Source organism: Alteromonas sp. KUL150 (assembly GCF_009811475.1).
In the GTDB taxonomy this organism is placed as follows: domain Bacteria; phylum Pseudomonadota; class Gammaproteobacteria; order Enterobacterales; family Alteromonadaceae; genus Alteromonas; species Alteromonas gracilis.
The window spans coordinates 1-57,671 of record NZ_BLIJ01000045.1; the positions used below are offsets into that span (position 1 = coordinate 1).

At 41.5% G+C, this 57,671-nt stretch carries 56 protein-coding genes (1 of these 56 running past the window's edge); 6 read left to right on the plus strand and 50 right to left on the minus strand.

What is annotated here, in order from left to right; genetic code table 11:
• The first annotated feature begins 373 nt into the window (after nt 1-373).
• Nucleotides 374-1,186, plus strand: a complete 813-nt coding sequence (locus GVO62_RS10575) for a hypothetical protein (RefSeq protein WP_159119189.1) — start codon at nt 374-376, stop codon at nt 1,184-1,186.
• Nucleotides 1,187-1,335: 149 nt separating this feature from the next.
• On the opposite strand, the gene GVO62_RS10580 is transcribed toward GVO62_RS10575, so the two are convergent.
• Genes GVO62_RS10580 through GVO62_RS10590 form a run of 3 tightly spaced genes read right to left on the minus strand, consistent with a single transcriptional unit; the run spans nt 1,336 to nt 5,540 of the window.
• Nucleotides 1,336-2,766 carry a TolC family protein gene (locus tag GVO62_RS10580; protein WP_236547127.1) on the minus strand — a complete coding sequence of 477 codons (1,431 nt, stop codon included), beginning with the start codon at nt 2,764-2,766 and terminating at the stop codon, nt 1,336-1,338.
• Nucleotides 2,760-3,812 (minus strand): HlyD family secretion protein, encoded by a 1,053-nt coding sequence (locus tag GVO62_RS10585; protein ID WP_159119191.1) that lies wholly within the window; start codon nt 3,810-3,812, stop codon nt 2,760-2,762. Before GVO62_RS10585 ends, GVO62_RS10580 begins: the two co-directional genes overlap by 7 nt.
• Nucleotides 3,813-5,540, minus strand: coding sequence for an ABC transporter transmembrane domain-containing protein (locus tag GVO62_RS10590; RefSeq protein ID WP_159119193.1), 1,728 nt, complete (start codon nt 5,538-5,540; stop codon nt 3,813-3,815).
• 214 nt (nt 5,541-5,754) lie between these two features.
• On the opposite strand from GVO62_RS10590, the gene GVO62_RS10595 reads away from it, so the two are divergent.
• A complete protein-coding gene (locus tag GVO62_RS10595) occupies nt 5,755-6,648 on the plus strand; it encodes a LysR family transcriptional regulator (protein WP_159119195.1) in 894 nt (297 codons plus the stop codon).
• A 1-nt stretch (nt 6,649) separates the two neighbouring features.
• Here GVO62_RS10595 and GVO62_RS10600 read toward each other — a convergent pair whose 3' ends face one another.
• The 25 genes from GVO62_RS10600 to GVO62_RS10720 all read right to left on the minus strand — a co-directional run bounded on the left by GVO62_RS10600 (nt 6,650) and on the right by GVO62_RS10720 (nt 37,439).
• On the minus strand, nt 6,650-6,829 hold the full coding sequence (locus tag GVO62_RS10600; protein WP_159119197.1) for a hypothetical protein: 180 nt from the start codon (nt 6,827-6,829) through the stop codon (nt 6,650-6,652).
• Between the two features lie 171 nt (nt 6,830-7,000).
• Nucleotides 7,001-7,675: a YkgJ family cysteine cluster protein gene (locus GVO62_RS10605; protein ID WP_159119199.1), complete on the minus strand. Its 675-nt coding sequence runs from the start codon at nt 7,673-7,675 to the stop codon at nt 7,001-7,003.
• Between the two features lie 309 nt (nt 7,676-7,984).
• The gene (locus GVO62_RS10610) at nt 7,985-9,172 is read right to left on the minus strand and encodes a nucleotide sugar dehydrogenase (protein WP_159119201.1); all 1,188 of its coding nucleotides are present in this window, start codon (nt 9,170-9,172) and stop codon (nt 7,985-7,987) included.
• A gap of 163 nt (nt 9,173-9,335) precedes the next feature.
• Nucleotides 9,336-11,012 carry a glycosyltransferase family 2 protein gene (locus GVO62_RS10615; RefSeq protein WP_159119203.1) on the minus strand — a complete coding sequence of 559 codons (1,677 nt, stop codon included), beginning with the start codon at nt 11,010-11,012 and terminating at the stop codon, nt 9,336-9,338.
• Between the two features lie 87 nt (nt 11,013-11,099).
• A complete protein-coding gene (gene rfbB, locus GVO62_RS10620) occupies nt 11,100-12,182 on the minus strand; it encodes a dTDP-glucose 4,6-dehydratase (RefSeq protein ID WP_159119205.1) in 1,083 nt (360 codons plus the stop codon).
• Nucleotides 12,183-12,217: 35 nt separating this feature from the next.
• Nucleotides 12,218-13,087 (minus strand): dTDP-4-dehydrorhamnose reductase, encoded by an 870-nt coding sequence (gene rfbD / locus GVO62_RS10625; RefSeq protein ID WP_159119207.1) that lies wholly within the window; start codon nt 13,085-13,087, stop codon nt 12,218-12,220.
• A 34-nt stretch (nt 13,088-13,121) separates the two neighbouring features.
• Nucleotides 13,122-13,667, minus strand: a complete 546-nt coding sequence (gene rfbC / locus GVO62_RS10630; protein WP_159119209.1) for a dTDP-4-dehydrorhamnose 3,5-epimerase — start codon at nt 13,665-13,667, stop codon at nt 13,122-13,124.
• A 68-nt stretch (nt 13,668-13,735) separates the two neighbouring features.
• On the minus strand, nt 13,736-14,620 hold the full coding sequence (gene rfbA / locus GVO62_RS10635) for a glucose-1-phosphate thymidylyltransferase RfbA (protein WP_159119211.1): 885 nt from the start codon (nt 14,618-14,620) through the stop codon (nt 13,736-13,738).
• Between the two features lie 54 nt (nt 14,621-14,674).
• Nucleotides 14,675-15,721 carry a glycosyltransferase 61 family protein gene (locus tag GVO62_RS10640; RefSeq protein ID WP_159119213.1) on the minus strand — a complete coding sequence of 349 codons (1,047 nt, stop codon included), beginning with the start codon at nt 15,719-15,721 and terminating at the stop codon, nt 14,675-14,677.
• Between the two features lie 43 nt (nt 15,722-15,764).
• Nucleotides 15,765-16,547: a heparin lyase I family protein gene (locus GVO62_RS10645; RefSeq protein WP_159119215.1), complete on the minus strand. Its 783-nt coding sequence runs from the start codon at nt 16,545-16,547 to the stop codon at nt 15,765-15,767.
• Between the two features lie 14 nt (nt 16,548-16,561).
• A complete protein-coding gene (locus GVO62_RS10650; RefSeq protein WP_159119217.1) occupies nt 16,562-17,425 on the minus strand; it encodes a hypothetical protein in 864 nt (287 codons plus the stop codon).
• Nucleotides 17,418-19,520, minus strand: coding sequence for a glycosyltransferase family 2 protein (locus tag GVO62_RS10655; RefSeq protein ID WP_159119219.1), 2,103 nt, complete (start codon nt 19,518-19,520; stop codon nt 17,418-17,420). The genes GVO62_RS10650 and GVO62_RS10655 overlap by 8 nt, the downstream gene beginning before the upstream one ends.
• Nucleotides 19,520-20,128 (minus strand): hypothetical protein, encoded by a 609-nt coding sequence (locus tag GVO62_RS10660; protein ID WP_159119221.1) that lies wholly within the window; start codon nt 20,126-20,128, stop codon nt 19,520-19,522. The genes GVO62_RS10655 and GVO62_RS10660 overlap by 1 nt, the downstream gene beginning before the upstream one ends.
• A gap of 127 nt (nt 20,129-20,255) precedes the next feature.
• Complete coding sequence (locus tag GVO62_RS10665; protein ID WP_159119223.1) at nt 20,256-21,272, minus strand: glycosyltransferase family 10 domain-containing protein; 1,017 nt, start codon at nt 21,270-21,272, stop codon at nt 20,256-20,258.
• Between the two features lie 6 nt (nt 21,273-21,278).
• The gene (locus tag GVO62_RS10670; protein WP_159119225.1) at nt 21,279-22,175 is read right to left on the minus strand and encodes a hypothetical protein; all 897 of its coding nucleotides are present in this window, start codon (nt 22,173-22,175) and stop codon (nt 21,279-21,281) included.
• A 23-nt stretch (nt 22,176-22,198) separates the two neighbouring features.
• The gene (locus GVO62_RS10675) at nt 22,199-22,645 is read right to left on the minus strand and encodes a GDP-mannose mannosyl hydrolase (RefSeq protein WP_159119227.1); all 447 of its coding nucleotides are present in this window, start codon (nt 22,643-22,645) and stop codon (nt 22,199-22,201) included.
• 15 nt (nt 22,646-22,660) lie between these two features.
• On the minus strand, nt 22,661-23,620 hold the full coding sequence (gene fcl, locus GVO62_RS10680; RefSeq protein WP_159119229.1) for a GDP-L-fucose synthase: 960 nt from the start codon (nt 23,618-23,620) through the stop codon (nt 22,661-22,663).
• A gap of 49 nt (nt 23,621-23,669) precedes the next feature.
• Complete coding sequence (gene gmd, locus GVO62_RS10685) at nt 23,670-24,785, minus strand: GDP-mannose 4,6-dehydratase (RefSeq protein ID WP_063457846.1); 1,116 nt, start codon at nt 24,783-24,785, stop codon at nt 23,670-23,672.
• Nucleotides 24,785-26,716 carry a hypothetical protein gene (locus GVO62_RS10690; protein WP_159119231.1) on the minus strand — a complete coding sequence of 644 codons (1,932 nt, stop codon included), beginning with the start codon at nt 26,714-26,716 and terminating at the stop codon, nt 24,785-24,787. The genes gmd and GVO62_RS10690 overlap by 1 nt, the downstream gene beginning before the upstream one ends.
• Nucleotides 26,694-27,824 carry a polysaccharide pyruvyl transferase family protein gene (locus GVO62_RS10695; RefSeq protein ID WP_159119233.1) on the minus strand — a complete coding sequence of 377 codons (1,131 nt, stop codon included), beginning with the start codon at nt 27,822-27,824 and terminating at the stop codon, nt 26,694-26,696. Before GVO62_RS10695 ends, GVO62_RS10690 begins: the two co-directional genes overlap by 23 nt.
• The gene (locus GVO62_RS10700; protein ID WP_159119235.1) at nt 27,825-30,221 is read right to left on the minus strand and encodes a galactosyltransferase-related protein; all 2,397 of its coding nucleotides are present in this window, start codon (nt 30,219-30,221) and stop codon (nt 27,825-27,827) included.
• A gap of 11 nt (nt 30,222-30,232) precedes the next feature.
• Nucleotides 30,233-31,516 carry an FkbM family methyltransferase gene (locus GVO62_RS10705; protein WP_159119237.1) on the minus strand — a complete coding sequence of 428 codons (1,284 nt, stop codon included), beginning with the start codon at nt 31,514-31,516 and terminating at the stop codon, nt 30,233-30,235.
• A gap of 2 nt (nt 31,517-31,518) precedes the next feature.
• Entirely contained in the window at nt 31,519-32,721 is a 1,203-nt protein-coding gene (locus GVO62_RS10710; protein WP_159119239.1) for a hypothetical protein, read from the minus strand.
• Nucleotides 32,722-33,111: 390 nt separating this feature from the next.
• A complete protein-coding gene (locus GVO62_RS10715; protein ID WP_159119241.1) occupies nt 33,112-34,566 on the minus strand; it encodes a hypothetical protein in 1,455 nt (484 codons plus the stop codon).
• A 101-nt stretch (nt 34,567-34,667) separates the two neighbouring features.
• Nucleotides 34,668-37,439, minus strand: coding sequence for a glycosyltransferase (locus tag GVO62_RS10720; RefSeq protein WP_159119243.1), 2,772 nt, complete (start codon nt 37,437-37,439; stop codon nt 34,668-34,670).
• Nucleotides 37,440-37,574: 135 nt separating this feature from the next.
• Between GVO62_RS10720 and GVO62_RS10725 the strand changes: the two genes are divergently transcribed.
• The 3 genes from GVO62_RS10725 to GVO62_RS19645 are packed head-to-tail and all read left to right on the plus strand — an operon-like array spanning nt 37,575 to nt 40,449.
• Nucleotides 37,575-38,282, plus strand: coding sequence for a hypothetical protein (locus GVO62_RS10725; RefSeq protein WP_159119245.1), 708 nt, complete (start codon nt 37,575-37,577; stop codon nt 38,280-38,282).
• A 26-nt stretch (nt 38,283-38,308) separates the two neighbouring features.
• Entirely contained in the window at nt 38,309-39,670 is a 1,362-nt protein-coding gene (locus GVO62_RS10730; RefSeq protein WP_159119247.1) for a hypothetical protein, read from the plus strand.
• A gap of 20 nt (nt 39,671-39,690) precedes the next feature.
• Nucleotides 39,691-40,449 (plus strand): CatB-related O-acetyltransferase, encoded by a 759-nt coding sequence (locus GVO62_RS19645; RefSeq protein ID WP_159119248.1) that lies wholly within the window; start codon nt 39,691-39,693, stop codon nt 40,447-40,449.
• A gap of 187 nt (nt 40,450-40,636) precedes the next feature.
• On the opposite strand, the gene GVO62_RS10740 is transcribed toward GVO62_RS19645, so the two are convergent.
• From GVO62_RS10740 to GVO62_RS10750, 3 genes are all read right to left on the minus strand, one after another.
• On the minus strand, nt 40,637-42,043 hold the full coding sequence (locus GVO62_RS10740) for a mannose-1-phosphate guanylyltransferase/mannose-6-phosphate isomerase (protein ID WP_159119250.1): 1,407 nt from the start codon (nt 42,041-42,043) through the stop codon (nt 40,637-40,639).
• Nucleotides 42,044-42,264: 221 nt separating this feature from the next.
• Nucleotides 42,265-43,620 (minus strand): flagellin N-terminal helical domain-containing protein, encoded by a 1,356-nt coding sequence (locus tag GVO62_RS10745; RefSeq protein WP_159119252.1) that lies wholly within the window; start codon nt 43,618-43,620, stop codon nt 42,265-42,267.
• 222 nt (nt 43,621-43,842) lie between these two features.
• Nucleotides 43,843-44,427 (minus strand): response regulator, encoded by a 585-nt coding sequence (locus GVO62_RS10750; protein ID WP_159119255.1) that lies wholly within the window; start codon nt 44,425-44,427, stop codon nt 43,843-43,845.
• 273 nt (nt 44,428-44,700) lie between these two features.
• On the opposite strand from GVO62_RS10750, the gene GVO62_RS10755 reads away from it, so the two are divergent.
• Entirely contained in the window at nt 44,701-45,768 is a 1,068-nt protein-coding gene (locus tag GVO62_RS10755; protein WP_159119257.1) for a GGDEF domain-containing protein, read from the plus strand.
• A 104-nt stretch (nt 45,769-45,872) separates the two neighbouring features.
• On the opposite strand, the gene rplQ is transcribed toward GVO62_RS10755, so the two are convergent.
• The 19 genes from rplQ to GVO62_RS10850 form a co-directional block, all read right to left on the minus strand.
• Nucleotides 45,873-46,274: a 50S ribosomal protein L17 gene (rplQ, locus tag GVO62_RS10760; protein ID WP_012519212.1), complete on the minus strand. Its 402-nt coding sequence runs from the start codon at nt 46,272-46,274 to the stop codon at nt 45,873-45,875.
• A gap of 41 nt (nt 46,275-46,315) precedes the next feature.
• Nucleotides 46,316-47,305 carry a DNA-directed RNA polymerase subunit alpha gene (locus tag GVO62_RS10765; protein WP_105932247.1) on the minus strand — a complete coding sequence of 330 codons (990 nt, stop codon included), beginning with the start codon at nt 47,303-47,305 and terminating at the stop codon, nt 46,316-46,318.
• Nucleotides 47,306-47,324: 19 nt separating this feature from the next.
• Nucleotides 47,325-47,945 (minus strand): 30S ribosomal protein S4, encoded by a 621-nt coding sequence (rpsD, locus tag GVO62_RS10770; RefSeq protein WP_159119259.1) that lies wholly within the window; start codon nt 47,943-47,945, stop codon nt 47,325-47,327.
• Nucleotides 47,946-47,969: 24 nt separating this feature from the next.
• On the minus strand, nt 47,970-48,362 hold the full coding sequence (gene rpsK / locus GVO62_RS10775; RefSeq protein ID WP_012519215.1) for a 30S ribosomal protein S11: 393 nt from the start codon (nt 48,360-48,362) through the stop codon (nt 47,970-47,972).
• Nucleotides 48,363-48,376: 14 nt separating this feature from the next.
• Nucleotides 48,377-48,733: a 30S ribosomal protein S13 gene (gene rpsM, locus GVO62_RS10780; RefSeq protein WP_012519216.1), complete on the minus strand. Its 357-nt coding sequence runs from the start codon at nt 48,731-48,733 to the stop codon at nt 48,377-48,379.
• Between the two features lie 174 nt (nt 48,734-48,907).
• Entirely contained in the window at nt 48,908-49,024 is a 117-nt protein-coding gene (gene rpmJ / locus GVO62_RS10785; protein ID WP_012519217.1) for a 50S ribosomal protein L36, read from the minus strand.
• 38 nt (nt 49,025-49,062) lie between these two features.
• Nucleotides 49,063-50,382 (minus strand): preprotein translocase subunit SecY, encoded by a 1,320-nt coding sequence (secY, locus tag GVO62_RS10790; RefSeq protein ID WP_014977524.1) that lies wholly within the window; start codon nt 50,380-50,382, stop codon nt 49,063-49,065.
• Nucleotides 50,383-50,387: 5 nt separating this feature from the next.
• Nucleotides 50,388-50,822, minus strand: coding sequence for a 50S ribosomal protein L15 (gene rplO, locus GVO62_RS10795; RefSeq protein WP_105932246.1), 435 nt, complete (start codon nt 50,820-50,822; stop codon nt 50,388-50,390).
• A gap of 3 nt (nt 50,823-50,825) precedes the next feature.
• The gene (gene rpmD, locus GVO62_RS10800) at nt 50,826-51,005 is read right to left on the minus strand and encodes a 50S ribosomal protein L30 (RefSeq protein ID WP_014950907.1); all 180 of its coding nucleotides are present in this window, start codon (nt 51,003-51,005) and stop codon (nt 50,826-50,828) included.
• 6 nt (nt 51,006-51,011) lie between these two features.
• On the minus strand, nt 51,012-51,512 hold the full coding sequence (rpsE, locus tag GVO62_RS10805; RefSeq protein ID WP_012519221.1) for a 30S ribosomal protein S5: 501 nt from the start codon (nt 51,510-51,512) through the stop codon (nt 51,012-51,014).
• Between the two features lie 9 nt (nt 51,513-51,521).
• A complete protein-coding gene (gene rplR, locus GVO62_RS10810; RefSeq protein ID WP_105932260.1) occupies nt 51,522-51,875 on the minus strand; it encodes a 50S ribosomal protein L18 in 354 nt (117 codons plus the stop codon).
• A 12-nt stretch (nt 51,876-51,887) separates the two neighbouring features.
• Entirely contained in the window at nt 51,888-52,421 is a 534-nt protein-coding gene (rplF, locus tag GVO62_RS10815) for a 50S ribosomal protein L6 (protein WP_105932245.1), read from the minus strand.
• 13 nt (nt 52,422-52,434) lie between these two features.
• The gene (rpsH, locus tag GVO62_RS10820) at nt 52,435-52,827 is read right to left on the minus strand and encodes a 30S ribosomal protein S8 (RefSeq protein WP_012519224.1); all 393 of its coding nucleotides are present in this window, start codon (nt 52,825-52,827) and stop codon (nt 52,435-52,437) included.
• A gap of 13 nt (nt 52,828-52,840) precedes the next feature.
• On the minus strand, nt 52,841-53,146 hold the full coding sequence (gene rpsN, locus GVO62_RS10825) for a 30S ribosomal protein S14 (RefSeq protein WP_105932243.1): 306 nt from the start codon (nt 53,144-53,146) through the stop codon (nt 52,841-52,843).
• Between the two features lie 12 nt (nt 53,147-53,158).
• Nucleotides 53,159-53,698: a 50S ribosomal protein L5 gene (gene rplE, locus GVO62_RS10830; protein ID WP_014950911.1), complete on the minus strand. Its 540-nt coding sequence runs from the start codon at nt 53,696-53,698 to the stop codon at nt 53,159-53,161.
• A 17-nt stretch (nt 53,699-53,715) separates the two neighbouring features.
• Entirely contained in the window at nt 53,716-54,030 is a 315-nt protein-coding gene (rplX, locus tag GVO62_RS10835) for a 50S ribosomal protein L24 (RefSeq protein ID WP_014950912.1), read from the minus strand.
• 12 nt (nt 54,031-54,042) lie between these two features.
• Nucleotides 54,043-54,411: a 50S ribosomal protein L14 gene (rplN, locus tag GVO62_RS10840; protein ID WP_012519228.1), complete on the minus strand. Its 369-nt coding sequence runs from the start codon at nt 54,409-54,411 to the stop codon at nt 54,043-54,045.
• Between the two features lie 221 nt (nt 54,412-54,632).
• Nucleotides 54,633-56,741, minus strand: a complete 2,109-nt coding sequence (locus GVO62_RS10845) for a GAF domain-containing hybrid sensor histidine kinase/response regulator (RefSeq protein WP_159119261.1) — start codon at nt 56,739-56,741, stop codon at nt 54,633-54,635.
• Nucleotides 56,742-56,870: 129 nt separating this feature from the next.
• Nucleotides 56,871-57,671, minus strand: the 3' portion of a protein-coding gene (locus GVO62_RS10850) for a DUF4397 domain-containing protein (RefSeq protein ID WP_159119263.1). Its footprint extends 594 nt past the window's final position; only the last 801 of its 1,395 coding nucleotides appear in the window; its start codon lies off the right edge, out of view — the gene reads right to left on this strand; the stop codon is at nt 56,871-56,873.

Consider the following 57,671-nt stretch of genomic DNA (forward strand, 5'->3'; position numbering starts at 1 on the left):
GTTTTGCTTTTCCCCCGAAGCGGATGCGCATTTTAGGGAAATGAGCGCTCACGTCAACACTTATTTTAAAAAAGATGAAAAAACTGAACTAACCGGCTATTTTTCATTCAAATGTGATAAATAGTAGACAATATGGACTAATTACTAATAGGATGGTGGTTCAGATCCTATAAAGTAGTCGTCCTTAAAGTAGTATTTGATCCTGCCGTTAATATATTAGCGCTTGATGTTCGAGATAAATAATTAAGCTTGCGTAAGGGAATACGTATAAGAATGTATATAAGCGTAAATGACCTATGCTTTGCGTTCTTTATAAATGTATTAATACTGGTAGTGTCAGAAATTGACTACGCAATAATTATAAAGGTGGGTTATGTTACGAACTCTTACATTGCTATCAGCAGCACTACTAGCTTCTCAAGTTAGTTATGTGGCAATGGCGCAAGACGCTTCATCTAATGAAGCTATTCAGCCATCCACTTCAGCGAGCGTAGAAAAATCCGTTGAAGAGTCGAATCGCTTTCAAACAGCCTTTCTAAAACGTCAAGTCGATCAAACCATGTCGGTCGGACGTGCTATTAGTTCCATCGCTGGTCACTATCCCCAAGAAATTGTGTCTATCGTCGACATTGCACTAGACACTTACCCTGACAAATATAGGGAAATCATTTTCGCAGCTATATCAGCTCAGCCTTCTTCTACCGAAGAAATTGTTCAGCTTGCCATAGAAAAGGAAGTAAGCAGTTGCCCTAACATCGTTCAGTTAGCCATTAAGGCTGAACCTACCTATGTAGATTTTGTTGTTCACGCTGCGGCGGTATCAACGCCTGAAGAGTTAGATGAAATAGTTCGCGTAGCCGTGTTAACTCAACCTGATGCTGCAGACAGTATTGTTCAAACGCTATCTCAAGAACACCCTAATCGCATCGTTGAAATAATGACAAGTGCACTTAATGCTGTGCCTTTTGTTGGCGAATATGTGGTTGATGCTCTATTAGCTGTCTTTCCTAATGAAGCGCAAACGGTTGTGGAAACAGCGGTAAGAGAGTCATCTGAACAGCGCGAGCAAGTTATTCGTATTTTAAGTACGGCACAACACGCGGGGGTAACCCACGACAAGTTGAAAGAATATGCTATGTCTGCTGGTTTATCTGAAGAAGACTTTGATAGTGCGGTAGCTAACTAACCTTTATCAGCTAATAGAAGCCAATATAATAAACGGCGTATTGAGAAATCAATACGCCGTTTTTCTTTGCTCTGCTTCGTGTTTAAACTTAGCTAAGTTATGCAGTTTAAACAGCAATGCACCGGTTTATAACTGCTATGACTTACCAGCTAATTGGTGAAAGAATAAAGTAACGCCGCTTCTTTATATAGCATGAGTTCTGCTTTTAATAAGTCTACCTTAGCTTTGATCTCTTTTATCTTCGCTTTAATTTCGTTTTGCGCCCGCGCATTTAAAACAAACATATCACTGTCGCCAGCATCAAACCTTGTTTTTTCTACCACCGATAAGGTTTTTGCTAATGCGGCGTTTTCACTTTGAAGAGCCACGATATCTTTCGCTTGGCTCCAGTAAATCAATGCTTGCTCAAAACGTTGTACTATTGATTGTTCGGTAGATGTGAGTTTATGAGAAAGCTCTCGTTGCTTAGACTGTAGCTGAGCCCGTTCGGCTTTCGCCTTTCTGTTGCCAAGTGGGTAAGAAAACGACAAACCAACTTTTGTTTCTGTACCTTCTAATGATTCAGAGCCTGCGCCAACGTCTCTAGCAATCGATGCGGTGAGATCAAGCTTAGGGAGTAGTGCATTATCTGCTAGCGCTACCTTATTTTGTACTACCTGCTGCTCTAGCTTCATTACGTCTAATTCTGGGTGACTACGCAAAGCATTACGAAGGGTAACCAGTTGGCCGTTCCCTATCCAGTAGGGCCAATCTATATCAGCTGGCAGTTTATCGCTATCAAGCGCAATCATGTCGCCGTTTGATGAGCGCCAATAAAACGATAGCATCTGCGCATGCATGTCTCTTTTTTGTTTAAGTTCAGCTAGCGTTAAACGCTGCTGTAAAAGGTTTGCTTTAAACTCTGTTAGTACAATATTGGCCAAGTCACCTTTTTCTACACGTGTGACCAATGCCTTTTCCCGCTCTGACGCGGTAGCTAACAGCTCAGAAACCGCCTGTATCTGTAATGCGCTCTCGTACCATGCTATGTACTCACTTACGCCTTTATATACAAAGTCATTGATGAGGCTAGTGGCCAGTGCTTGCCATTGTGATGAAGCTAAACCAGCATTTCTAAGCTCAGTTCTGCGCTTATCTATCTCACGGTTTTGTAACAAAGACATTGCAATACCAACACTTGCTTCGCCGCCAGATAGCGTGTCGTAATCACCTTCATAAGCAGGAAAGTCTCCAGCTGCAATGCGATACTCACCAAACACAGAGGCGTTGTAATCCTCTATAGGGTTAGTAAACCGCTGGGTTAAGTTTGTGCCGTCGTAATAACCTGAAACACGACTTTTCGTTTTTTGTTCAATAAAAGGGTCGAAGCTGCTTCTTGCTATTTCAAGTTCTGCGGCGGCTTGATAATTACCTTCATTAATCGCTAAAACATAAGGATGGTAATTCACCATGCTATCGATAAACACTTCAATGGATGGCGCTTGCTTTCCTTCCGCCGACTGCGCATTTGCAGCAAAGCAACATAATGAAGACAGCAATGCAAAAGCCGCAGCGATAACTGTAGTCTCTCGCACTACCATATCGACGCTCCAGCGTTTTTCGAACCGCCTGATGTAGAATCTTGCGTAGGCAACGGAGGGAAATTATTGAGCTGACGCCACATCTCATAGCCCAAGCGTACTTCTTCTAACAGTACCCATGCCTTAACCCGACTACCCAAACGGGCCGAGCTTTCCGTTGGCCATGGAATATCTGATTCGTCTGGCTTTATCCACACATTAAAATCTCCGGTAGGGTTCGCGACTGGCTCTACATACACCACTTCGCCGCCGAACGTACCAATTGCACTGCCAGGCCACCCGCTAAATTGAAAAACGGGCCAGCCTTCAAATTGCAAGCGCGCCTTTGCTCCAGGTTTAACGAGTGGCGCGTCTAACCCTCTTACCGTTACGCGAACACTACGCTTTGCATCTTCTGGTATAAATTGCCCAAGAATATCGCCAGACTTTACAAAGGTAGAAACGCCACCCGACAATAAACGCACCACAGTACCGTCCACCGGCGCAAATTTAGTTTGCGTAGATTGACGTGACAAGATCATACTTACTTCATTGATTTCAGAAACAGACGCAGCCACCTTAGCCCGCAGTTCTTGTACTTTTATCTCAGCTTTCTCTACTTCTTTTCGCGATACCAGCCCCTGCTCTTCCAAAGACTTCTGACGCGCCAAGTTATTCTCAGCGTTTCTAACTGCGGTTTCGTTAGCTAGATTCTTCGAGTTAGCGGCGGTAAGCTGTGATTGCAGTTTTTCAAGACGCTGCGCATCAATATCAATAAGCGTGACGATAGGCTCGCCGGCTTTTACTTGCTGCCCTTCCCTGACATGCCATTGCTTTACCTGCCCATCCACAAGCGCGTTAATTGGTTGGGTTCTGTCTTTCGGATCAAGGGAGTCCACCATCCCTGTACCATAGGCAGTCTGGATCCAAGGCGTAAAGTACAAAATCATTCCAGCAGCAATAACCAAGAAGATAATAATGCCCGTAATTATTCTGTGTAGCTTTGGCACTTTCAAAGAAGGCAATGAGGTAATGTTGTCTAAAAAGCGACGTTCTGCGTTATTCACTTACTCACCCTCCTTATTGTTATTCGAGTTATTGCTCGTGTCACTTTGTACATTTGCGCGCGTTGGCGCTGTCTCTTCAATATACTCGTTAAGCACTTCGGTCGCATTGTCGTGTAAATGAAGCACACCATCTAAACAATCAGGTATCGGTATGTTAGTAAAATACATCACGGTAAAGTCGTATTTATCTAAGCGTCTGAGTAGTCGTTCTCGCATCTCGATGGGAATAGCATCAAAATGCTGATTGAGTATAAGCAGTTTTGGTTTGGCAATAATGGCTGCTGCAAGTTTAAGTAGTAAAAACTCTAGAGGCTGCAACGGAGCACCCAATACAGACACTTTGGTTTGAAGCCCGTCTGGCAGACTATCGATAACCTTTATCATCTCTACCTCTGTAAGCGCGGCTCGAATATCAGCAATACTTGCTTGTGGGTTAGCCAGCTTTAGATAACGCTCTATAGAAACCTCAATGATTAACGAACGGTCTAATATCGTCACCGCTTGTCTAAGCTCATGGGTGTCGTAGTCGTTTAGGCTTAATTCACCAAGTAATATATCGCCAGCCTTAACGCGGTCGTACTGTTTGAGCAAACCAAGAAGCTGTTTTTGCACCCAGCTCTTATCGGTAGTGACGAAATACTTTGTGCTTGGCTCAAAAACAACGTTAAGAAGACAATGATCGTTACCGTGTTTTAAATCAACATCGTTAAATACAAGCCTTGAAGAGGCGGGGATATGGTCTGAAGTATTCAGCTCTTCTTGTGGCATAGCCAAAGCCCCGCCCAACTTTTCAGCTGCGCCATATAGCTCGTAATAAAGCTTCAAGTATTGAGTGAAACGAGATAGCCCAAAAAATACGGCAGACATTACCAGCTCTGCAGCAACGAGCTGACCGATTGAAAGTTCTCCCTGCACGACGAGGACACCACCAATACCCAACAAAGCGGCGCTCGCCACGGCGTACATTAGCAAGAACATCACTACCTGTGAGAAGGTATAATGGAAATGATTTTTATGCTTTTGCACATAGTTACTGATATAGCTTTCTGTGCTTCGGCCCGCATATTCAACGTGATCAGCCGATTTGAAAAACTCGTGGGCAATGGCAATGTCGTGTAGCCATTTAGCAGAATCATATTTAGCGTGAGAAAGTTCGATGGCCGTGCGTTTAGCGCCGCGGCCCCACAGTTTCCATACGGCATACATGGTGAGTAGCAGCACCACGTTAAATGCAAACAATGCGGGATGATAAAACGACACCAGGGTAAAACCCACCAGCATCTGAAGTACCAACGCAAAACCATCTATCATCAAAGACGGCATGTTCTTTTGAAACGTCATGATGTCAAAATACCGCTGTGTGATACTCACGTTTTGACGCCCTTCAAAAAAGCTGTGCGGTGCTAGTATGGTTTTAAGGCCTAGGTCGGCCGTTAGCCGTGCATAAACCTTTCGCTCGTAAAACTCCATAACCCGCATGCGAAGCGCACTAAACACACCAGATATAAATAAAGTAAGAAATAGTACAACGGCCAAAATAACTACCGCACGGGTAGAGCCTATATTCGCGATACTGTTAATTAAGGTTTGAACCGCAATAGGCACCGCGAGCGTCATTAAACTGATTGCAACGCCATAGGCAATAGCAACCCAAAAAAAGCCAGCCTCGGGCCTGAGTAGAGAAAATAGAGTCTTTCGCGTTTTACGTAAATCTATTGGTTTTGCCATAGTTATGTCTTCAAAATACCGCTAGCTTAAAAACTTGAGAAACGCGCTGCTTGTACAATTTCAAAGCAACGATATGTAGTGTATTGCATTAGTAACTTAGAATAAATCTGTTATATTCTTCATACTTCATCGAAAATAGTTGCGTTTGCAAATAATGGGGTCAGAGTACATTTCTGCCTTCAAATACTTCAATAATCGAGTACCTGATTAAAGTATGCATCATCTAAACTATCATCATCTATATTATTTTTATCTTGTTGCACGCGAAGGCAGTATCGCAAAAGCAGCAAAATTACTTCACGTTACTCCTCAAACAGTGAGCGGGCAACTGAGTACTTTTGAAAGTCAGCTTGGTTACTCCTTATTCGATAGAATAAACAAACGACTATACCTAAACGCGAAAGGCAAAGTGACGTACCAGTATGCCAGTGAAATATTTCACAAGGGTAATCAACTGGCTGAAATACTTAACAATAGCGATGAAGTGAATACGAAAGAATTTGTAATAGGTATTACAAATGGTATTCCAAAAGTGCTTTTTTACGATTTTGTGCACGATACCATGCGTAAATTTGCCAATGTGAGGTTTGTGATAAGAGAAGATAGCTTCGATGGACTGTTAAAAGAACTGGCCATTAACGCTGTCGATTTCATTGTGGCTGACAGAGGAATTGCTCCGGGCACCCAAGTAAACGCAAACAGCTACTTCCTTGGTGAAAGTTCGCTAAGCTTTTTTGCCAAGCAACCACTTTCAGCCAACCAACGCTTTCCTGACTGCCTAAACCACATGCCACTTTTAATGCAGGGTAACACCTCGGGTATTAGACACGCCCTATCCAGCTGGCTAGCAACAGAGCAACTGTACCCCAAAATTGTTGCAGAGTTCGACGATAGTGCCCTTTTAAAACTATTTGGTAGCGAGAACTTTGGTGTATTTTGCGCCCCTTCGGCGATAGCCGAGCATGTAGAAAAACAATACGATGTGCATTGTATTGGCAAATCAGAGGCTTTGAGTGAACGATATTACGCAATTACAGGCAAAAGCCGCGCAGAGTACACGCTTAGTGAGCATATCATTGGCTCAGCAAAAGAGATTTTCAGTAACTAGCTTAGCCTTTACATTTTTCCACGCAAAGCTCTACTTGTGATTCACCGAAGCGCTCGTCAAGCAAGCGATGCGCTTCCTTCTTAACCTTCGACCAGTCGAAACGTCCGCGACCAATGTATGCATTTTCAGCGAGCGTCTCGACCACCTCGAAACACTCACGATCAACGACTTTCTTATCCATTTCGAAGACATCCTATTCCCCAGTATTTTATGGATGATATGACATTCGCTGTTTATCTACCTTTAAACTTGGGTATCTCGCTATCGCATTTTGTATTGCAGGGGATAACATTGAGGTATACAGAACACGCTTTAACAACAGACGCGGAATAACCACACTGCCCTGCGTTTATTAAGCCGCAACGCCATCATCTATATCTTGTGAATAGAAGCTAAGCGTTAGTATCTTTTCTAACATGAAGCGAAGCGCATCGTTTATCGGCATAAGCTTATCGCCTAACTCGTAGTCAAGTTGAGCGAGCTTCTGTCTACCTTCTGCGATCATAGGCGGCTTAATGGCTGTAGATTGTCCTGCATTATTTGCAGCGATATCGCCTATTAACGGTTGTTCGATTGCGTCTGAGCGCTGTGGCTGTATGGCAATTAGCGAAGCCGCATACTTTTCAGGTACTGCCTGCTTAATGGTTTTACATACCGAAAGCGTTGCCTCGCCGGACTTCGTTTTATAGCCAGCCGCGCCGAACATACGACAAATACCAGGGCGATACTCGTAAATACCGCAATAACCTTCTGAACCATCTAAACTTAAGCGCTGATATTGCTTACAAGCAAAGCCGCTGTAGCTTTCAAGTTCATCGAACACTTGTTCGGCCTGCCCCGTATCAAACAGGTGCAACGCAAAAGGCAACATTTCTAGTGGCGACACTTCAATGTCGGGCTTATTGCAACACGCACCACATTTTTCTACACAATTGAGAGACTGATTAGATTGGAACGCACTAAATTCTTGAGAAAGAGATTGGTAAACATCCATCACTTGGCTGGACAGCTCACGCAGCCTATTCATAATGACTCCGCTAAAAAGCAAACTAAAACAAAAACATGTTCATGCGGGTTTATATGATAGGTAGCATGAACGCATCACTCTGTTTACTGGTTTTGGTAACCAATTACACAGATTGCATTGGAGAGAGGAATGTACTCTGACCCCAATATTTTAAAGCATGCTTCTTCCCCGCCGGATATGAGTAAGCTTGAGGCTTGATGGCAGGGGTTGAATTGGCGAGAGTTTATTTTGATTTTGGGGGTTTGGGAAGCTTTTTTGTGAGGTTGGATTGCGAAAAGACTGATGCTTTTCGCAATCTCAATTCTTAAGTTAGTCGGCGTTGAACAAGTCGCGGCTGTAAACTTTATCGAGTACGTCTTCGATATCACCGGTTACACGGTTTGCTACGATAACGTCAGAGATTTTCTTAAACTCTTCTAGGTCGTTTACGACGCGCGAGTTAAAGAAGTCATCTTCTTTAAGTACTGGCTCGTATACCACAACCTCAATGCCTTTCGCCTTTATACGCTTCATGATGCCTTGAATCGCACTGGCGCGGAAATTGTCTGAACCGGTCTTCATGATAAGACGGTATATACCAACAATCTTGGGGCCACGGCTTACAATTGAATCAGCAATAAAATCTTTACGGGTGCGGTTAGCATCTACAATGGCCTGAATCATGTTATTTGGCACTTCACTGTAGTTAGCCAGTAACTGCTTGGTGTCTTTAGGTAAGCAATAACCGCCGTAACCGAAGCTTGGGTTGTTATAGTGCTTACCAATGCGTGGGTCTAAACCTACACCTTCAATAATCTGTTTTGTATCTAAGCCGTTTCGTTCTGCATAGCTATCCAACTCATTAAAATAAGCCACACGCATAGCTAAGTACGTGTTGGCGAATAGCTTAATCGCTTCAGCTTCAGTACTGTCGGTAAACAATACGTCGATATCTTCTTTTATAGCGCCTTGCTGAAGTAACTTAGCGAATACTTCTGCACGCTCACTACGCTCGCCCACAATGATACGGCTAGGATAAAGGTTGTCGTAAAGTGCCTTACCTTCACGTAAGAACTCTGGGGAGAAGATTAGGTTTTCAGTACCAAAACGTGCTTTTGCGTCTTTAGTGAAGCCTACTGGCACGGTCGATTTAACAATCATCACAGCATTTGGGTTGATTTCCATTACCGTTTTGATAACTGCTTCTACACTACCTGTGTTGAAGTAGTTTGTTTGTGGGTCATAATCCGTGGGAGTAGCGATAATGACATAATCAGCATCTTTGTACGCTTCTTGAGCATCTAGCGTTGCTTCGAGATTAAGCTCTTTAGTCGTTAGATACTCTGAGATCTCCTTGTCTTCAATTGGAGACTTTTTATTGTTAAGCATCTCGACTTTTTCAGCCACTAAGTCGACCGCTTTCACTTCATTGTGTTGTGCAAGTAGCACTGCATTTGAAAGCCCTACATAGCCTGTGCCTGCTACAGCTATTTTAAGCTTCTGCATAGTACTATCCATTTAAATTCTCTCCAGTTTTGTACAAATAATTTACGAAAGCTTCATTACTATCATTGCATAGTAATTTTAAACAATGATGAATACTACGGCTAACTCGCCTAATTCTTTAAGTAGTGTATCAAAGCTCTGTTTGATGCACTATGCATCAATTATGCCTTATGCGTTAGCCTTTCAATTCTACCGCGCTTCTTATCGAAAAGTTCTCACGCTTTAGCGTTAAATTCGGATTGTAAGCTGGATCATTTGCTATGAAGTTACTCCACGTTGATTGAAGGTAAGCTAATTCGCGACTAAAACGCGCCGCTTTTTCAGGTGAGATATCTAAGCCTCTGCTGACCGATTCATGATGGAAAAGCTCTGCTTCTGCACAGTAAACATTATTAACGCCTAGGCCTTTAACCTTTAAACAAAAATCCACATCGTTAAAGGCAACGGAAAGAGCCTTTTCATTCAAACCATTTACCTCATTGAAATGCGTGCGTTTAACTAACAAGCAAGCTGCGGTGACGGCACTGTAGTTGTTTGTTGCAACAATTCTATTTAAGTAACCCTTATGAAATCGAGGAAAGTTCTTATGAGCATGGCCTGCGCCACCACCATAGCCTAAAACAACACCAGCATGCTGTATCCTTGTATCAGAATAAAGCAGCTTTGCACCAACACAGCCAACATCTTCGCGCTCTGCATGACCCACCATATAATTAAGCCAATCTGGCGATATAACCTCAATATCGTTATTAACTAGCCCAAGGATGGAGCCTTTTGCATGTTCAACACCGAAGTTGTTAATGGCAGAATAATTAAATGGTGCTGGATATTTAAGAACTCTTACTTTATCCAGAGTATCTAAGTACTTAAAGTACTCTATGCTTTCTTGTTCGTCTGAGCCGTTATCAATGAGTAATATTTCGTAATTTTGATATGTTGTTTTTTCTAAAATTGACTCGATGCATGCTTTCACCAAGGCTTTCCCATTTTTGGTGGGAATGATCAGGCTTACCAAGGGATTACTATTGGGCCAACAAAGTCGGTTCACGATAAACTTTTCATCTGAGTCGACTACAGCACTAGTGTGACTTTCTATCACTTTTTTTACACGTTTGAGCGTATTAAGCCCGTTCTCTTTTACAGATGAGAGATGCACCAACGGCAACGGCTTATGATTAATTAACAAGTCCTTTTTAGTTAAAGATAGCGCTGTAATTAGCTCGGCGATTGTTGTTTGATTAGAAATGTGTAGCGACTTTAGTAACGAAGTTTTAAGCATTACACCACTATTGATGTAGGCCGTAGAGTATTGAAGCTCAGGGTTCCAACTCGGAAGAAATCTTGGTGATGATTTAGCTCCATCATTATCAACTTCATCAGTATCACAATAAACTACGTCGCTTTCTTTCAACGCATCATATAGATGGCTAACAGCTGATTTCTTTAATGAATCACCACCGTTTAGCAATAACGTGGGAAACTGGTTATCAAGTTGAGCAATTTGCTTTTCTAATACATCTAGATCCGATTCACCTACTATTAAGCAAGCACCAACACCAAGAGACTTAAGTTGTTCTTCCGTTATGCCTTGGCTGTCGGTGCCAAATATTATCGCTTGCCACCCATCTACCTTAGCTGCTGACGTTGAAAAAGTAGACTTATTTACTTCAAGCCAGTGATTGTATAGCGCCTGCGTCTGCTTGGGCGTTGGGGCATCGAAAAATAGTCCAGACTTTCTCACCGACCGAACGTACAAACCGGTTAAACGTTCGTTTTGCTTAAGCTTGTCTTTTAAATTTTTAGGAATAAGTTGAAGGGCGGCACGTACTGACCGCATAGCAATTTTTTTCATGTAGACGATTTAGTGCCTTAAAAATAAAGAAAGCCGCTTTATGTGAAAGCGGCTTTCTAGTTTAACACTTGTAGATTTGTATGGGTATTAGCTTCCGGTACCTAAGCGCTCACCTTGGTAACTACCGTCAAGAACCGCTTTCCACCAGCCTTCATTCGCTAAATACCATTCAACGGTTTTACGAATACCACTTTCGAAGGTTTCTTGTGGCTTCCATCCTAGCTCACGCTCAATTTTGCTAGCGTCAATGGCATAGCGCATGTCGTGGCCGGGGCGATCTTGTACGTATGTGATCTGCTCGGCGTACTTGCTATCTTTCGACTTAACTTCATCCAAAATTGAGCAAATGGTTTGCACCACTTCAATATTCTGCTTTTCGTTATGGCCACCAATGTTATAGGTCTCACCAATCTCGCCGTTAATCGCTACAACGACCAACGCTCGCGCGTGATCTTCAACATACAACCAATCACGAATTTGGTTACCTTTGCCATATACAGGCAACGGCTTTCCAGCTAGTGCATTTAGAATAACTAATGGAATAAGCTTTTCTGGGAAGTGGTACGGGCCGTAATTATTTGAGCAGTTAGTTACAAGTGTCGGCAACTTATAGGTGCGAAGCCACGAACGCACTAGCTGATCTGAGCTTGCTTTACTTGCTGAGTATGGCGAGCTTGGTGCATACGGTGTAGTTTCTGTAAACAATGGAAGCTCAGTTCCTGGCTCTACTTCGTCCGGGTGAGGAAGATCGCCGTATACTTCGTCAGTAGAAATGTGGTGGAACTTAAACCCGGCTTTTTTATCGCCTTCAAGTTTAGACCAGTATGCTCTTGCTTGTTCAAGCAAGGTATATGTGCCAACTACATTAGTTTGAATAAACTCGCCTGGACCATCAATTGAACGGTCTACATGAGATTCAGCCGCAAGGTGCATAATGATATCTGGCTGGTGCGTGTTGAACACGCGCTTTACTTCATCAGCATCACAAATATCAACTTGCTCAAAACTGTAACGGTCGCTGTCTGAGACTGACGTTAAAGATTCTAGGTTACCCGCGTAAGTTAGCTTATCTAAATTAACCACAGTGTGGTCGGTATCGTTTATAAGGTGGCGAACCACGGCTGAGCCAATAAAACCCGCGCCACCTGTAACTAAAATTGTTTTACTCATTTTCTTTTACCAAAATATCATTCTGTTCTTACTGGTTAGGCTTTTAATTCATCAAGCATAGCGGACAATTGCTTACGCCAGTGCGTAGGCTTGCATGTTGCAAACGCTTCTCGAGCAGATTGTTTATCTAGCACGCTGTAATGAGGGCGCTTAGCTGGTGTTGGGTACTGGCTAGAAGGAATTGGCAATACTGGGATTGATTTGTCTAGCAGTCCTTTCTCAATGCCCAACTCTTGAATAGCTAATGCAAAATCGTACCAGCTTGCTACACCTTCATCGGTCCAGTGGTAAACACCGGCTGTTTTATTTTCAGCAGCTGACACACAAGCTTCAGCCAATCCTTTTGCCCACGTTGGCGTACCTATTTGGTCGTCTATTACGCCCAACTGAGGTTTTTCAGCCATTAAGCGCAGCATGGTCTTAACAAAGTTATTGCCGTGAGACGAATACACCCAAGCAGTTCTAATCAAACAACTTGCTTCGGGTAGTATCTCAATTAAGGCTTTTTCGCCATCAGCTTTTGTTTTTCCGTAAGCGCCCTGCGGCTCAATGGGGTCGTCTGTTAAATAAGGCGAACCTTTATGACCGTTAAACACATAGTCAGTCGACACATGCACCATAAACACGCTGTTAGCTTTGCAGAAGTTTGCTAAGTTCTTAACAGCAAGCGTGTTGATAGCTTTGCACGCTTCGGTATCTTCTTCTGCTTTATCTACCGCTGTATATGCCGAAGCGTTTATTAAAACATCCGCTTTTAAGGTTGATAGTTTCTCTTCAATATCAGAAGAGTTCGTAATATCAACATCATCGCGCCCTAAATACATAACGTTGTGCTCGCTATTTTCCAGCTCACGAGAAAGCTCAGACGCTAGCTGTCCAGACTTACCTATAATTACAATATTCATTAACTGCTAGTACTCGATAAAAATTCGGTAATTATTAAAACGTAGGTGCATCTACAAAGGCTAAACCAGCTTCATCCTTACCTGATAAAGAAGGCTTTTCGCCATTGACTAACGGCCAGTCGATATTCAACGCAGGGTCATCGTACTTAACCGAAATTTCAGATTCTGGGTGATAATAGTCTGTGCACTTATACACAAACTCTGCAGATTCGCTGGTTACGTAGAAACCGTGGGCAAAGCCTGCAGGAACCCACAACTGACGCTTGTTTTCAGCAGACAATGTAACCCCAACCCACTTTCCGTAAGTGGGTGAGTCTTTGCGCATATCTACAGCCACGTCGTACACTTCGCCGCTAACTACACGTACTAATTTGCCTTGGGTTTGTTCCATTTGATAATGAAGACCGCGAAGAATACCTTGGCTAGATTTTGAGTGGTTATCCTGAACAAAATCTACATCTGCACATTCTTTTTTGAACCAGTCAGTGCGAAAAGTTTCTAGAAAAAAACCGCGCTCATCACCAAATACCTTTGGTTCTATAATTTTGACGTCAGGGATGTTTGTTTTAATTACTTGCATTTACTTTCCGTACGAACTTGCATATAAATATGAAAAGGTGGCAGTGCCACCTTCTATAAACTGCGAAATTAAACTTTCACTTTGTCTTTGAGAACTTTTAAGAGGTAATCACCATAACCACTTTTCTTAAGTGGTGCCGCTAATTTTTCGAGTTGCTCAGCGTTGATATAGCCCATTCTGTAAGCCACTTCTTCAGGGCAACATACTTTTAAGCCCTGGCGTTTTTCTATAGCCGCAACGAAGTTTGCAGCATCGAGCAAAGAATCAAGCGTACCTGTATCCAACCATGCTGAACCGCGCCCCATTAGCTCTACTTTAAGCGAGCCATCTTGAAGGTATAAATTATTAAGGTCGGTAATTTCTAATTCACCACGATGTGAAGGCTTCACTTCTTTAGCAAAATCTACTACGCGGTTATCATAGTAGTAAAGACCGGTTACGGCATAGTTTGATTTAGGAACAGCTGGCTTTTCTTCAATGGAAAGTGCATTCCAGTTATCGTCAAACTCTACTACACCATAACGTTCTGGGTCGTTTACATGGTAACCAAACACAGTAGCACCGTGCTCTTGCTTATAGGCATTCTGTAAAGAGAGTTTTAAATCGTGGCCGTAATAAATATTGTCGCCAAGAACAAGTGAACAGCTATTATTTCCAATAAATTCTTCACCAATTAGGAAAGCCTGCGCCAAGCCATCTGGTGACGGTTGAACCGCGTATTGAATATTCATTCCTAACGCAGAGCCATCACCTATAAGGTCGACAAACCGCTGCTGCTCTTCAGGCGTGGTGATAATGAGTACATCACGAATGCCCGACATCATTAACGTTGTTAATGGATAAAAAATCATCGGCTTGTCGTAAACAGGCATAAGCTGCTTACTCACCACTTTAGTTAACGGGTGCAAACGTGTGCCAGATCCGCCAGCTAGTATTATTCCTTTTCTAGTCATTTTTCATTACCTGTTTGTAACCACTTAACTTTTATAAAGCAGCGATGCTGCATGTTAACAGAATAGCCTTGCTATCTCATAAATCTGAGAAAGCTCAAGTTTAAAACCTTTGGCAAAACCTGGCGGGGCATCTGCTGTTTCAGCTGCAAGAGGGATATAAGAATCGTAGAATTCAGCACCCACATCTATATTTAAAAAATTAGTATGCAAAAATTCATCAATTTCTGGAAACATTATTAGCAACTTAGCACCCTCTTTGCAAAACAGTTTAAGGTGGAAGAAAGAAGATGGAAAACCTAAAAGAACGTCATAACTTTGCATTATATCTATTTGGTCTTGTAGTGGAATGCTTTCAGGATAGATGATATCAAACCCTAAACTTTCGAAGATTTCATCAATTTCTTCACCTTGAGAAGTGAAGCCCGTCCCCGCTTGAAGCTTACTTTTGGAAATAAAGCCTCTTTTCGCGACCTTAGGTTTTTGACTAAGACATGGGTAGGATGACTTTATGGAATCTGTGACAAAATTAGCATCGCTGAACGTGGCCCCGTGGTAGTAAAGCTTGCTAACCAATAAGGGCTTGTCTATGAAAACAATTTTTTCATGCGCTAAGCCGAGTATCGCCAAAAACTCTCCTACGTAGCTGTTTAGCACTTTTTCTCGGTCAAGCGAATCTAAAGGATAGTGAAATAAAATAGGCGAATTGCTAGCTCTAACTTCGTTCAATATTGGATATAGTCTTGATAGCGAATCCAAGAGAAAGTGACCAAAATGGTCGTAAATCGTCCCACCGTAAAATGCTTCATCATAACGTTCGAATTGCGCTGTAGATAAAGTGGAGTACGTTTCTTCGTTCGGCCACCAAATTCTTCGCTCAGAACGAATATCAGAAAGTGCCTCTAAGTGATTACCATCTTTGTCGAACACACCTTGAGATCTTCTCGTCCACCACGTTCTCATACCTCGTTTGTAATGGTTGGGGATTAATTTAGCTTCGCATATAGAGCGATTGCCAATACAACTATCTGTTACATTTAAAGAACCAAATACAAAAGGTGATTTGAAACTATTAATTTCTAGTGCGTTATAAATTGAAAGCATCCATTACCCTATCATGCACTTCAAACTTACTTTATACATAAGCTTATTTAGATGGAGGAACTTTAAGATGGATATTATCAAAAAATACCTCAAAGCTCTTCTTATCCTCGTATTCTTTATATATTCCGAACTTCAATCGAAAATGCTCAGGAGCTTTAGAGTTTCCTTTACAAGAGAACTTGCTACTAAAACCAAATGGCCCCGTGCGCTTACCAACTAACGTCCCTTGGCTCCAAACCTCAAAATATGAAGACTCATCTTCAGGAGACACGTTTAACCGAAGCTCTAATGTAGTCCACTCTCCCGGCCTAAGTTCCAAAGAATAAAAACTTGAGCCTACTTCGCTTTTATCGCCTCTAGTCATAAAGTTAATTTTGTGACTACTGCCTCTTACCACTCGAATTCCACCAAGTGGTGAAAAAGGCGAACACTGCCAAAACTGCATAAGATAATAAAAGCCATTGGTTACATCAGCACTTGAAGGAATCATTAAGTCGAACGTGATAGCTACAGGTTTCTTAAACTCTAAATTCATAGATGTTAGAGCTAGTTCTGTTCTTGATACTTTTGAACCTAAACTCGCTCCCTCAGCCAAAAATTGGAGTGCGTTTCGGTTACCTATTTGGGTTATACTCGCACTCTGCCCATTTCCTTCACATTTCCCTCTCAACATTACTTTTGAAGTTAAGAGGTCGCCATGCCCGTCATTTATTTTTTCCGCACAAAGATGAGGGTTTCTAATACCATCGTCATTATTTATCGGTAAGCTTAACTCAGATGACTCACCAATCAACAGCATGGCATAGAAAGCAATGTCTAAAAACATAATCGCCGGCTTGTTTACAAAGCATGGTAAGAATTTATAAATTTCTTACCTAACCAAGTTGAACTATTTGAAACATTGAGATTAAAAACATCGAGCATGTTCAAGTCATAGCGCTCTATAAAGTAATTCACTAAACTTTGAACTGCTTTATCGTTCCCGCCGTGCTTATTAATTTTCCTGTATAGTGTATTTTCGTCTTCTTCACCAATGTCTTCAAAAGCCTCTTGCAAAGAAGACGCAAGTAGTACTGACTTTACTCCATTCACTGCGGTATGGAACTTTAACCACAAATCATCAGCATGATTACAAACTCTCAGTGCACTTTCGACATCAATAACATCGGGGTGAAAATATTCCGGTTTGTAAATAATACCGTCTTTTCCTGTACCCACAGTCTTGATATTCGGCTCAAGCACAGACTCATCTGAATGTGTCCATTTTTTATACCTATGAATACTCTGTGAGTCACAGCTTAGCACTCGCCCTCTGTACGCCACTACACACTCTTGCTGTTGCGCATTTTCTACCAGCGTCTGCAGCCAAGTTACAGGATACTTAGTATCATCATCCACAGTAACAAAATAGCTAAAATCGTCTTTATCGAAAAAGTAATCTTTTAGAATAGGAATGAACTTTCTATACGGCCCGATATTTTCTGTATAGTTAATCGAAAACAAATTAGGGTGATTATTAGCCAATTCTTGTAGTGAAGCAGGTACATTTGGTATACCTTTGTCAAGTAAGTACCCTTTCTCTGAAATAAAAAGTTTAACTTCAAATGAAATTTCACACTCTTGTGCAAGTAAAGATTTAATAACATGATGTATTTTGTCTACCCTAGAATGAATTGTTGTTAAACTTATTATTACTTTACTCATTCGGAATTACCTTTTCAGACGCCTTTTTTGATTGAAGTAAACTAATTCTTCTTCTGAAGAAAGTGAGTTGATCGCCGTTAAAATATTCATACATAGATGATACAGAGGTAAGCGATGACCTCATAAAATAGAGCGGCACATCGAGTCTGACGACTGCGTTTGTACCGGCAATTCTCTCGATTCTAGTTCTGAAGTCGATATCTCCCCTAGAGCGGTAGTTTCTAAAGCCCCCTATTAGATCTATCAATGTACGCTTAAATAGCAATGTCGCAGGGCCGTCTCCTAATACCAGTAAATTTCTAGGGTCATCTACTGATAAGTTACCATCATCTGTATATCGAACATGTTTAGTGAAACAAGCCAAGCCTTTCTTCTCTTCTAGCGCTTTTACTTGTGCAGAAACTCGCTGTGGATGGCTAACATCGTCGTCGTCTTGTATCGCTATATAGTCGCCTTTTGCCAAGCCGATTGCTGTATTTCTACTAATATATTGACCCACGTTATCGCTATTTCGGTAGTAAACAATGGGCCTTTCGGCTTTTTGCCTACAAAGTGCTTCAATACTTTCACTGATTGCTGGCGCCGAGCAATCGTCAATGACTATAATTTCTATATTGGGGTAACTTTGTTGTAACAACGATTCGATTGCTTTTTCGAGAAGGGCGACATTAGGGTTGAACGTAGTAATAACTATTGAAACAAGTCCCCCATTTGCCTTTTCATTCTCTATTTCCACATTGAGTACATGACTAAATACATCAAGTAAAGAGTATTCATTTATCTCAGGTAACAAAGGCAAGAAACCGCTAACTTTCAACACATCATTTATTATTTGGTTACTTACATTTTTTAGCCCTAATGAGGCGCATAACGTTAAGCTCTCTTCGCTGTTTATAACTGGCAATCCTCTTGCTATCATCCCTTTGCATAAAAACGATAGCTTTTCACTGTCATGCATAGTTTTAGGCAGCAAACTAAATAAATAAATAAGTTTACCTAAACTTAAATGCTCAACCTCCACGGTTGTCAATAACGTCGCAATTTCACTTTCGGCTACAGGCGTTATTAACGATCGACGGACATCACGATAGAGCTCATTGAACTCTCTATCTTTAAATGAAAAGACTTTTTTAAGTACATCTTCGAATGGGTAAATAGAAAGCCAGCTTCTATTTTCTTGTTCACAAAAATAATATGCTCTGAATAATAACTTTGCGTGAGGTGTGCGCTCAGTACTCAACTGCGATAAAAGAGACGCTAACACCGGCAACTCAGATACGTAATTCACTTTTATCGGCGAGCGTGAAAGGGTTTCGATTACGCGCTCATAACTTTTTATATGTGAAGATATACTCGTTAATTGGTGTTCTTCAAAAACACACTGTGCTTCTTGTGCATTCTTCGAGACACTCAATACAATCGCTATGAATGCATCTTCAATAGCAGTACTATTTGTAACTGTTATTCTTGAGCACTTATCCAACACTTTTGCTGAATCGTTTAACGCAGAGAGTAATTGTTGAAGGCACCTTACATTTGGCGCATTGGCTACAAACTGAGGGGCTACAATAAGCGACTCGAACTGCTCTAACACAGCATACGTAAAGCTATCCTCGCACTGGAGTAAAATTGCTAAATCCGTTGCTTCATTTAATGCTGCAAGCATCACTTGGGGTAGTTCAATGACCTCTCGAACCTTCTGCTCAATTGAAAAAGGAATATCAATATCGACGGAAAGTAAATCAGCCAAATTTCTTAAATGCTCTCGCGTAACATGCTCACTGCACTCATCAACTTCACGCAATATTTGATAGATGCTGGTAAAGTGACTTATTGTGGACTGTGCAACATACGAATAACGTGTAAGTTCACTCTCTTCTTTATCATTGCTCAACGTGCAACTTGACTGAGCAATTTTCCTCTCTTCTGAGGTTAAGGATGAAACCAAAATGGTTTTGCTGCCATGCTCAATGAGCTCAGAGTCAAAAGCTAAAACACCCGGATGCTTTTCAAATTCTTGCTCTGTTAATTCAGAGATACCCAACACACGCTTCGAAAACGTTGAAAAAGAAGAAAATCGATGGTGATTTCGCATTATTTTTTACTCTGTGCTTTAATTTTTCTTTTTTCATTTACTCCATTAGTTAGATAGTGAACTAATGGATTTATTGGCGAAGCGGCCACATCACTGTATTCAGCCAGATAGAAACGTGTCGAGAAATGTTCACTTGGATCTTTTAAACTCTTGTAGCCTTCTAATAAGTAGTGCTTTACAAGGAACTCTGTGGAGCCTTGCAACTGATATTGGGCCTTGTACCAGTTGGCATCAAAAAGCGAACTGCTTAATAACAGTTTTACGTCCTTTTCTATCGCAGTATTATCGTACAAAACGCTTTTGAACCACATGTGAACAATCTTACGCGTTAGCCTTGCAAGCTTTGATGGATAGCGATATTTGTACATCGCATCGCTGTGCATTGTTGCACTACTCACAAAAAGCTCCTCATCGAAAGTCGCTACATTTTTGTAAGCTATTTTAGACGTAGCTGGTTGTTTTAACCTGTTACGTCTAGATCTAGATGTATTTTTGATGAATAGCTCTGGGTAAACGGCTTTAATATTATCTTGTGATAAGACGATATTTTCAGGGGCTATTGAATTTGTACCAAATACCTTTTGGTACAAAGAATCGTTATTTTCCATATAAACACTTAAATGCGAAGGTGGTCGATACGTAATGGCGGAGAACAGTTAGCATCTCGCTAAGTCCTTGTGAGCATCATACTACAAAAAGAGTACATCGGCCAAAAACTGTAACTCAATTACAGTTTTATTCAACAAGTTTCACTACTTCGCGAACTACTCTTTGCCTTTCCATCTGCAGCGTTTCAGGAGCAGAAAATAACTTTCGAATTTTTTCAAGAGAATCGAAATAAGCATCCATGTTTACGTTACTAGGTGTCCAATCAGAAAGAATTTCAGTCGCAGCATTTGCTGACGTATTTGAAAGGTTAATCATACTTTCCTGGTTGATAAGCTCGAAGACTCGGTGTGAAGGGTTTGCGATATAAATAGGAACACTACCCAGCATAAATGCATCAAAAATTTTTTCGGTAATATAATCATCTAACAGGGTGTTTTCTATTGCAGAAAATATTGGAAATCTCCGCTTATATCTAAGCAGTTTGTCAAGATGCCAATCGGGTATGGCTTGCCTTGGGCCATCATCCCCCCACCCCATACCTTTAACCATAGCTTTATCATTTTTCAACTGCGTGGCAAGCGTTGTTCTATAACTAGAAAGCGCAATATCAGCGTACTGCTCTGTAAAGAAGACATCATTTGTTCGCTTTTGTTGAAGAAAACAGCTTTTCAATGAGATTGATTTCCAATGAGTAAGCAATTTATTTTTATCAAACTCATTTAGTAAATTGGTGATTTCAACTAAGTAACGCGCTGCGTAATGGCTTTCTGTAGTTATGAAATATGGAATCTTACTGAACTTATAAATGTTACTGTTGAAAAAGTTTGCTACGCCTACTTCTATAGATAACCCCATATGTTCGAACTGTATTTCCGTATCCAGAGGATAATTTTCTGAAATCAGATCCCACAACGGCTCTTCAGATATCACTAAGCACTTAACATTTTTATTTCTTGCAAGAAAGTTATGGTGAGCTTCTATCAATCCGTATAGATCTACGGAGTACCCGAGCACGATAATATCAGCACACTCAACTTCTTTTACAAACTGAAAGTGTTCTGAAAAAAGAGTTTGGTACTCTTTGTAAGCGAGCGGTGTTCGGTTGGCATGCCTTCCGAATAAACAAACCTTACGTTTTTTCATTGTACGCTACTCATTCGTAGAAGAAGTAAGAGAAAACACCAGCTCAACAAGATTTCTTACATAGGAAGAATCTGAGCGAGAATAGCAACATAGCCACTTGCAGGCATTCTCGAAACCGTGCAACGCGCTTTCTACGTTCGAGCTGATGTGTTCACCCAGGTAGAGCTTTTGCCAATCGCGTTGAAATAGCCGAACAAAGCTCTCATTTAAGTGAACTAATTGCTCGATTTTTTCAGTTGGGACGACTGGTAGGGAACCATGTTCAACGCAAAGAGTAATTACATCGACCTGTTGCTGCAAACCTGCTCTGCAAACGACTGCTAATGATTCAGAGAGAAGCGCTTTGATACTATGATCACTTTTAATGTTGTTAGCATCTATATGCAAAGTCTTTTCAGGCTTTTTCTCATGAAAGACCACTCTTCCCTCATCGGCCTCGATTCGTTCAATTTGATTTTGATTAAATAAAGTAGCTTCAATTGTTGAACCAGCTTTTCCCATGGGTCGCAAATACACAACCTTACTTTTTTCTAGTTTAATTGCATGTTGAAAACTCAATTCAGGTATAAAAATAAGCGCTATGTTTTTAGCTGAGAATTTTAGGGTTGTAGCTTTATCAACGAAAAAGGTGACATAAAGGTGGGTGACACCTAATTTAGCTATTTCAGAGGGAAAATTAACAATTGCGGGTGCACTACAGACTGAAACCAGAAATTTGGAATTGCCTATTCTGCGCTCGAAGCGAGTTTCAGCCGCGCCAGTCGAATGCGCGTAACACCAGAATTCCCACTGGATCGCTAAATAAGAAACTTTTGAGAATATGTGTTGGTAGGGTGCCAAAAGCATTTGAGTTTTGCGCTCGACACCGTAACAACAAGGATAGCGTGAATGGTTAACTACCATTGATATTTTTCAATTTTTAACGTTCACCGAAAATACGCTTTAGTATTTTCGTGAACGTTGTTTAACTGTAAAATTTTATCAGGGCTTAACCATTGATAACTGTTGTGCTGTTTGTCTGGCAAGGTTGCCAAATTAGCAACTTCAATCGTATACGCTATTGCCACGTAATGCGTTGAAATATGTTCACCAAACACACAATCTTCATACAAATGATCATACGGCCCCAAAAGTGAAGCGTCGGAAATAGGGTAACTACGGCCAAGTTCTTCTTTCGTAAGCCTTTCAAACGCCTGCGATAAAGTTTCATTTTTTAAAATGCGCCCGCCCGGTACAAACCAATAACCTTTAGCGGGTCTATTCACGCGCTGCCCTAGTAGCACTTCGCCATCTGAGTTGCTAACCACTAGATCGATAGATACAAGCGGTGCGCTACTCAATACTGTTGAAAAAGTTTCGCGGTCAAGAAACATAAAAGGCCTTAAACCTTACCCACGAAAATTATTTTGATTTTCGATAAACCAGTCAAAAGCATGCTTTAAACCACTTTCTAAATTATAAGTATGTTTCCAGCCAAGCGCGTGAAGTCGGCTAACATCCATTAATTTACGAGGTGCGCCATCAGGCTTTGATGTATCCCAAACGATAGCTCCCGTAAATCCAGTGACTTTGGCGACAGTTTCAACCAACTCTTTAATTGTACAATCAACACCCGTTCCCACATTAATGTGGCTTAACATAGGCTGTGTATTTGCCTCATATGTTTGAGAGTCTAACTCCATAACATGAATACTTGCTGCAGCCATGTCATCTACATGCAAAAATTCGCGCATTGGTTTACCACTTCCCCACGCAACCACTTCTTTGTCGCCACGCTGAGCAGCTTCGTGGAAACGACGAAGTAATGCAGGAATTACATGGGAATTTTCCGGATGAAAATTATCGTTCGGTCCATATAGGTTGGTAGGCATAACAGAGCGATAGTCTCGCCCGTATTGACGGTTATAGCTTTCACATAACTTAATGCCCGCAATTTTAGCTATAGCATAAGGTTCATTTGTTTCTTCAAGTGTTCCAGTAAGCAGCGCACTTTCGGTCATAGGCTGCTGAGCTAATTTGGGGTAAATACAACTTGACCCTAAAAACAAAAGCTTTTGAACATCTTGGGCATGCGCACAATTAATGATGTTCGCTTCTATCATTAAATTTTCGTAGATGAACTCAGCCGGATAGGTATTGTTCGCATGAATACCACCCACTTTTGCAGCTGCTAAGTAAACTTCATCGATTTTGTTTTCAGTAAAAAAAGCTGATACGTCTGACTGATTGACTAAATCTAGTTCTTTTCTTGTGCGTGTTATTAACTGAACATCAGACCGCTTTTCTAATTGCCTTACTAGTGCTGCGCCAACCATACCTCGATGGCCAGCAACAAATACTGTCTTCATTGGTAAACATCCTTGAAGGCCCTAATGAAAGGGCCTTTAATCGCTTTTTCTACTCTTTTGCCACTGCAACAGAAAACCCGTGTTGCTTTAACAGAGCGTGCTGTTTAGCTTTACCAAGATCGTGGGCAACCATTTCGGCGCACATTTCTTCAACGGTGATTTCTGGTACCCAGCCTAGTTTTTCTTTCGCTTTCGTAGGGTCGCCTAGTAGTGTTTCTACCTCTGCTGGGCGGAAATAACGTGGGTCCACTTCTACAATCACATCGCCTACTTTTACGCCAGGTGCAATTTCATTGTCTACCGCCGTTACAGTAGCCACTTCTTTTACGCCTTCACCGCTAAACTCAACAGTAATACCTGCTTCTTTAGCCGACATGCTTACAAATTCGCGAACTGAAATTTGCTTGCCTGTAGCAATAACAAAGTCTTCGGGCTTATCTTGTTGAAGCATCATCCACTGCATGCGCACATAGTCTTTGGCGTGGCCCCAGTCGCGTAATGCATCCATGTTACCCAAATAAAGCTTAGACTCTAAACCCTGAGCGATATTAGCAATACCACGTGTTATTTTACGAGTAACAAAGGTTTCACCGCGACGTGGTGATTCATGGTTAAACAAAATACCGTTGCAGGCATAAATACCGTACGACTCGCGGTAGTTTACCGCTATCCAATAGGCGTACATTTTCGCAACTGCATAAGGCGAACGCGGGTGAAACGGTGTGGTTTCTTTTTGCGGAATTTCCTGCACTTCACCGTAAAGTTCAGACGTAGACGCTTGATAGAATTTAGTTTTCTTTTCAAGGCCTAGGAAACGAATAGCTTCCAACAAACGTAGCGTACCCATCGCATCTACATCGGCTGTATATTCGGGTGCTTCGAAAGATACCGCTACGTGCGATTGTGCGCCTAGGTTATATACCTCGTCTGGCTGCACTTCTTGCATTATGCGAATTAGATTTGAAGAGTCTGTTAGGTCACCATAATGCAGAATAAAATTAGCGTTTTCTACGTGTGGATCTTCGTATATGTGATCAACACGTTCGGTATTAAACAGCGAAGCACGACGTTTAATACCGTGAACTTCGTATCCCTTTTCTAACAAAAACTCGGCTAAATAAGAGCCATCCTGGCCGGTAACTCCGGTAATAAGTGCTTTTTTCATTATATACCTTTCATTATTAGAACTTTTTCTGTTCTGGCTTGTTCAAAAGAAATCTCGTTACCAAAACAATCATAATAAATATACTTTCCAAGCCGCTCCAAGGGGTTATCATTTGCCTTTATAACTATATAATAACTCGTCTCATCACTAACTAATTCGACCATAGTCATTGAGTCCAGCTCTTCTATTTTGAAAATAGGTTGATTGCATAATAACTTATTTAGAAATCTGAACGCTGCAAAAGAAGACCGAACATATTTGCCTTCACTACCTATGAGGGCATAACCACCTGAGGAATTTTGGTCGTACGATGATAGACTTTCATATCTTGGATTTTCAATTCTGAACCAAAATATGCTGTCTATAAATTCGTGAGCATAAGCCATTATTGAATAGGCAAACAAGTACTGTGCTTGCTCTTTTTCCGAAAAAGCTGGTGTTCTAAAACCTATTTCAGTTATCGCAGCTTTCAACTCCTTTTTTCCTATTAGCTCTAAGAAATCTTTAAGTCTAGCAAACTGTTGATGTATTTCCTCGGGTTGATATGTGTAAGCATGGAGAGCGAAATAGTCTACAAAATCGAAAATGTTATGGCTTTTCAATTTCTCGAAGTATTCAAAATCCCAACTTGTTGAACTTGGTGAGGCTATCTTACACGTTGGAAAGACTTCATCCCTAGCTTCTCTTGAGACTTCACACATTTTCGCTAAAACATCAAACGTGTCGTTCCATTCATGAATAACATTTGCTTCATTCCATAGCTCAACTACTTTGACATTGTTTTCTTTTGCTTTTTGAAAAAGCCACATTAACAAATTTTTATATTCTTCGAAGTCTTTTGGACCATACCTGTATGAGTCGTATTGTCCTTCCCTTTTACTTAGCCAACTAGGGATACCCTTAAGAGATATCCAATAGTCTATATCGCTTCTATTTAATATACGAAATGGATCTTGACCACTCGGAAATCTGAACTCACCACTATCCTTGAGAACAGATCTCAAGTTAACAACTATTCTAAACAGGCCACTTCCTATCTCGTAGCATTTTTCAACTCTAAATTCATCAGAGAATCCAATAAACTTGGATAGGCTAAACTCTTTAGGTAGAGCTCTGCAAATCTTGAGCGATGATAAAAAGTTGTGTTCTCCATTAACTCCTTCAATAGCAAAGACGTTTTCTCCAAACCTTTGAAGTGGTAGTGAAAAAAACTCCTTTTTCTCATTTACTTCGAGCGATTGAATAGCGTTATTTCCCAAGATTTTCAACTTAAAAAGTCCAGGGTAGAGAAACTTTGCAATGTCGCTTTTAACAATAGAGAAAGAAATTGAGTCGCGTTCAGATAAATAATTTTCAAAATTCTTAGTTGCAGCGACTCTCTCTATTTTGAATAGGTCGTCCAATGATACTTTGGTGCTTTCTGATTCTTTGATAGCGACATCAGAAAGCTCCAACCTTATTTCTTCACTTGAAGATAGAAAATCAAAAACAATTTTAACGATAGGTGCTTCAAAAAAGCCCAACTCGCTTAAGACGTTCTCTTTCAAGTCGACATGAAAGATCAACACGGAAAGTGGGATCTTCACTGTTTGCCACTCTTTTAATTCATTTCTATTCAAAAAATCTTTGAAGTTACCTCTTTTTAGGCGATAAACCTCGTTTTCACTGTTAATGAAAGATATCTCAGGAAAACCTATGTCACCTTTTAGAATATCGAACTTAACTAATGATTCCCTATCATATTTTATTTGAAAACATAACTCGTTGTTTTTATCAAGCTTTTGTGGCGACAAATTGAAGGCAAGACGATTTATGCGGTACTTTGGAGATAGTAAAATAGGGACAGCGTCTTCACTAACATTCCCCCCTCCAGGCACCGATAGATTAGCAGTTTTAAGCAAATCTATCTTATAATTTATGTGCGATTTCATGTGCATCCAAAACACTTATTAAATTACTTCGTAAACCTTCCCTAACCCTACTATAATTTTCAAAGTCAAAGTTCGTACTTTCTCTTAATTCATTTAATGAGTCATATTTGAGAAAATCAGTATGACTTAAGTGAGGCAAAGCCATTGTTTCTGCAAGCTCACGTGTTCTCGAGTCATGGTATACCCAAATCGCTGGCGTTCCGCTCTGCCATGCCGCCATGTTGCCGTGAAGCCTTAAACCTATAGAAAAATCAACGCGTGCAGAGTCTTCCATCCACTGATCAACGTTATAATAAAGTCGCATCTTGGTTGCTATGAAGCCTCTAAACTCTTCATCAGACATATAAGGCGCTAAAGCATTTTTTAGGCTGTTTTCATGGTGCTCTGGAACTACTGCTGTCTGATATAAATTACGCTGTCTGGCATATTTTATAAACGGTTCTACTGATTGTTGAAGGTACAAACCATTCCCTTTGGCTACCCATTCAATCATTTTTCTTTCTGCGTCACGCTTTGTAAGATCTTTGGGCCAAGGCTCATCACCCGTCGCAACAAAAGAAAATGCATCTTGCGACCATTTCACTTTCAGTTTATTAATAAAGTCTGGATCTTTATTTATAAAGTTGGTTGGGCAGCCAGTTATAACACCCGAGTCAACTCCCCTTTCACGAAGGACTTTATCGGTAAACGCTCCCCGTAGGGCGACTTTTTCACTCTTCCGTTTTATTAAATCTAATAGTCGGTCTATGCTTTCATGAAAATTGAATTCAGTTTGCTCGTAATTTTTTGCTTGGGCACCAAGCCCCAAAAACACTAAAGGCAACTCTGTCTTATCTAAGAAATCAACGAAGCCAGAAAAATCAAAATTTTCTCTTACAAAGTTTGCTGAAGGTATAACCAGTATTCTGCACTGGTCTTGCACTGTCTTGACATCCCATGGCAAATCCTCACCGACTACAACATAATCTTCATCTAACAAGTTACACACTGCATATTGAAACAGCAAATTACCTGTATTTGCGCCAACTTTTCTTAGTAATTCATCTGTATCAAGGAAAGAACACCCGTCTATTCGCCCGTGAGTCCCAACCACACCGATTTTTTTCATTTAAAAATCCCTTCCACTCATTTCTATTTCTGAATATGTATTCGACAACCGCATTGCGGCTTCACTGAAAGAACTCCACGTACTGCCTAGCAGCTTTTTACATTTGCTAAGTAACAGCACGTCTGCAAGCGCGTAAATTATTTGCTCTTTTGAGCGATCAAATACATCTCTCTTTAAATAAACCAACCGGTCACCGTAATATTGCTCAAAAATATCGTAGGTTTCTTGTAAGTCGGTCGCTACAAATAGCTTCAAACTGCTATCTTCTTCAATTAATTTGTCTATACGCTTAATGAATGCCGAATAGTGACTTTTTTCGCGCCAAAAATGCAACTGGTCGTGACCTTCTTGTGTCCAGTTCTCTACAGAATCGTAAGTATTGTGGTCAAGGCCAGCCCCCGCTTCCATTCTTATGTGCGCCGCTATATGGCCGTCCACATTGAAAGGAGCGATTAAATCTAAAACCTGTTTAGACGGTTTCAATGCTTTTATAAATTCGTTTTCTGCTTCCCAGTGGCTGGCCTCGTGCACAAAGGTATAAGCAGCACGGGCGTATACATACTTGGTAGGCTTAACGACTACAGGCTTGTCTTTTTCCGCGCCTTCTTCAATTTCCATATAATTGAAAACATCGCCATCTTTCTTAGCTTGTTCTAAGAAAGATTTTTCAATTACTTCGCCATCGTAATCGAACAAATCTGAAAATCTACATTCGCAATGATGGTCTGGCTCCCAAACTATTACAAGCTCCTTTCCTGTCGCCTTTGCTATGGCTGCCGCACTGCCAATAGCGCGCAGTCTATTTCCTAATCCGTGTTGTGCGTCTACAAAGAACTTATTGCGTTCTGGATGTAAACCTTCTGAATGAAATATTTGGCCAGATAAATCAGAAAAATTAACACTGCTAGGCTGAATAGCAATACAACCTTTGTGCTCGAGTACCATCTCTGTAGATAAATCAGCGAAAGAGATCTCTACTTTTTTTCCTATATTTCGCCACCCAGGCACAAAATAAACGTTACTTGTTTTTGGAATAACTGAAGCTATATCTCTAAATGCATCAGACTGAACAACTAAGCCACAATCAAGTGCTAGCAGCTTATCAGCCAATGCCTTTAAAAATAGGCTTATATCTTTTGTCTCTTTTTTTACACTATCCGGATGAATATATAGCGCGACATAATTGCTCATGTATTCATATACGTTTTCATCGTTGTACAACGCAATTTCTACGTCTAGTATATTGACAAGATGTTGGGGTTTGCTTTTAAGTACCTTGCTCAGTTTTTGTGGTGTTAGGTCAAAAGTACGTAAACCTGCTACCCACGAAGTTAATTCTAGCTCGGCTAAATACTCGGCCTGACTGCGAATGTGGGCAGGAACATAGTGAATGCTTTCGCCCGTCTGCTGCAAGGTTATAAGCCCATTTTCAATATTTTGAATTTTAAAGGGCAAGAAAATTCGATCTTTATTCCACACAGGCATTATGTTGGCAATGTGCCTGTTTGTATGAATTTTAAAACGCGGTGTTGAATGAAGTTCCGCCAAGAAGTCTCGATTTTTAGTTGGTCCACTGGCGCCCACTCTCAAACTGTCATCGTGAGGAATATGGTATATGGTTTTCACGTCGACGGCTTTTCTGCGTGTACCTGATTCTGTTAAACGATGGTAAATATCATCATCATCCCAGCCGTAGGTAGTTATGTATTCGTTAAACCCCTTAATTTTCATTAAGTCATCACGATGAACATAGAAAAAACCGTTAATATGCTCTTGCCCAGGTTCAGCAATACGCCAATCCCCTGCTATAAACGTCTTCTCGTTCAACGTATTGTTTGCAAAAAACTCTGGATACACAACAATATCAGCATCAGTTTTTAGAATCTTGTTGTATGACGCAGCTCTAAAGCCAATATTAAAAGCGTAAGATAATATCCAACGAGGTTGATTGTTTACGCGAATAACCTTAATTCGGCGGTCTTCAATTCCGTGCGATTTAAGATAATCGAAAACCGGTTCATCAGATGACCAATCAACAATAATTATTTCGTTTATATCATTGCACGCAATCCAAGAGGGAATGGCTTTTACGAGGTTTTCGTTTCTGTTCATACAACAGGTAACGAGAGAAGTACCACTACCAACTTGGGAAACGTATTGGTCTAGATCAATGCCCGCTTCAGTTTTTACCTTGCTCTCTTTGTATTCCTCTACAGAAATTTCCGCTTTTAAGTCATACAAAGAACAAAAATGTTCTAGAAAAGCTAGCTTTTTAGCTTTATTTATTGTGCAAGCTTCTGCGAGTTCTGAGGCCTTTAGAACTGTTTGCTTGGCTGCTTCGATGTCACCATCCTTAACTAGCGCTCTTGCCTCATCAATTGATTGCCAAAACTGCATTTTCTACCCTATTAATCCCTATAATACCAATCATCAAATTGAACTGTTTTTCTTTCATAACCATTGCTTGTAAGCAATTTGTATATTTTTTCTCTGGCTTCAGAATAATTATGTTCTACCGTAATACACTTGATATCCCATTGGTCGAATTGGAACGTATTTAAAATATCAAATTCGCTACCCTCGGTATCAATGCTTAGGAAGTCTATTTTTCTCGGTGCATTATGCTTAACTAAAAAATCATGAAGGCTTATTGTTTGTAAAACGGCTTTACCATATTCATTTGCGTAAGCATTTCGTTTTTTCGCGTGGGAATCTGCTGTTGCGTAACTCGCAATCCCACCATATTCATCTGCGAAGATAAACTCCACTTCCTCGCCCGTTGTTGCAGAAATACAACTGTTAGTAACGACACACTGTCTATTTGTTTGCAACTTCTCAAAGTATTTCGGATTTGGTTCTGCACATAGGCCCTTCCAGCCGAAAAGCTTTTCTAATAAATAAGTATTACTTAATAATACCCCATCTGTTGCCCCAAATTCGACAAAAAAGCCGTCCCTTTTAAAATTATGCTGCTCTAATGCCCAAATATCTTGGCCTAGTTGTGAAGGGGACTGGGCTATCAACGCTTCCTTAAACGCTTTCGTATCTGCCAAATCTAACGAATTGCTTTGATCACTCGCAAGCATGTATAGCTGCTGTTTTTGTTGAGCAATTGTCATTTCATGGCGAATTAACTCAACTTCACTATGCAATATTGTTAACTTATCCTTAATCTCTTCATTAACACCCACACCATTGAGCATGCTTAAAAACGCTTTTTCAATGTCTACGCATGCGTCATCAAGCAGCCCCAAACGAATCTTAGCATTAATTAAGTTTTTCCCAAGAATATCGCTTCCCGCAATTTTTATACAAGCATTGGCTTGGCGATAAAGTTGCTTCGCTTTAACTTCATTTTTGTTTAATAATTGCCCATTCGCTAACGCCCGTAATGCACTCGACATTAATACCGCTCGGCATAGAGGGTTGTTATGTTCGAGTTCAGCAATTTCTTGAAGCAAACGCTCGCCTTCAGCTACATTTCCTTTGTGAACCAAAATCACGCCTAGGAACACGAGTAAATAACTTAATTGTTCTTCGGAGCGTATCGTTTTCTCTAACTTGTCAGTATCTATTTCTAGAGAGTATTCGGCCCAAGCATCATGCATTTCAGTTACTTCCGAAAATTGTGATGAAGATAAACAATTTACGTTTAATTGGGATATAAAAAAGTTCGAGTGGCCTTCAGACATAGCTAAACCTTTACAAATTTAGCTAGCATTTGAAGCTGAGCATCAAACTTTTCAAGTTCAAGTGTTAGTTTGTCATTTCTGAACGTTTGTTCTTGTAACGCTTGCTCTTTTGAAAGTAACACTTCAACTTGCTGCTTCTGAATATCTACGTTTTCGTTAGCTGCTTTTAAATCAGCTTTTAGTTTTTCCAACTCTTGCTGCAGTGAAGCATTCCATTTTTCATGCTCTGATAACCACTTGTCTTTTTCCTTAAAAGCTTGTTCTATTTTAAGCTTTTCATCCAGTAAAGATGCATTTCCGTGCTTGCAATCATCCATTTCGCTCTCAACTGCTGCCAAGCGAGTAGTTAATTCCGATAAAGTTTTGTCATCATTCGCAGACTTTTCCTCGAGAGAGGCCAGCACTAATTTTTTCGATTCAATAGACTCTCGAAGCTCTACAATCTCTTCTTGCTTTTGAGCTAGTTCAATTTGCACTGAAGATAAATTTGTGTCTTTTTCCGAGCACAAATCACTAAGCTCCTTTTTTTCCAGTTGCAAAAGTTCAACCGACTTCTTTAAATCCTCGACTTCATGATTCAAAAGTTCGTTCTGTTCCAATAGCTCTTTGTTGGTTTTAAATTTTTCTTCTAGCTCTTTAGTTAAACTTTCAGCACGAAGATTGCTTTCTTCTAACTGCGCTGCTGAACTAGCTTTCGCTTCTTCGCACTCGCTGCGTGTTTGCGCTAACTCCGATAAGATTGATTTATTATCTTGCGTTTTTCGGTCTAGTTTTTTTAGTAATTCTTGGTTTCTCTGCTCGGCATCGTTAATCTGATTTTCTAATGATTCTGCTAAGCTCGAATATTCTTCTATTTCTGCAGCGAAGCGAGTAGATTGTTGCTCCTCGGATAAAAGCTTTTGCTGCGCAAATGAAAGCTCACTCTCTAAAACCGATGCTGTATTTTTTGTACATTCCAACTCTTTTACCAAGGGATTCAATAAGTACTGCTGGTATTGCACACCTTCTGCCATAGAAGTATATTGCGTAGGGATATAACTATTCGCCTCCATCAAACTGGTTATCTCCTCCGGAAGCAAACTATCATCAAAATATCGAATTTCAGCCCCCAAAATTGCAATGTTACCGAAAGTTTTAGCGAAGTCAGAGCTAAACATTTGCTTGAGTATTCTCTCTACTCCTGCGTAGAGATCTATAATCAGCATGTTACCTTCCTCGTCTAGCTTGACCGAAGACAGTAAGTCACTGAGGGTCGACGGCTTCAAGTTTTCTGCACTTACTACCCTATAGCCTGGATAATGCATTTTCACGTCTTTACACTTTGAACTGGAAGAAAGTGTGTTTAGGTTAGCGATGTTAAAATGAACCAAGTCTGACGCATCATCAATCAAGCTATTTAAAATATGAATGTTACTAACGTTTGAGTAGCGCTGCTGAAGTGCTTGGCAAATATCCTGATTGGCTTCAACTAAGTAACAGTTGGAGAACTCTTGCAAGTCAACATCAATTCCTTCGACGTTACCAGCTCCCAACCAAACCAGGCTTTTTTTAGCTCTTGAACTCATATATTCCTTATCACTCATGTCGTAGTGTCACTAGTTTTTCTTTGAAGATGCTTCAGATGCGAGCATCTTAGGGGATACGACACGCCCTTCGCCTCTACCATAAGTTTCGTAGTGCACTAGTGGGTTTAATCCTGCTCTTTCAACATCAGGGTAACGAGTCAAATACCATTTACCATCAAAGTTTGGGCTCGGTAGGCGACCTTCAGCGGCACCGTACAATAGGTAATGCTCAACGGGATGAATTCCTGCCTCAGCCACATCAGGGTAAGTCTCTAAATACCATTTAATATTAAAATATTCACTGGTGGCGACTAATGAAATCTCTTGGTCATCTAATCTAAGTTCATCTCTACGGTTGAGCTTATTCTTTGCTTTTTTAATAACCTGGCCTGCAGAATAAAGTCTGCTGCGCTTCATACCGTCATTTTCTTTTCTTATCAATGATAGCTCAGCGAATAATTTATCATTACTTTTTTGAAGCTCATTTACCTTGGCTTCTAGCGACTTTTTCTGCCGCTCGTTTATCTTGGTCGAAGCTATCGCTGATTTTTTAGCGACTAAGGTGTTTGCTTCATACTGACCTAATAACTCAGCGTTACGCTTTAACTCATTGTCTTTAGTAGATAGAACCACCTTGAGAAGAGACAACTCCTCTTCAATTTTCTGGTTTTTCTTTTCTACTCGATCTCTTTGTCTTCTGTAACGTCGTTTATCGAACTCAGACTCCTCCAGTGCATTTTTAAGCGTAGCTATTTTCGAGTCAAATTCGGATAGAGTGCTAAGACTATACTTATTGAAACTTTCCTCTTCTAACAGGCTATTATTTAAATCAAATATCATAGCTTCTAACTTTTTGGCTGCTTGCTTCTCAGCATCTAATGCCTCTTGCGTGGAACTTAACGCCTTAGTTAGCTCAAATATTTCGGAAGAGAGCTCTGCAGATTTTTTTTCTTGCGCTTGTAAAAACACTTCAACATCATAAGCAGAGGTTTCGCTAAGCAGTACACCCTCACTCAATGGAGTTGTTAACGCATCTAACAACTCCAAGAGTTTTCTTACATCTGAATTGACCTGTGAAGTGTAGTTAGCAAGAAGTTTAGTACTGGATGAGAAGTTTGGTACTTCGAGTTCGCTCAAACTTACGCCTGATATATTCTCAAACGATGTTCTATTTATTGCAATATCTCTTGAACTAACAAGTATGATTTTGCTTCTATTTACACGAGCAAAGTTGACTAATTGTGTAAAGTGAGCCAACCAACTTTCTAAAAATTTAGTGAATAAAGTTTCTCTCGCTATTAAACTTTCAACGAAATCATAGAAAGATGTGTAGATTAATACTAATTTGCCATTTTTATCTACAAACTCATCTAATTCGTCGAACTTGCCAAACGAGCAGACCTCACCCCTATTTTGCATGGTTTGCAAGGTTTTGTCGTACTGAATACACCAGGAGGAGGACAGGATACTAACGTTGTTTTCCATAAACTATTCTTATACAGCCAATTTAATGTGCGAGCCAAAAAGCACCATTTTGGTACTACATATTCAGCAAAGACAATACTAACACCAACTTGAGAGAAATGTTACCGGGTCAGTACTGCCTCGGAAAACTTAACTTTCACTTTCTGTTTTGAATAACTATTTGCAACTGCCTTAAACGCCTGTTTTGATAATTTTTCGAACTCTCCATGATTTTGCGATAGTTTTTCTATTAGCGAAACAATTTCATTGGTCATCTTAAAAGGAACTAAAAAGCCGCAATTTTCAGATACAACTTCAGTTAATGCACCTTTGCTGTAGGCAATAGGTACACATCCACTTGCCATCCCTTCTATTACAGTTCGACCGAAAGATTCGTCGAAATTGGAGAGGTTAAGAATTACATTGACAGACTTTAGGGTATTGGCGGTATCTGCAGAATAACCGTTAAAAACAACATTCTCTTCAGAATAATTGTTGAGTAGAGAAGTTAAAATATCAGTACGAGGGCCATGTAATTCAAACAGCACTGGTAACTTTCTTTTACTGCATTCAAAAGCTATCTCAAAAAAATCTCTTATACCTTTCTTCTCAATATTACTGCTCATCATCGCTACTACGAAAGGGGAGCTTTCTTTATTTGCAGTATCTACAGCGTTGTTGATACTGACTGCGTTCGGAACAACTTCACACATCGTTCCTAAATCATAATAACTTTGCGTGAATTTTGAGTTTGCAATATATAAATCAGCTGCTTTGGCTACATGCTTTCTTATCACTTCAGGGGAGGCTGCAAGGGCTTCGCATAGCGATCTATCATTCTCAGGAAGTTCCCTGATATGCATTACTGATTTAACGCCCGAGTTGCTCGCAGCCACAAGCGGCTCCCATACTGTAATCGTATTTACGTATACTGTATCAATCTTCTGAGATGTTATTAGTCTCTCAATAATCGCTACTTGTGTATTTATAACCTCTCTTTTGCCGTCCCACCAACATATGGGGAGAAAAAATACCTTTGTAGCGTATTTTAAGACCTCATTAACATACTCTTCGTTGAGTGCGCTTGGTAAAACAACATAAATGTTCACATCATTTTCAGCTAACATTTGCACACAATCTAAAAAGCTTTTTTCAGCACCAAACAGTTCTGGGCCTGCGAGATGTGCAAACATCATTACGCTTTTTTCACCATCTGCTTTACGCTCCCCTTTTACAGACAATACTTTTGTAAGATTATCTCTATCCGATAGCCATAAAGTAAACGCTTGAGATAAAGAAACTTTTTCAATCCAAGCGTAAGCACTCGGATTAAAGAAAGAATTTGGCTCCCTCCCCTCGTGAATACCATACCTTACATAATGGTCAATGGGATCTATACCAGCGCTAGCAATATCTTTGTACTTTGCTAAATACCAACATTCATCAAACGCTTCCGTGTCAATAATGTAATTCTTAAGATTGTCATTATTGCTTACCTCCGTTCCTCTACATATATAAGGTGGAGCGATAAATTTTCGTTTTCCTTTATCGGGCATATAAAGTCCTTTCCCACTTTTATGCCATTGGAGAGCGCTATCTAAATATTCTTTTCTTAATCCTGAAAATTGAGTCCGAATGTGCGTTGGCCCTGCATTAGTTAAAGAAGAAGGCTCAACCCTACCGAAGGCGAGAGGAATTTCAGGATAAGCCTCGACTATTGAAGATTGCCCGTATTTGGTGAGAATTCGATAGTAAAATTCGGTATCAGCATTTATTGAAACTGCATCCCAATATCCCAACTTCCGTAGAACACTTCTCTTAAACATTAAGCTAGATACATTTCTGTGTATTAAGCCATCATCAATTCTCCAACGCTGAAATACCAGATTGTTATCGGTTCTCACCCATGAACTTACACTCGCTTTAGCATTCTTGTTTGCTTTTATAGCATTTACCTGTATTTCAATCTTTTGGGGGTGTGACCAGTCGTCAGCATCATGCGTGGTTATTAAACCTCCTTTCGCTGCCTTGAGCCCAACGTTTCTAGCGTTATAAGCACCGCCGTTCCGTTCTAACTTTAAATAGCGTACGCGCTTGTCTGTTGATGCAACTTCCTTGATAGCCTTCTCTGTATTATCAGTAGACGCATCATCAACGACAATAATTTCTATTTTTTCATAAGTTTGAGCAAGTAGACTGTTAAGCGCAGTTCGGATAGTATTTTCCGCATTGAAGCAAGGGATGATGACTGTTACTAAGGGCTTTAGCCATGAGCTTTTGTGACTAGCCCCCGGTGTACAAGTAAGACCATCTAAATCAACATCTTTTTCAACTAATTTCAGTAAATTGGTTTTGGTATACATCCTATTTAGGATGGCGATTTTCTCTTGACCAGATGCTACTTGACTCGAAACAATTGTGCGCTCCCAGGCGCTTTTCCAAGTTGCTGTCGAAATTATAGATTTAGCCTTTTCCAATTCCCCAACTTTCAAGTAAGACATTGCAAACAAAGTTACAGGGCCGTCATGAGGTATTAACTCAAGTATGAAGTCATCTTTTGCAAAATACTTAGAATAATAATGAGCTTCTTTCCATTCATTAAAACTCGCATACCAACGCCCCAAAAACCACGCTGCTAAACTTTTTTCAGCACGGCAATCAGCCTCAAACAAGCTCTTGAGTTGACTTAGCGCACTGCCACTTTTCGCATCGTCCCACAAGTCCCGATCTGCGCGAACAGCGTTAAAGTCGCAAGGCCATCGTCCCTCTTTCCAACCAAACATAACAAAGTGCTTTTCAGGCGCAATGCTAGCATTTGCTACATCACGGTAGGCTTTAAGATACCAAGTTGCATCAAAATAATTGATTACTAATTGGGGCGGCGTCTTAGGCATGGTAATATCCTGAGAATAACATTGTGGGCAATGGTATTGATGATTTGCGCAATCGTCTAGGGTAATTCATTTTCCTTTTTTAAAGAAAATCCTTTACCGCACATTCTTTTTCAGTTTTATCCGATTAAAGACTCAATGAAATATAGAAAAATAGCATGGGCTTTAGAAAAGCTCGTCAATCCTTCTAAGTACTCGAAGGGTCACCCTCACACCAACATTAAATGGGTTTCTTATCACATACCCAAAACAGCGGGAAGCTCTTTAAGAGCAAGTCTTGAGCAGCATTATCCATCTCAGGTTTTCGGTGCATATGCATCTACCGGAGCGAAAGAAATTTCTAGGGGGGAGCCTCTGTGGCTTCCTAAACAATGTAAAATCATCCATGGCCACTTCAAGCCTCACGAAAGTCACCTTGAAGTTTTCCCCCATTCAAAGAGGATGGTTTGGGTAAGAGATCCTGTCGCTCGAGTTTACAGCTTGGTGAGACACCTATTACAAACAGGCGGAGCGCACCCACAATACCTACTACTAAAAAAAATATATGTTATGAATGGAGTCTCGAAAATTGAAGATATTGTATTTGATATGATAACTAACAATACATTACCTCAATTTACTAAAGCTTACGCACGATTTTTTGAACGTGTAAGCATAGATAACATTGAATTCATTGGCTCCGTCCACCGATACCAAGAAGACTTAGAAAGATTAGGAGAAGACATGGGAGTTCCTTTATCTGAAAGCCACAAAAATATTCGCAACGTCAGTCAAAACGTTCCAAATTATGAAACCCTCAAACATTATTTGAGGGATGAGTACGACATCGTAGGGCGTTATATATAACACTGAAGGTTTCAAAGGAGAGAAAATTGTCAGCGTTTACAATAAAGAACAAAATAATTGCCCCGCCGACAATCGATGGAGTTATTAAGTGGTGTGTTGATTCTCCAAAAAATGACGTTCAAATAGATAGTGATAATATCGAAAGTAATGGAATTGAGCTAAGCGGTTGGTTTCTCTCTGAAATAGGAGAAGATATTCAAGTGGTCGCGCTAGAGGGTAGTCGAGTCACACCAATAGAATTGAACATTGAGAGACACGATGTCATCGAAGTCGTACTTAAAGAGTGTTCTACTGGCCACCCTTTGTTAATGTGTGGATTCAAAACGGTTTTAGACGTTTCATCCCAGTTTTTTCAAATTGGCTTTATTAGAAAAGGGAATTTTAGCACTCTGATTGAGTTTGAACTGAAAGGCGCACTTGAAATTATAGAAGGACAAGGTAATTGGCTATTCTTGGATAATGATACCAACAATAGTGTTGAGCAATTCACCGGAAAGTTGAAACTTTCAAGGCAAAATAGAGCAGAGTGGAAAAATTACTTTAGAACTCTATTAGATTTGCAAGAGACTTGTGATTTCCATGCATGTATGCTCATAGCCCCCTCAAAAGAGATGGTTTTTCCACAGTACTATCCATTTGAAAGAGGGAAAAATACCGCTATTGATCAGGTTTTAAACCTAGTACCGGAAAAATTGGATGTAATATTTCCGGTTAGGGTACTTCAGGAATCAGAAAAGCGAAGCTATCGAATGTGTGATACACATTGGAGTCATTTTGGTTCAATGAAGGCGAGTGTTGAAGTAGCGTCGCGCCAAAAAACTGATATTAGTCAGCTTGTAGAGTTATTTAATAATGACCATTACAAGACCAAACATGTAACAGGCGACTTAGGCAACAAAATCTACCCTAATAAAAAACACGACGAGGAATTTCTAGCTTCATTTAATCATCAAAAATATGTCGTTTTTGACAATAAACTTCCTAACTTCGGGCGAATACGTGTTATTTATTATGATAACGCAATTTATGATGAAGTACTTCTAATTCTTGGCTCGTCTTCTAGCTACACCTTGTTCAACTACCTATGTAGAATCTATAAGATTGTTGTTTTTGTCCATTGCGCAGGCAACCTAGATGTAAGCTTTGTTAAAGCGATTTCTCCAGATTACGTTCTAACCCAAAGCAATGCGCGCTTTATCATTAGGCCACCAAGTATAGATGATAACTACTTTGCCAATATAAAAGAAAAGCTTGAAAACCAAGACTTAGTATTCACCCCCTCCCCCTTATTAAACCAAGAGCTTTTCACAACATCGCAAAATGAAAAATTAACGGGTATTATCAAGTTCGTAACTCAAAATGACCCAATTTCATTAGATAAAATTTAAAACAATAAAAAGATAATCACATGATTCATAAAAGGCTTTTTAATACATCGCTAAATTCTTTTTTTCAGAACAAGCGAATATTTTTCACGCAAAAGGGACGTGGAAGGTTTAAAGAGAATGAACGAGTTAGCTTCTTTTCTAGTTCATTTGCAGAGCCCTACACTGGCTATTTCGAAGGTAATAAGTTGCATACTATGGGCGCTTTCTCATATTCATGGAGCGAGCTACCAGAGCATACTGTTGTTGGAAGATACTGCTCCATAGCTAGCGGTGTTAGTGTGATGGGAGAAAAGCATCCTATAGAACGCTTTTCCAGCTCTGCAATTACCTACAATTCATCATTTATATTATCTACATCGTCATCACAAGATGCTGAACTAGATATTCCCTATCAAATTGCTAACCCACATCAGAACCAAGACCTCTCTATCACTATCGGGCACGATGTTTGGATAGGCAATAACGTAACTTTAGCTACCGGAATATCTATTGGCAATGGCGCAGTAATTGCCACAAGAGCTGTCGTTACAAAAGACGTTCCTCCTTACGCTGTTGTCGCTGGTGTTCCGGCTAAAGTTATTAAGTATCGATTTTCAGAAACAGAAATAGAAAATTTGACCAAAATTCAATGGTGGAACTATGCCTACACGGATTTTAAGGGGATTAAAGCTGATGCTGAGCCTAAAGAATTGTGTGATAAATTAAGAGAAAAAATAGAATCTGATAGCATAGAGCGCTATAAGCCTTCAGTGATTAAGTTTCACGAAGTTTTTGATTAAGCCGAAACTATTTCACTTTAGCTAATTGCTCGCTTGTTCAAAATTATACGATATTAAAAGACCGGCAAAAGCCGGTCTAGTTTCTTATATAGTGGGTATAAACTGAATATTTAGAAATCAAAATCTACTATCAGCCGTCACGAACAATATAATTCCTGCGATTAACTGTCAAACATTTTTTAAACATTTATTTAACAATGCGCCCATATCTATCAGAAAAACGTACAATATCGTCTTCACCAAGATACGCACCAGACTGAACTTCAATAAGTTCAAGTGGGATCTTCCCAGGATTTTCTAACGCATGAACGGCACCGATTGGAATGTAAACCGACTCGTTTTCTGTAACTAGCTGTGTTTCTTCATCAATAGTTACGTTTGCACTGCCCGATACTACAATCCAATGCTCGGCACGATGGTGGTGCATTTGAACCGATAGTTTTTCACCTGGCTTAACCGTAATGCGTTTTACTTGGAAACGGGCGCCGCTGTCGATAGAATCGTAGCTTCCCCATGGACGGAATACTTCACGGTGGAATTCAAACTCTGGGCGATGTTCAGCTTTAAGTTTGTTCACAACCGTTTTAATGCTTTGTGCATCATCTTTGTGGGCAACCATTACGGCATCTTTAGTTTCTACTACGATAACGTCTTCTAAACCAATTACAGAAACCAAACGCTGCTCAGCATTTACGTAACTGTTCTTTGTGTTTTCTAGAATAGTATCGCCTACAGTAGCATTACCGTTTTCGTCTTTTTCAGCAGTTTCCCACAGTGAAGACCAGCTGCCTACATCACTCCAGCCTGCGTCTAGCGGAACCATAGCTGCGCTATCTGTTTTTTCCATTACTGCATAGTCGATTGAATCGTCAGGGCAAGTCGCAAAAATATCGTGGTCAACACGGATAAAATCTAGATCAGGTGTTTCTGTGTCGATAGCACGCTTACACACGTCTAGCATTTCAGGGTTATATTTCTCTAGCTCTTCCAAATAACGGCTTGCTTTAAACATAAACATGCCGCTGTTCCAGTAGTAACTGCCTGAATCTACATATTCTTTTGCCGTTTCCAAAGCAGGCTTCTCTACAAACTGTGCTACTTCAAAACCATCGCCCGCTTGCTCGCCCGCTTTGATATATCCATAACCCGTATGCGGCTGGTTAGGAACAATACCGAAAGTAACAAGTTTACCCTGCTCTGCTAGTTTTTCAGCTTTAGCTATTGCAGAGTGGAACGCTTGGTTGTCTTTAATGAGGTGATCGGCTGCCAACACAAGAAGAACAGGGTCTTCGCCATTAATAGTTGCGTGTAGTGCCGCTAATGCGATTGCTGGTGCGGTGTTACGACCAACTGGCTCTAACAGAATACCGCCATGCTGAATATCTTTTTGACGAAGCTGTTCTGCAACTAAAAAGCGATGAGCGTCATTACAAATAAAAATTGGATTCTGAGCTGGTGTGCCTTTTAAGCGTGTGATTGTGTCTTGCAGCATGGTGCTGTCTGATGTGAGAGACAAAAACTGCTTTGGAAGCGCTGCACGAGATTTTGGCCATAAGCGACTACCTGAGCCGCCAGCTAATACTACTGGTTTCATTTGTAATATCCTTGATGTGTGGGTTCTACGCCCACGTCCTATTATTTGTATATTCAGTGTTTAGTATACAAAGGTTTGTATTACGATTAAATGGCAAAGTTATGTTGTATTACAACTGAAGCATTAATAGCTAGCAGCTTTGGGCCCCTAGTTTGTAGCATTAAGAGCAATCACTAGCCATTGAGGTTTGAGGAACAGCGCTATGCCTATAACCGCCTTATTCACGCGCTTTGACTTACTGTCCCATTCAACAACCCCAAAACCTGCTCATCAGTAGATTTAGCCTGAGCCCTTACAGAAATACTCGCTTGCTCCACGATTTGCGCCTGTGTAGATTTAGCGGTTTCTGTAGCGAAATCTGTATCGAGGATTTGAGAACGCGCTGCCATTAAGCCCTCGTGCATTCGGTCATTGATCTTTAGAGCCGACTCCATTTGATTCATCTTTGCGCCGTAAAACGCTCGGCTCTCGCTTACATATGCTAACGCATCATCAATTTGCTGTAACGCCGCTTCTGCACTTTCAAAGGAAAGTACATCGCTTTCTACCATATCTAAGTCAGATAAACCCACTGGCGTTTTAGTTAAGTTTATGAAGTCTGTGCCATCGCCTAGCGAGTTAGTAGCTGTGATATCTACAGGGCCCGCCTCAAAGATATTTCCACCGCTTCCTGCGGCACCCAACGTATCCCAATCTACGGTGGCATTAAATACGCCTTGCCCCACTACGGAAATAATAAGCGGCTCGCTTGTATTATCAATGGTTAAGCTTTCTGTTGTTACTCCGGGGTGCTGATCACCTGAAAAGGTGAATGTTGTTCCGTTAATCGTACCAGAACCGCTAGTAATTAAAGCACTACCATCGTAGCTTGCGGTTGGTGCATACCCTTCTTCAGGTAGGAATAAAAAACGTTTGATGTCACTCGTTGAGTTAACGTTATTGGTACCCCACACATTGTCAGACAGTGGTGTACCAACTAGATGCCTACCGCTAGTTGTAAATACCTGCAGATCATCGTCTTGCGAAAAGCTATCAATATCTATAGATATGTTTGTTGAACCAGCGGGAATGTATGCTACAGAACGTAAGCCACTGCTCAATTGAACTGTATTACCCTTTACGAAAGTATCGCCAATTGAAGGCACGTTATCTGACAATAAATCGTTGTCACCTAGCAAGGGCAAACGATTAAACGCTTCGGTATTATAAGCAATGCCATTAAGTGCGTTTTTTAGCTGCTGAAATTCTCTATCAAGTGCGCGCCTATCTGCATCGGTGTTAATGCCGTTTTGAGACTGCATGGCTAATTGCCGCATACGCTGCAATATATCGGCAGATTCTTGCAGCCCGCCTTCCGCTATTTGCGCATAGCTAATGCCGTCGTTTAAATTTCTTCGCAACTGGTTTTTCGCTAGAGATTCCGAGGTCAACCTATTCGATATTTGTAAACCAGCACTGTCATCTGCAGCTTTATTTATTCTTAGCCCTGAACTTAACCGCTCGTAAGCGGTAGACAGCGTTTTACTAAACAACGGAGTTGATGATAGCGACTGTGTAAACGAAGACGTAGTTAACATAACCTTCCTTGCTATGAAAAATAGAAATAAATAAATTACAAAAACCTAATTTAGAATGGCTTTTTTAAAAACACGATAAACATTATTTCCAAATATAACGTGCAAACAATAGGCTATAAGCAAATTCAACACCACTTCATCGCAGGTGTACGTTTAATTCAGCACCAATTCTCTCAACCTGTCTTATTGGGCTATGAAGTAATACATCCGGCCATTGCCCTGCTATTCGTCGTCAGGCAGGTATTGCGCTAATTTTTCTTGAAGCGTGTTAAAGCTTAATGGCTTTAATATGTAGCCCGTTACGCCTGCTTCCATGGCTTTCATTATTTCTTCGTGTTCGCTGTTTGCGCTCATAATAAATACATCTGCCGAGGCCAGTGCTTCGCTTTGGCGAATGTCTCTTAATAAGGCAATGCCGCTTTTTCCGCTCATGTCTGAATCGGTCAGCACAATTTTATAGGGCATATTGGCTTCTGCCGCGTCGTTCAGAATTGTCCACGCCTTTTCGGCACTGTTGGCCGTATCCACTTTTTCAAAGCCCATTTTATCCAGCATATCGGTTACGGTATCTCTTACTTCTACAATGTCGTCTACTACCAATACCTTGGTGCTTACGCTGCTTGAAATTGTGCCGTTTTGGCTATCAATATGCGCATTTAACTTGTTTAATACCGATGCTAACACCATAAGTTCCGATTCATTTTCTGGCTTTTTTGCGGTACCAGCGGCCTGGTATTTATTTCTCAGCTTTTTGAGCTTTTTATTAATAATGCTTTTGCACAGCGTGGCTTCTGTTACTGTAAACATGACGTAGTCCGACCGTTTAATAATGGCCTAAACTTGAAAGCGGGCTAATGGTTAATTTGCGCCAATTGATGTTTGCTGTTTCGGTTAAGCAGTACACCCTGGTGATTATTAGTCGCCCGAATTCGTGCTGATAATGGCGTATGGCGCGTTGGCTGGCGCACTGTGCCGCTAACAAGCGCATTTCTGCTTAACATAAACGTGGTGAGTTGGCATTATGGATCTCAATGGATCAGGAAAAATTACTACAATACAACGCAGCGAATAAAATTTACTATGAACGCTAAAAAAGTTAGTTTTAAATGGTGGTATAACGAGTTTCCTCATACTCAGTTTAGCGAAGATTTCTGGCGCGTTAAACTGATTCAACACACCTTGCTATTAGCATGTTCAGTGTTTCCTATTCTGTCGTTGGTCAATGTTTTTGTTTTTAACGACATTCAGCTGGCGTTAATTGATGCCACGGGCTTTGTGCTTTCTTTAGCGGTGTATATCGCATTCAGAAAAACCGGCAAAATTACGCTTACCGCCTGGCTGTTATCGCTAACCGTTACCAGCATTATGCTGCTGTTTTTAATTAGCGTTGAAGGCCGTGCGTATTCTTTGGTGTGGGCCACCATTATTTTACCGTTTACGTTTTTTTTGCTAGGTAGGCGCGGCGGTACGTTATTGTCGTCTATTACGCTGTGTGTTTGTGTTTATTTGGTGCACAAACAAGCAGAAAGCGGCGTGCCCATTACGCTATCAACAGGTTCGCTGCTTAACGTGTTAGAGGCGGCTATTGTTCAGCTATTGCTATTCAGATTTTATGAAGGCACACGCCATACTGCGTTCAATCAGCTAAAGGCCGAGCATTTAGCGTCGAAGCATTTGTCTGAAACCGACTATTTAACCGGCGTTTACAACCGCGCCAAGTTTCTTTCTTTGGTAAGTTCGCTTCTTGCTAGCAACACGGCCAAAAACCACTGCCTGGTAATTCTGGATTTAGACGACTTTAAACTGGTTAATGACCAGTACGGACATAACGCGGGTGATGCAGTATTGAAGGCGTTTGCCGATGCGCTACGAGTACACACGCGCGAGGACGACATTATTGCCAGATGGGGCGGTGAAGAGTTTGTGTTGCTGTTAAAGGATGTGTCGTTAGAGCAAGCTGAACGGCGTGTTAAACATCTGTTAGGTGTGGTGCAGCGCTTATCTACCCTTGATACCAGCGTGTCGTTTAGTGCAGGCATTACCCAGTGCAACAGAACTAGCGGCATTGATGAACTGGTAAAAGCCGCGGATGACGCCCTGTATCAAGCCAAACGAAATGGAAAAAGCTGCGTTTACAGCGCAAGTTAGTTTTAACGGCAGGCAATCGTTCACACAAGCGCCAGTTAAAATGGATAAAACAAAAAAAGGGGCCTGAGTTTTCACTCAGGCCCCTTTTTCTAATCGAGTATTAATTACTCTTCAGTTGCTTCTACTGCTTCTTCTTCAGCTTCTACAACTGGACGGTCAACTAGCTCAACATATGCCATTGGGGCATTGTCGCCAGCACGGAAACCGCATTTAAGAATGCGAGTGTAACCGCCTGGGCGAGCTTCGTAACGAGGACCAAGCTCGTTGAATAGTTTACCTACAACCTCTTTGTCACCAGTGCGGGCAAAAGCTAGACGGCGATTTGCAACGCTGTCTTCTTTAGCCATAGTGATTAGAGGCTCGATTACGCGACGTAATTCTTTCGCTTTTGGTAACGTAGTTTTGATCACTTCGTGCTTGACCAAAGAACCGGCCATGTTTTTGAACATAGCTTGACGATGGCTGCTGTTGCGATTCAACTGACGACCACTCTTACGATGGCGCATAGTTTTATCCTTCTCTACAAATCAGTTTGATAAAAACCTGATTAATCTTTTTCAGCGATGCTCTCTGGCGGCCAGTTTTCTAGGCGCATACCTAGAGAAAGACCACGAGATGCTAGAACATCTTTGATTTCAGTTAGCGATTTCTTACCAAGGTTAGGCGTTTTAAGTAGCTCAACCTCAGTGCGCTGTACCAGGTCACCAATGTACTGGATAGCTTCTGCTTTCAAACAGTTTGCAGAACGTACTGTTAACTCTAGGTCATCTACTGGACGAAGCAGAATCGGATCGAATTCTGGCTTCTCTTCCTTCGCTACTGGCTCAGATACATCACGTAGATCTACGAATGCATCAAGCTGTTCAGCTAGGATGGTTGCAGAACGGCGGATCGCTTCTTCAGGATCCAAAGTACCGTTCGTTTCCATGTCGATGATTAGCTTGTCAAGGTCTGTGCGTTGTTCAACACGCGCAGACTCAACAGTGTAAGCAATACGTTCAACTGGGCTGTATGAAGCGTCAACTAACAAACGACCAATTGGACGATCATCTTCTTCAGAGGAGCGACGGGTAGAAGCTGGTACATAACCACGGCCCATTTCTACTTTAATACGCATGCTGATTTCAGCTTCGCCAGTTAAAGTACAAATTAAGTGCTCAGGGTTTGTAATTTCTACGTCGCCATCATGCTGAATATCACCAGCAACAACAGGGCCAGCGCCAGATTTCACTAGAGTTAGGGTTGCCTCAGTTTTACCTTCAAGGCGAACCGCTAAACCTTTAAGATTTAGCAAGATTTCGATAACGTCTTCCTGTACACCTTCTTTGGTGCTGTACTCGTGAAGAACGCCATCAATTTCTACTTCGGTAACTGCACATCCTGGCATAGATGACAGTAAAATACGACGTAGGGCGTTACCTAGAGTGTGGCCAAAGCCGCGCTCTAGTGGTTCCAAAGTTACTTTGGCACGAGTAGGAGAAACGTTTTCGATCTCAACTAATCTCGGTTTTAGGAATTCAGTCACAGAACCCACAATGCTTCCTCTTTAGTTAGCTTTACTTAGAGTAAAGTTCGACGATCAACTGTTCGTTAATTTCCGCAGACAAATCAGTTCTTTCTGGAACGCGCTTGAAAGTGCCTTCCATTTTGTTGCTGTCTACTTCAATCCAGGTTGGCTTCTCACGTTGGTCAGCCAGTTCCAAAGCAGCTACGATACGCGCTTGCTTCTTAGCTTTTTCACGAACAGAAACCACGTCTTCGGCAGAAACGTTAAACGATGGGATGTTCACAACTTGACCATTTACCATGATCGCCTTGTGGCTAACTAGCTGACGTGCTTCTGCGCGTGTGCTAGCGAAACCCATACGGTAAACTACGTTATCAAGACGCTGTTCTAAAAGCTGTAACAAGTTTTCACCTGTGTTGCCTTTTAGACGTGCAGCTTCTTTATAGTAGTTGCGGAATTGCTTTTCCAGAACGCCGTACATACGACGAACTTTTTGTTTTTCACGCAGCTGAACACCGTAGTCAGACAGACGGCCACGACGGGCACCGTGCTGACCAGGCGCTGTATCGATCTTACATTTAGAATCGATTGCGCGAACGCCGCTTTTTAGGAACAGGTCAGTTCCTTCGCGACGGCTAAGTTTGAGTTTTGGACCCAAATATCTTGCCATGATCTTTCTCCAACTGTCCGTCGATTAAACGCGACGTTTTTTCGGTGGACGACAACCGTTGTGAGGAATAGGGGTCACATCGGTAATGTTTGTGATCTTATAACCTGTAGCGTTAAGAGCACGGATCGCAGACTCACGGCCTGGACCTGGACCTTTAACAAATACTTCAAGGTTCTTAAGACCGTATTCTTGTGCAGCAACACCTGCACGCTCAGCAGCTACCTGTGCAGCAAATGGGGTAGATTTACGTGAACCACGGAAACCTGAACCACCAGATGTCGCCCATGCTAGTGCATTGCCTGAACGGTCTGTAATAGTCACAATTGTGTTGTTGAAAGACGCATGGATATGAGCCATACCGTCTGCAACCTGACGTTTAGCGCGCTTACGCGTGCTACGAGCTGGTGCTTTAGCCATAACTTACTCCCCGTTTACTTCTTAATTGGCTTACGAGGACCTTTACGGGTACGCGCATTAGTTTTAGTGCGCTGACCACGTAGAGGCAAGCTACGACGGTGGCGAATACCACGGAAGCAACCCAGGTCCATCAAACGTTTGATGCTCATAGAGACTTCACGGCGTAAATCACCTTCAACGGTAAATTTAGCCACTTCGTCACGAAGCTTATCAATAGTAGCTTCGTCTAGCTCTTTGATTTTTGTATTTTCTGCAACACCAGCACCCGCACAAATGCTTTTCGCACGTGTGGGACCAACGCCATAGATCGCTTGGATAGCGATTACAGCATGCTTGTGCTCAGGAATGTTAATGCCAGCGATACGGGCCATTAACAGCACTCCTCTTGTTTATTTGTCGACGACCTAAAAAGCCCGATAGGATACTTATCCGTCGACTAAATTGCAAATTAAGGTTCAAAATACTTTAAACAAAACTAGCAGAACCTGATAAGTACAATTCAGGTTCTGCTTTCTTAGCCTTGCAAATATTCTGTACCGCTTTGATTAGCCCTGACGCTGCTTATGCTTTGGGTCAGAACTGCAAATTACACGCACAACACCGTTGCGCTTGATAACTTTACAGTTACGGCAAATCTTTTTTACTGATGCACGAACTTTCATTACATCTTTCCCCTTTCTATCAATATTAAGGGGCTAACTTATCGGCCGTAGCCTTTAAGGTTAGCTTTCTTCAGCACAGACTCATATTGACTAGACATCAAATGCGTCTGAACTTGTGCCATAAAGTCCATGATAACAACTACGATAATTAGAAGCGACGTACCACCGAAGTAGAACGGCACATTCCACGCAATCAACATGAATTCAGGCACTAAACAAATAAAGGTTATGTACAGTGCGCCAGCCAGTGTAAGGCGAGTCATTACCTTGTCAATGTATCGTGACGTCTGCTCACCCGGGCGGATACCTGGGATGAACGCGCCAGACTTCTTCAAGTTGTCTGCTGTATCACGCGGGTTGAATACCAACGCCGTGTAGAAGAAGCAGAAGAAGATAATCGCAGCTGCGTATAACATCACGTACAGCGGTTGACCAGGAGATAGCATAAGCGCTACATCTTGCAACCACGCTGTTGATTCATTCTGTCCGAACCATCCTGCGATAGTACCCGGGAACAGAATAATGCTAGAAGCAAAGATTGGTGGAATTACACCAGCAATGTTGACTTTTAGCGGTAAATGGGTGCTTTGCGCAGCAAAAACCTGACGGCCTTGCTGACGTTTTGCGTAGTTTACCACAATTCTGCGCTGTCCGCGCTCTACAAATACAACTAGGTATGTAAGAGCAATGACAATTACGCCAATCAACAGTAGGAACAACAAATTAATGTCGCCCTGCCTTGCTTGTTCCGCTGTCTGACCTATCGCTGTTGGCAGACCGGCAACAATACCAGCAAAAATCAATATAGAGATACCGTTACCAATACCTCGTTCGGTAATTTGCTCACCTAACCACATAAGGAACATAGTTCCTGTGACTAGGCTCACTACTGCCGTAAAGTAGAATCCGAAGCCAGGGTTTATCACCAATCCATTAATCAGGTTAGGCAAACCAGTCGAAATTCCAATAGATTGGAAGATAGCCAATACAAGCGTTAAATAACGCGTGTACTGACTAATTTTACGACGGCCTGCTTCGCCTTCTTTTTTAAGCTCCACCATCGGCGGGTGAACCACCGAGAGCAACTGCATAATAATGGATGCAGTAATGTATGGCATAATGCCCAAAGCCAGAACGGATGCACGCTCAAGCGCACCACCGGAGAACATGTTGAACATTTCTACAATGGTGCCTTTTTGTTGCTCGAACAAGTCAGCAAGTACAGCTGGATCGATGCCAGGGATAGGAACGTAAGAACCTAGTCTGAATACAACAATCGCACCAAGTACGAACAACAATCTTGCCTTAAGCTCACTCAAGCCGCTTTTAGCGCCTGAATCCAATCCTGGTTTAGCCATCTAGCTTATTCCTCTACTTTACCGCCAGCAGCTTCAATCGCTTCTTTAGCGCCTTTAGTAACCTTTAACCCGCTTACTGTAACAGCGCGTGAAACTTCACCGCTCTTTACAACTTTAACGAACTGGATTTCTTTCTTAACAAGTCCAGCTGCTTTTAAAGTCTCAAGAGACGCAGTATCACCATCAACCTTCGCGATTTCAGCAAGAGTTACTTGATCAGTAACAAAGCTCTTGCGTGAAGTGAAACCGAACTTAGGAAGGCGACGCTGTAATGGCATCTGACCACCTTCAAATCCTGGCTTAACGCGGCCACCTGAACGGCTTTTTTGACCTTTGTGACCGTGGCCACTCGTTTTACCAAGACCTGAGCCGATACCACGACCAGAACGCTTACCAGTAGGCTTTGAACCTTCGGCTGGAGAAATTGTATTTAAACGCATGTCTTACTCCTCCACTATCTCAACCATGTAATATACACGGTTGATCATGCCACGAACGGCTGGGGTATCTTCCAGTTCACGAACATGGTTGATTTTACGAAGGCCTAAACCTTTAAGCGTAGCTTTGTGCTTTGGCAAGCGGCCAATTGCACTTTTAGTTTGCTTTACTTTAATCGTTGCCATGTCTGATTACCCCAAAATTTCTTCTACAGACAATCCACGCTTCGCAGCAACTTTCGCCGGGCTGTTCATTTCTGTCAGCGCGTTGATTGTTGCACGTACAACGTTGATTGGATTCGTAGAGCCGTAACATTTTGAAAGTACGTTTTGTACACCAGCTACTTCAAGTACTGCACGCATCGCACCACCGGCAATAATACCGGTACCTTCAGATGCTGGTTGCATGTAAACTTTAGAGCCAGAGTGACGACCTTTAATCGGGTGCTGTAACGTGTGACCGTTTAGGTCTACGTCAACCATGTTGCGACGTGCCTTTTCCATTGCCTTTTGGATTGCAGCAGGTACTTCACGTGCCTTACCGTAACCAAAACCAACGCGACCGTTACCGTCACCCACTACTGTCAATGCAGTGAAACTAAAGATACGACCACCTTTAACCACTTTAGATACGCGGTTTACAGCGATCAATTTCTCTAGAAATTCACCATTTTGAACATCTTGTTTAGCCATTATAAACTCCTAGAACTGAAGACCAGCTTCGCGAGCTGCATCAGCTAATGCTTTAACGCGGCCGTGGTATTGGAAACCACTGCGATCGAAAGCCACTGCTTTAATGCCTTTCTCAAGTGCGCGTTCTGCGATTGCTTTACCGACTACCGTCGCTGCTTCAGCGTTACCTGTAGACTTAAGACCTTTTGCAAGATCTTTCTCAACAGTTGAAGCTGCAGCCAACACTTCAGAACCGCAAGGAGCGATTAACTGAGCGTAAATGTGGCGAGGTGTACGGTTTACTACCAAGCGATGCGCGGCCAGTTCACGAATTTTTGCACGTGCGCGAGTAGCGCGACGAATGCGAGCTGTTTTCTTATCCATCGTATCACCCACCTACTTTTTCTTAGCTTCTTTACGACGTACGTTTTCGTCAGCGTAACGAACACCTTTACCTTTGTAAGGCTCTGGTGGACGGTATCCGCGAATGTTCGCCGCAACCTGACCAACCACCTGCTTATCGGCGCCTTTGACGACGATTTCAGTTTGGCTAGGAGTTTCAACCGTAATGCCTTCAGGCATTTGGTATGCTACAGGATGAGAGAAACCTAACGTTAGGTTAAGCGTGTTACCCTGTGCTGCTGCACGGTAACCAACACCTAATAGAGTAAGTTTTTTCTCAAAACCTTGTGAAACACCTTGAACCATTGCATTTAGGATAGAGCGAGCAGTACCTGCTTGTGCCCAGCTATCAGCAAAACCTTCACGTGGAAGTGCTTTAAGTTGGTTCTCTTCCTGTGCAACTTCTACAGCGTCGTTAAAAACGCGGGTCAAAGTGCCTTTACTACCTTTAACAGTGACTTCTTGACCAGAGATAGAAACTTCTACACCTGATACAACGTCTACTGGGGCTTTTGCTATACGTGACATTTCAACTCCTCCGTTATGCTACATAACCGATGATCTCACCGCCCATGCCAGCGTTACGCGCTGCACGGTCAGTCATCACACCTTTAGAAGTCGACACGATAGCTACGCCTAAACCACCCATAACCTTTGGAAGCTCATCTTTTTTCTTATAGATGCGCAGACCAGGACGGCTTACACGTTCAATTGTGTCAATTACTTGCTTGCCTTCGAAGTACTTAAGCGTAACTTCTAAAACAGGCTTAACGTCACCAGAAGCAGCGAAGTCAGTGATATAACCTTCAGCTTTCAATACTTCACAAATTGCAACGCGAAGTTTTGAAGAAGGCATAGTCACAGAAACTTTCTGTGCCATCTGGCCGTTACGGATGCGGGTAAACATATCCGCGATAGGATCTTGCATGCTCATTATCAGCTACTCCTTACCAGCTGGCTTTTTTAAGGCCAGGGACTTCACCGCGCATCGCTGCTTCGCGAAGCTTAATACGGCTAAGACCGAATTTGCGTAGGTAACCATGTGGACGTCCAGTTACACGACAACGGTTACGTTGACGTGACGCACTAGAGTCACGTGGCAGTTGTTGTAGCTTCAGAACAGCGTCCCAACGCTCTTCTTCAGAAACGTTAACATCGCTGATAATCGCTTTAAGTGCGGCGCGCTTCTCAGCGTACTTAGCTACTAGCTTAGTGCGCTTAGCTTCGCGTGCCTTCATTGATTCTTTTGCCATAACCCTACACCCCTACTTTTTGAATGGGAAGTTAAACGCGTCCAGCAGAGCACGTGCTTCTTCATTTGTATTCGCACTGGTAGTGATAGTGATATCCATACCGCGAACCTTATCCACTTTATCGAAATCGATTTCAGGGAAAATGATTTGCTCACGCACGCCCATGCTGTAGTTACCACGTCCGTCGAATGATTTAGGATTCAAACCACGGAAATCGCGAACACGTGGAATAGCGATTGAAATCAAACGCTCAAGGAATTCCCACATACGCTCGCCGCGTAGGGTTACTTTACAGCCAATCGGATAACCTTCACGGATTTTAAAACCCGCTACTGATTTTCTTGCAACTGTGACTACAGGCTTCTGACCGGCGATAGCCGTCATGTCAGCTTGAGCATTCTCAAGTACCTTTTTGTCAGCAACTGCTTCACCTAAACCCATGTTTAGAGTGATTTTTTCAATCCGAGGGACTTGCATGACGCTTTTGTATCCGAACTGCTTAGCAAGTTCAGCTACTACTGTTTCTTTATAGAAATCATGCAGTTTCGCCATCGTACTCTCCAATATAATTAAACAAGTTCGCCGTTAGACTTGAAGAAACGTACTTTCTTCTCATCTTCGAAACGGAAACCAACGCGATCTGCTTTGCCCGTTGCCGGGTTAACAATCGCAACATTAGAAACGTGAATAGAAGCTTCTTTCTCAACGATGCCACCAGCTACGCCCAATTGTGGGTTTGGCTTAGTGTGCTTCTTGACGAGATTAACGCCTTCTACAATTACACGGTTATCAGCAATAAGCACTTTAAGGACTTTGCCTTGTTTGCCTTTGTCTTTACCCGCTAATACGACTACTTCATCATCACGACGAATTTTATTAGCCATTATCGTGACTCCTTATAGTACCTCTGGGGCCAATGAGATGATTTTCATGAAGTTTTCACTTCTCAACTCACGGGTAACCGGGCCAAAGATACGCGTACCAATTGGTTGCTTGTTTGCATTAAGCATAACAGCCGCGTTACCGTCAAAACGGATGGTAGAACCATCTGCACGACGAACGCCTTTTCTAGTACGCACCACCACTGCGTTCAGTACGTCACCTTTTTTTACTTTACCGCGAGGAATTGCTTCCTTAACAGTAACTTTGATGATGTCACCGATACCTGCATAACGGCGATGCGAGCCACCAAGAACCTTAATACACTGAACCCTGCGAGCGCCGCTGTTGTCTGCAACGTCCAGGTTAGTTTGCATTTGGATCATGTTAGTGCTCCGCTCTTAAATTAAGACTCTCCCGAGTCGTTAGTGCTGCTAAAAAACAACTGGATATCGTTGCTTTTATGTACATACCCCCATAAAAAGGGCGCGAAATAATAACAGAAAACTTTTGGAAGTGATAGCGGTAAATTGAATTATTTTTAGACTATGCGGACAATAAAAAAGCCCCGACTAAAAGTCGGGGCTGATAACCACGTCATAGGTTATCAAGCAGGATCTTTTAGCGCGGATACGTTGTTTTGCATCTGACTACTGAGATGCCTGAACACACATTCTTTCAAACGACTTACACCAACAGGTTTTGATATGAAGTCATTCATACCGGATTTCAAGCATTTTTCTTTATCGTCTGTTAAAACATTAGCCGTCAACGCAATAATTGGAATGTGCTCTGCCTGCTCTCCTAGCGCCCGTATATGTCTTGTCGCTTCTAAACCGTCCATTACCGGCATGTGGCAGTCCATGAAAATAACAGCATAAGGTGATTTTTCAGTCAATGAGCGTTTTACTTTTTCAACGCCTTCTTTTCCATTAGTTGCAAGTTCGCTAGGTAACCCTATTTCTTTTAACTGCTCTTTTATTACTAACTGATTTATTTCGTTGTCTTCTACGATAAGCGCTTTTAGCCTGCTTAACTCCTGGCGGGTAGGCGTATAGTCGTTTCTACTTGCGTATGTCTTTCCAATATCGACGCCTGTCGTGGCATCATCTAACATCAACGTAACAGTAAACCGCGAACCCACGCCTAGATGACTACTCACACCAATTTTACCTTGGTAATGCTCTGCAATTTTGCTCACAAGAGATAAACCAAGCCCTGTTCCGCCATAACCCCGCTGCGCTGAATTTTCTACCTGCATAAATGGAGAGAATATTATTTTTTGCTGCTGCTCGCTTATACCAATTCCTGTATCTGTCACCACGATTTTTACTTGATACCTTCCCTTTCCATAGCGGATGCAGTTCGTTTCTACAGTAACGTTACCTTCTTTAGTGAATTTCATCGCATTATTAAGAAGATTAAGCAAAATTTGCCCTAACCGTAATTTATCAGCTTTGAATACCTTTCCTTTAAGATTCTCTGTGTTTACGTTTAATTCAAGCCCCTTTTGCTTAGCCAAACGAGCAAACATGGGCACTTGTTCTTCAATTGTTAGGGCTAAATCAGTCGCCGCTTCTTCAAAAGGAATATCACCTGCGTCAATATTTGAAAAATCTAGTATGTCATTAACAATTTTGAGTAAAGAATCTGCACTCTTTGATGCATTGGAAGCAAGTTCAAACTGTTTGGTATTCAAAGACGTGCCCATCAGCACTTCTAGCATACCAAGCACGCCATGTATGGGAGTACGTATCTCGTGACTGATTTTGTCTAAAAACTCGCTTCGGGTTTTTAAAGCGTTTTCTGCTAGCTCAGATTTATGTTTTAACACGGCCTTATCAAGATATGTCTGAGTGATGTCCATAGTTGCGCCAATCACTTTTGTACAACGTCCATTTTCGATAATGGGGTGTGCTCTGCTCTCCAGCCAACGAGGCTCACCGGCATCGGTACGTACCTCTAATTCGTACACAAAGTCTTTGCCTGTTTTTATCATATGTGCGAAGCGCTCTATGTAGTCCTTCCGCTGAGCATCGTCGGCTATCAAATTGGTCGCATCTTCGGGTTTGAGAGTTTTTTCTCCGTGCATGTGTAACATGCGCTTGAGTGCACCAGACCAACTAAGTGCCTGCGTATCAAGGTTAAGCTCCCATGTCCCCACGCCGGCAAGATTAGTCACTTGACTGAGTAATAAATTGCGCTCTGCCAAGATTGCTTTTTGTACATGAAGATTCTCCATTACCTGCTGGCGCTCGAGCTCATTACCAATCCAAGTTGCCAGCAACAGCAAATAATCTACCTCTATTGAGGTGAAAGGCTTTTGCCGAGATGTAAGTGAAGAGAAATTTACGGTACCGAAGAATTCTCCTGATACATTAACCGGTGCTGCTAAATAGCTTTTAAGCGTGTATTTAGCAAAGCAAGGGTGTGACGCACCAGGTTCACAATTAATGTCGTGGTAAGCAATGTGAGACTGTGCATTTACAACATCTGCACAGTAAGTATCAGGAAGCGCAAAGAAACTGTTTACGAGTATACTGTCATCTGGCGTTACAACGCTTAATATGCTGTATTGGTCGCCTCGGATATTGCTCACAATCCCGGTTTCTAGGCCAAGAATTTTCGTCCCCACCGCCAACAGGTTGCGAAGTTTAGTATCTAAAGACATGGTGTGGTCGTTAGAGATTATTTGTAACTCTTTGATGATACTCATGTGCTTCCCAGCCGACGTCAGAAATTAAAAAGGCCGACATATAATATGTCGACCTTTTAAACGTAAAAGAAATTTCAATAATTTAAAGTTTTAGACCCTATCAATTAGTCTAATTTTGCCACTAACTCATTAATAAAGAATGTTAATTTCATAGCCAGTAGGTGTGTCTGCAGGTTCGACGGTCACGATGTAATTCTCTTCCTCGGTAAAACCAAATAACGCTGTTCTATCAAGCAGCACTTGCTCTTCATTTCCGTCTTCATAAACGGCAATCACTTCGTAATAATCAGAGGGCAAAACTTCGCTGGTGCTTTCTGCAAATTCTAGATTCTGTACATCATATTCGGCAGTGTCGATGGTTTCATCGTTTCGAACTAAGTAAAAATCAACATCGTCAAAATCACTAACAAGGTTAATAAAGTTTACGGTTTTATCGTATGCCTGAGGCAAACCGCTTTCTACAAATGTAGCTGCACCAAGAATTTCGTTGGTGTTGTAAATCAATACCGCCTTACTTTCACCTTGATTAAGTGTAATAAGTTTGTTGCTAAGCCCCGATACTTTGCCAGAAGGGTCGGTAACCGTTACACGGTAGTCGCCGTAGCGAATTGCACTAAACTCTGATAATGCGCCAGCGGCCAATGTGAAGCTTACGTCTTCTTCGTCGGTATTACCGCCAAAGGTTACTTGAAGCGGGGTATCAAGGTTGGTTGAGTTGTAGATGCGATATTGAGAGTCGGCTTCAACATCGGTAAGCGCCGTCACTGTTGAAGAATTTAGTATGGTGTCAACAACAAGGCCGTCCTGGATCGCCCCACTTACATCACGAAGCGTCATTACGTATTCTGTCTCGTAAACGAAATCAAGGGTTTGCGACTCGAACAAAACCTCATCACTGCCAGGTTCGGTAAGATAGATGGTATATTCACC

What these genes read in the sequence shown, in the direction of transcription:
- GVO62_RS10575 (WP_159119189.1), top strand. Translation starts at nt 374, where the DNA reads ATGTTACGAACTCTTACATTGCTATCAGCAGCACTACTAGCTTCTCAA.
- GVO62_RS10580 (WP_236547127.1), bottom strand. Translation starts at nt 2,766, where the DNA reads ATGGTAGTGCGAGAGACTACAGTTATCGCTGCGGCTTTTGCATTGCTG.
- GVO62_RS10590 (WP_159119193.1), bottom strand. Translation starts at nt 5,540, where the DNA reads ATGGCAAAACCAATAGATTTACGTAAAACGCGAAAGACTCTATTTTCT.
- GVO62_RS10595 (WP_159119195.1), top strand. Translation starts at nt 5,755, where the DNA reads ATGCATCATCTAAACTATCATCATCTATATTATTTTTATCTTGTTGCA.
- GVO62_RS10600 (WP_159119197.1), bottom strand. Translation starts at nt 6,829, where the DNA reads ATGGATAAGAAAGTCGTTGATCGTGAGTGTTTCGAGGTGGTCGAGACG.
- GVO62_RS10605 (WP_159119199.1), bottom strand. Translation starts at nt 7,675, where the DNA reads ATGAATAGGCTGCGTGAGCTGTCCAGCCAAGTGATGGATGTTTACCAA.
- GVO62_RS10610 (WP_159119201.1), bottom strand. Translation starts at nt 9,172, where the DNA reads ATGGATAGTACTATGCAGAAGCTTAAAATAGCTGTAGCAGGCACAGGC.
- GVO62_RS10615 (WP_159119203.1), bottom strand. Translation starts at nt 11,012, where the DNA reads ATGAAAAAAATTGCTATGCGGTCAGTACGTGCCGCCCTTCAACTTATT.
- rfbB (WP_159119205.1), bottom strand. Translation starts at nt 12,182, where the DNA reads ATGAGTAAAACAATTTTAGTTACAGGTGGCGCGGGTTTTATTGGCTCA.
- rfbD (WP_159119207.1), bottom strand. Translation starts at nt 13,087, where the DNA reads ATGAATATTGTAATTATAGGTAAGTCTGGACAGCTAGCGTCTGAGCTT.
- rfbC (WP_159119209.1), bottom strand. Translation starts at nt 13,667, where the DNA reads ATGCAAGTAATTAAAACAAACATCCCTGACGTCAAAATTATAGAACCA.
- rfbA (WP_159119211.1), bottom strand. Translation starts at nt 14,620, where the DNA reads ATGACTAGAAAAGGAATAATACTAGCTGGCGGATCTGGCACACGTTTG.
- GVO62_RS10640 (WP_159119213.1), bottom strand. Translation starts at nt 15,721, where the DNA reads ATGCTTTCAATTTATAACGCACTAGAAATTAATAGTTTCAAATCACCT.
- GVO62_RS10645 (WP_159119215.1), bottom strand. Translation starts at nt 16,547, where the DNA reads ATGTTTTTAGACATTGCTTTCTATGCCATGCTGTTGATTGGTGAGTCA.
- GVO62_RS10650 (WP_159119217.1), bottom strand. Translation starts at nt 17,425, where the DNA reads ATGAGTAAAGTAATAATAAGTTTAACAACAATTCATTCTAGGGTAGAC.
- GVO62_RS10655 (WP_159119219.1), bottom strand. Translation starts at nt 19,520, where the DNA reads ATGCGAAATCACCATCGATTTTCTTCTTTTTCAACGTTTTCGAAGCGT.
- GVO62_RS10660 (WP_159119221.1), bottom strand. Translation starts at nt 20,128, where the DNA reads ATGGAAAATAACGATTCTTTGTACCAAAAGGTATTTGGTACAAATTCA.
- GVO62_RS10665 (WP_159119223.1), bottom strand. Translation starts at nt 21,272, where the DNA reads ATGAAAAAACGTAAGGTTTGTTTATTCGGAAGGCATGCCAACCGAACA.
- GVO62_RS10670 (WP_159119225.1), bottom strand. Translation starts at nt 22,175, where the DNA reads ATGGTAGTTAACCATTCACGCTATCCTTGTTGTTACGGTGTCGAGCGC.
- GVO62_RS10675 (WP_159119227.1), bottom strand. Translation starts at nt 22,645, where the DNA reads ATGTTTCTTGACCGCGAAACTTTTTCAACAGTATTGAGTAGCGCACCG.
- fcl (WP_159119229.1), bottom strand. Translation starts at nt 23,620, where the DNA reads ATGAAGACAGTATTTGTTGCTGGCCATCGAGGTATGGTTGGCGCAGCA.
- gmd (WP_063457846.1), bottom strand. Translation starts at nt 24,785, where the DNA reads ATGAAAAAAGCACTTATTACCGGAGTTACCGGCCAGGATGGCTCTTAT.
- GVO62_RS10690 (WP_159119231.1), bottom strand. Translation starts at nt 26,716, where the DNA reads ATGAAATCGCACATAAATTATAAGATAGATTTGCTTAAAACTGCTAAT.
- GVO62_RS10695 (WP_159119233.1), bottom strand. Translation starts at nt 27,824, where the DNA reads ATGAAAAAAATCGGTGTGGTTGGGACTCACGGGCGAATAGACGGGTGT.
- GVO62_RS10700 (WP_159119235.1), bottom strand. Translation starts at nt 30,221, where the DNA reads ATGCAGTTTTGGCAATCAATTGATGAGGCAAGAGCGCTAGTTAAGGAT.
- GVO62_RS10705 (WP_159119237.1), bottom strand. Translation starts at nt 31,516, where the DNA reads ATGTCTGAAGGCCACTCGAACTTTTTTATATCCCAATTAAACGTAAAT.
- GVO62_RS10710 (WP_159119239.1), bottom strand. Translation starts at nt 32,721, where the DNA reads ATGCTGATTATAGATCTCTACGCAGGAGTAGAGAGAATACTCAAGCAA.
- GVO62_RS10715 (WP_159119241.1), bottom strand. Translation starts at nt 34,566, where the DNA reads ATGGAAAACAACGTTAGTATCCTGTCCTCCTCCTGGTGTATTCAGTAC.
- GVO62_RS10720 (WP_159119243.1), bottom strand. Translation starts at nt 37,439, where the DNA reads ATGCCTAAGACGCCGCCCCAATTAGTAATCAATTATTTTGATGCAACT.
- GVO62_RS10725 (WP_159119245.1), top strand. Translation starts at nt 37,575, where the DNA reads ATGAAATATAGAAAAATAGCATGGGCTTTAGAAAAGCTCGTCAATCCT.
- GVO62_RS19645 (WP_159119248.1), top strand. Translation starts at nt 39,691, where the DNA reads ATGATTCATAAAAGGCTTTTTAATACATCGCTAAATTCTTTTTTTCAG.
- GVO62_RS10740 (WP_159119250.1), bottom strand. Translation starts at nt 42,043, where the DNA reads ATGAAACCAGTAGTATTAGCTGGCGGCTCAGGTAGTCGCTTATGGCCA.
- GVO62_RS10745 (WP_159119252.1), bottom strand. Translation starts at nt 43,620, where the DNA reads ATGTTAACTACGTCTTCGTTTACACAGTCGCTATCATCAACTCCGTTG.
- GVO62_RS10750 (WP_159119255.1), bottom strand. Translation starts at nt 44,427, where the DNA reads ATGTTTACAGTAACAGAAGCCACGCTGTGCAAAAGCATTATTAATAAA.
- GVO62_RS10755 (WP_159119257.1), top strand. Translation starts at nt 44,701, where the DNA reads ATGAACGCTAAAAAAGTTAGTTTTAAATGGTGGTATAACGAGTTTCCT.
- rplQ (WP_012519212.1), bottom strand. Translation starts at nt 46,274, where the DNA reads ATGCGCCATCGTAAGAGTGGTCGTCAGTTGAATCGCAACAGCAGCCAT.
- rpsD (WP_159119259.1), bottom strand. Translation starts at nt 47,945, where the DNA reads ATGGCAAGATATTTGGGTCCAAAACTCAAACTTAGCCGTCGCGAAGGA.
- rpsK (WP_012519215.1), bottom strand. Translation starts at nt 48,362, where the DNA reads ATGGCTAAAGCACCAGCTCGTAGCACGCGTAAGCGCGCTAAACGTCAG.
- rpsM (WP_012519216.1), bottom strand. Translation starts at nt 48,733, where the DNA reads ATGGCCCGTATCGCTGGCATTAACATTCCTGAGCACAAGCATGCTGTA.
- rpmJ (WP_012519217.1), bottom strand. Translation starts at nt 49,024, where the DNA reads ATGAAAGTTCGTGCATCAGTAAAAAAGATTTGCCGTAACTGTAAAGTT.
- secY (WP_014977524.1), bottom strand. Translation starts at nt 50,382, where the DNA reads ATGGCTAAACCAGGATTGGATTCAGGCGCTAAAAGCGGCTTGAGTGAG.
- rplO (WP_105932246.1), bottom strand. Translation starts at nt 50,822, where the DNA reads ATGCGTTTAAATACAATTTCTCCAGCCGAAGGTTCAAAGCCTACTGGT.
- rpmD (WP_014950907.1), bottom strand. Translation starts at nt 51,005, where the DNA reads ATGGCAACGATTAAAGTAAAGCAAACTAAAAGTGCAATTGGCCGCTTG.
- rpsE (WP_012519221.1), bottom strand. Translation starts at nt 51,512, where the DNA reads ATGGCTAAACAAGATGTTCAAAATGGTGAATTTCTAGAGAAATTGATC.
- rplR (WP_105932260.1), bottom strand. Translation starts at nt 51,875, where the DNA reads ATGGATAAGAAAACAGCTCGCATTCGTCGCGCTACTCGCGCACGTGCA.
- rplF (WP_105932245.1), bottom strand. Translation starts at nt 52,421, where the DNA reads ATGTCACGTATAGCAAAAGCCCCAGTAGACGTTGTATCAGGTGTAGAA.
- rpsH (WP_012519224.1), bottom strand. Translation starts at nt 52,827, where the DNA reads ATGAGCATGCAAGATCCTATCGCGGATATGTTTACCCGCATCCGTAAC.
- rpsN (WP_105932243.1), bottom strand. Translation starts at nt 53,146, where the DNA reads ATGGCAAAAGAATCAATGAAGGCACGCGAAGCTAAGCGCACTAAGCTA.
- rplE (WP_014950911.1), bottom strand. Translation starts at nt 53,698, where the DNA reads ATGGCGAAACTGCATGATTTCTATAAAGAAACAGTAGTAGCTGAACTT.
- rplX (WP_014950912.1), bottom strand. Translation starts at nt 54,030, where the DNA reads ATGGCTAATAAAATTCGTCGTGATGATGAAGTAGTCGTATTAGCGGGT.
- rplN (WP_012519228.1), bottom strand. Translation starts at nt 54,411, where the DNA reads ATGATCCAAATGCAAACTAACCTGGACGTTGCAGACAACAGCGGCGCT.
- GVO62_RS10845 (WP_159119261.1), bottom strand. Translation starts at nt 56,741, where the DNA reads ATGAGTATCATCAAAGAGTTACAAATAATCTCTAACGACCACACCATG.